Raw genomic sequence first — 43,179 nt, forward strand, 5'->3', positions numbered from 1 at the left:
CCAGCTGGGCTGCGATCGCTCTGAGCGAGCGGCCGACGATAAGACCTCTCGATATCTCCTCGCGCTCGCTCAGGCTGAGGGACTCGGCCCGACCGCCTGCGCTCCGCCGGACGAATGCCGCCAGACGGCGACAGCACCGAGAAAATCGACGACGACTGCCGATCAAACCGCCGGCCGATCGAACTCATCGACTCCCCGCGCTGCCACCGGTCCCAAATCTCGGATCGCTGTGCCGCCGAGTAATAAATCCGCTGACGCTGCTTCATCCCCACACTCCTTCTCCTCAAAGAATGAAGTGTTGCGACCACCCGTTGAACCCACCCCCAATACCGGACGTTCAGAGTGCTATACGGGCAACCCATAACGGCCATTCGTTAAGCGCCATCTCTCCCCGTTTCTTGTCGCCGACAGGCATTCGCGAATGCGCAATTGAGACAGACATTGAAAGTACGGCTGCGTCTACGGACGACTTTCGCTAGGCGGCCAGCCGCATCCTGTTGCGACCCTCGTTCTTCGCGACATACAGCGCGTCATCGGCGCGTCTCAGCAGCGCATCGCAACTCTCCCCAGGCGCCATTTCTGCCACGCCAATGCTCACCGTGACGCCCGGCGTACAGTTGTCCGTGCCGATCGCATGACGCACCCGTTCGGCGACCTTGCTTGCCGCATCCGCTGCGGCGTCCGGTAACACGATCACGAATTCTTCACCGCCGAAGCGGCCAATGGTATCGCCGCTGCGCAGTTCCGCGGCAGCGCCTGCTGCCACCCTCTTCAGCACCTCGTCGCCTGTGTGATGTCCATAGGTGTCATTGATGCGCTTGAAGTGATCAATATCGAACATCGCGACGGACATTGGGTGCCCGGTTTCGCGGGCGAGCAGCAACGTCTGCTCAAGCAAGAAGCTGGTACGGCGCCGGTTTGCAATTCCGGTAAGCTGGTCCGTCTCGGCCAGAATTATCGCGTTGCGGGCGGCAGTCTCAGCACGAATGCGGGCCCGTTCCATCTCGGCTTCGTGCGCAACCTGGGTCGTGATGTCCTGGATAATGCCGAACAGGCCAACCGACTCATTGACGCCGTTTCGGTCAATCTCACCCTTCGAAAACACATGGCGTACCTCCCCGTCGGGGCGGACGATGCGAGCGGTGAATTCAAAACCTACGCAGTGTTCGAGGGAGCGCCCGATATGTGCCGAAACCGCATCCCTATCGTCAGGATGATAGGCGTCTATCGCGGTGTCGAGTGACGGCGGAACGCGGTTCTCCACACCATGAATGCGAAAGACTTCGTCCGACCATGTTATGAGTTGCGTCAACAAATCGAGATGCCAATGACCGACATGAGCCGCACCTTCGGCAAGCTCAAGCAACCGCAGCTTGTTCGCGTTGCTATCGATCAGCTGTTGTCTAGTCGCAAGCAAGGCGGCAATCGGCAGGGCGGCCGCGAACAGGGCCAGCAGATAGAATTGCAGAAAGATGCTACGTGCATACGCCTGACCATCGGCGATTGCCTGCGGATCAGAGCCGAAAATATGGGCGAGTGAGCTGGCCGTCGCAACGATCAACACACTTCCGGCGGCGCCAAACGGTCCCATTCGCAACGCCGCCAGAAGGACTGCCAGCATCGGCAGGAAAAGCAGCGAGTAGTTGACCTGCGAGAAGGCAATGATCGACACGCTAGCCACGAGCAGAAATATCGCGACGGCTTGCGGGGCTGCTGCCAGGCCATCGCGAAACCTTTTGCGATAGAAGGCTCGGCCTGCGATCAGGATGAGCGGGGCAACGATTAAAATTCCCAGCAGATCAGTCGTGAACCACGAAAGCCAGAAGCTGATCCCGACAGCCATTGCCGCACAGGCGGCGATCGTCGCGCTCAACGCTGCCGCGGCCGCTGCGGCGATGCAGAACCAGACCAAGCCCTTTGGATCGGTGAATGAATCACGACGCCGCGTTCGGTTTCGTAAAAGCCATGCCGCAAATCCGGACTCGGACACGTTAGCGAGCGTGAAACCGATCGAAAGCAGGACGCCATTCCCGCCGCCGAGGTTGGCAGCGAGACTGGCCATTGCTGCGGCGCCTAAATGCCACACGATGCGATTCCGAGGTTCGACCAGTAAGGCTGCGAACAGAATGCCGCTGGGCGGCCACAGCATCGCGATCCCGTCAGCACCGCGGGTGAGGTAGAGGGATGCGAAGGCCGCCAGATAGTAACCACGCCTGTGGCGATCGGTAGCGCTGCAAAACGTGTGAGCTCGGTTACACGGTGGGCTATTCGGTTCATGCGCAAAATGTAGGAGGCGACGGTTAACGGATCATAAGGACTGGTGTATTTTCAATCGGTTGTGAAGCCTGCTCCAAATTTGGCTTCATCGCCGATAGCGAGGTTTGGCCGGCGCCATGCGAAACAGAGCAGGCCGTCTGATCGGCATACCCGCCCTTGAGGATGCCAACGCGGCGTTATGTGAAGATTGCGGCGGAGAACCCTGCCGCCGCGGATCTTCAGCGCCGCAAGCTGATCCAGGGCAGCGTGGGTTTCGCAGAGCGTGGGGCCACGACGGCCTCCAAATTGTTTGCCCGAAATCTGGCATCACGCTTGGGGCGGCGGTGCTGGGCACCGTGCCCAATGCCAGCCTCGCCCACGGACACGCTGGGGCGCTGCAGCAGATTTAGCAGATGCTCGTGGGCCAGGGGGCGGCGGCAAGCGCAGTGACGAGCCGGGCAGGGCTAGCGCACGGCCGGCCCCTGACGTTCCGGGGCATCCCTATGATCGCAGGCGTCACGCTGGCGTTCTCGGTGTTCGTACCGCAAGCGACGGAGGAGCACGGCGCGCCAACCTAAAGCGATGTCTGAGCGCAAGCAGCTGAAGCAGCGGCATCAAAGTCTGCCTGTGGGTCAACATCGCAAAGGCGCGCGGGCACATTCCTCCCAAGCCTATCCCCCCAACGTTACCGCTCAAACAGACGCCTCAAGAATACGGTTTCCACCTCGCGCCGCAGATCGTTGTTCGGCTTTTTCAGAAAGCCGTGCCCTTCGTCGGCGAACACCACATACCAAGTGTCGTTGCCGTTTGCGCGCAGGCGCGCCACGATCTGGTCCGATTCCGATTGGGGCACACGCGGGTCGTTGGCACCCTGCATCACCAACATTGGCTTGGTGATCCGCGCGACATTCGTGAACGGCGACACCCGCGTTAGTACCGCGCGCATCGCCGGATCGCGCTCGTCGCCATATTCCGCGCGGCGATTGTCGCGACGATAGGCCTCGGTGTTCTGGAGGAACGTGTTCCAGTTGCTGATCCCGTAGCGCTCGACCCCGCCGACCAGCCGGTCCGAATAATGCGTCATGACGCAAGGCTCATATAGCCGCCATAGGACTGACCATAAACCGCGACACGGCCTGCATCGAGGCCCGGCTGCGTGTCGATCCAGTCGAGCAGGGCGCCGATATCCTTGACCGAGTCCTCGCGCTTCACGCCATTGTCAAGGTTGAGGTAGCGCTTGCCATAGCCGTCGCTGCCGCGGACGTTGGGAAGGATCACCGTCGCCTTCAACACATCGGCAAAATATTGCGCGCCATAGTTCCAGATCGGGCGCGTCTGCGCCTCCGGCCCCCCATGGACGTCGATGATCACCGGCGTCCGCGTGCCTGCCGGCAAGCCCTTGGGCCGATAGACGAACGCCGGGACAGACAGGCCGTCGAAGGACTTGAAGCGCACCAGCTCGGGCTCGGCAAGCGTGGCGGGATCGAGTTCGCCCAGCTCCGACTCGGTCCAGCGTGTCAGGCCGCCTCCGGTCACGCCCCAGCTCCACACGTCGCCGGCGGAAGCGGCCGAGGTCAGGCCAACCGCCAGATTCCTGCCGTCAGGCGAAAATCTGAGCGCGGTCAGGACGCCGCGCGGCAGCACGGGTTGCGGTAGCGCGCGGCGGGTGACCCGATCCTGCACTACCACGCGCGAGAAGCCGTCCTCGTTCACGGAATAGGCGAGCACGCGCCCGTCATCCGTCAGATCGAAGCTCTCGACGTCCCATTTCAGGTTCGGCGTCAGGACCGTCTGCGCGCCGCTGGCGATATCGATCTCGACCAGTCGGCGCGTGTCGCTGCCGGAATCGGAGATGGCGATCAGCTTCCGTCCGCCCGGCAGATAGCGTGGGTCGGCATAGACGCAGCGTCAGCCTTCGGCGCGATGCGGCCCGCCTTGCCGGTCTTGAGATCCAGCTCGAACAGCTGGTCCTCACGGTTGGAAAGGCTGCGCACAAATATCAGCCGCGCGGCGTCGGGCGCGATATCGGCGGGTGCCACCGCGCCGTCGGACTGGTAAAGCCTGCGCGGGTTGCCGCCCGTCTTTGGATCGACCCCAAGGATTGCATAAGCGGCGCTTCCCTTGGTCGCCCGCGCCCATGCCATCAGCGCGCCGTCCTTGCTGAAAACCGGTGATTGATTGCGCGTGCCGGCCTCGGTCACCGGCGTCGCTACACCAGTAAGGCTGCGCGTATAAAGTTGAAACCATTCGTCCCCGCCCGTGTCGCGCGTCATCACGAATCGATCGCTGCGGGGGATCGTCGTCGCAGCAGCAATCGGCTCCGCGCCGAACGTGACCTGTGTGCGTGCGCCACCGGGGGTTGCGACGTGATGCAATTGCTGCGTCGCGCCAAAGCGCGTCGCGATCAGCATCGAGCCGTCCGGCAGCCAATCCTCGAACTGTGCCGCCCGACTATTCTGATAGCGCTGCACCGCCTCGCGCACCTCAACGGGGATACTGGGCACGCCAGAGAGCGTGGCGCTGCCGACCTGCTGCGTCGGCACGGTCTGCGCTGCGGTTCCGGTAGCGAGCGCGAACAGCGCGACGGTTGCGACGAGAGGCTTGATCATTCGCCGGTTGTCGGTCGCCGGGCACCGTTAGGTCAAGGGCGGGTACAGCGGGTCGCTGAATTGCTAGCGGTCTCGCGTGATCGACATCGTGATTTATCGCCCCGATTCTATCCTCAGCCGATCGGCGAACATCTCGCGTCCATCGCAGGGAGTGCGATTTGCGTCTCAACAATAGAACGCTCGATGATCGCAAGCGTCGCCTACAGCTTGAGCCAAAAAAATGGTCTTTATCGCAGTTCCAGCCGCTTCTCGACGCAAGCCGACACAGTTACCTGCTAACTTCAGCATCGATGGAATGCGTAGCCATGGCGGCGCTTCTCGTTAATATATCTAGGCAGGTCGTGATCGGACCGACGATGCCACAAACAGCCGAGCGAGATTCAATGTCCGGTAAGCCCGGAGGTGGGCTTTGGCGTCGGTACCGGAAGGGCGACCGGCGCCAACTTCTATTTCAGCACATAGCGCGGTATCAAATCGCATGGCTCGTGCGCAAAAGCTGAAGGTTTACAGGACGGCCGCTGGCTTCAATGATGCCTATGTCGCCGCAACGAGCCAGAAGGCTGCCCTCGAGGCCTGGGGCAGCGAGCGCGACCTGTTCGCGCGAGGCATAGCAGAGCTCGTCACAGACCCCGCGCTGACCGCTGAGCCTTTGGCCTCGCCAGGCCTGGTCGTGAAGCATTCTCGCGGCACGACTGCGGAGCAGATCAAGGCCATGCCGGCCCTCGAACTGCGGACAGCGCGGGGAGATGTTTCGGCGCGCCCCCGAAACGTCCAAACAGCCGCAAAAACCGAAGTCTGCACCGAAACCGAAGCCGAGCGGCGCGAAGCTCGAGGCGGCGGAAGCTGCGCTGGAAACGGTGACGGCCGATTACGGCGGCAGGATGAAGGGGTTGGCGGACCGGGAGGCCAAGCTGGCCCGCGAGCGACGTGAGCTTGAAGAGCAACACCGCGCAGACGTCGGCGCGGCAGAGGCTGCAGTCGAAGCCGAGCGTCAACGATATGACGCCGCGATGCGACAATGGCGAAAGGGAAAAAGCGACACTTAAGTCGCAGCTGCCTACGGGCATGGTCTATCCCGCTCACAGCGTCCTGTGTCGCGACGCTGCTATTCATGGTTACCGCTTCGCTAACCCTCAATATCCGGAACGATCATCCTTCGACACGGCTTCTAGATCCGTGAGCAACCGAACTGTCGACAGGAATCATCATGAGCACGACCCTCGTATCAGCCGTTTTCGACAATCACGCCGATGCAGAGCGCGCCGTTTCAGAGCTGCGCGCTGCGGGCATTAGCGACAGCGCGATTTCGGTCGTGGCGCAGCACAATGGCAAGAACACGACCACAGACGGCAACGGCGACACGCAGGAGTTTGTCGGCAAGGTCGCAGCCGGCGCTGGTATCGGGACCCTGCTCGGTATCGCGGCGCTCGCAATACCCGGCGTCGGCCCTCTCGTTGCAGCGGGCGCGATCGCGTCGGCAGCGATCCCCGGTGCAGCCGTCGTCGGTGCGGCGCTCGGTGGCGCCGTCGGGGGGCTGGAAAAAGTCATGACGGACCATGGCGTCAGCCGGGTCGATGCCAGCTATTATGAGGGGCGCATCAACGAAGGTGGCGTGTTCGTGTCGGTCGATACCGCCGGGGCAGGGGTCGCTCCCGAGGACGCAGCCGATGTGCTGTATCGCTCCGGCGGTCACACATCGACGCGTGCCAAGGTCGCGTCGGCGTAATCCTCTCTGATTTGCTGGCTCGAAGAGACGGGGCGTTCCTAAGGGGGCGCCCCGTCTCGGCATTGGGTAGCATCGAAGGCAAGTATCGCGGCGCCTGAGCCGAACCTGTGTGCGCATCGCGCCATTTGCCAATGCGACCGGGCTCGCTACAGGCCGCCCCGCAATGGCGTATGTCAGGACCTCATGATGATCAGTACACCCCGCTCGATTGACGACCGCATCGCAGAGGTGGCCACGCACGGGGACGCGGCCTGGTTCGACAATAATCCCGATCGACGCATCCGGATACGCCAAGCCGTTGCAGGGGAGTTCGCCGAGAATATCGGACAGCCCCCCGTTGGCATGCAGTGGTTCGTACTCGTCCTCGAGGCGCAGCCCGGTGCTCGTCTTCGTCAGCCCATTGCCTTGTCGATCGGGTTTGACATCAGCGGTTTGGACGATGGCGCGCTGTTCAGCCTGTTCAAACAGGCGGCCCCCGTGGAAGCACGCGATCTGCTGAGCAAGCTCCGCGCGGCGAAGCTCCCGGGGATCACGAAGCCCGCGAGCTGAAGGTATCCCAAGGCTCGACGATCTTCTCGCAGACAGAGACCTTCCCAAAGGGCGCTTGGGGTAGAGCCAGTCCCCCGCGACGTTCACGAGGGCGTTGGTCGGGGAAGGGCATCGAGCGCTGCCGATACCTGCAGGCGCAGATCGTCGTCCCGGGAAATCTCGAGCATCGCGCTAAGGCTGTTGCGGGCGCCGGCAACATCTCCCGCGACTAGCTGAAGTCTGGCTCGCTCCCACCAACCATGGGCGTGCGTGGGCGCCACGATCGTCATGCGGTCGTACAGGACTAGCGCGCGCGCGGGATTGCCGGCCTGCTCGGCACGCGTCGCCTGGTTGAGCAGCAGTCGAACAAGCGCCGATCGGTTCGACAGGGGCAGCATCCCGTCGGAAAACCGTGTCTGGCCCGTCATCTGCTCCAACAAGGCTTCCACCTGTTCGGGGGCGACGATGCGACCGTCATTGAAGGGATCGATGATCAGCGCATCCGGTGCGTCGCCAAGGCGGACCAGGACGTGACCGGGGGTGTTGAGCGGCATCGCCGACCATCCAAGGCGTCGGGCCATTGCCACATAGAGGATCGACAGACTGATCGGCAGACCGAGCCGTCGATCGACGACAGCGATTAGGTCCGCGTTCTGGGGATCGTCGTAGTGCGTGCGGTCGCCGGAGAAGCCGAAATCCTCGACCATGACGCTGCTCAAGGTCTGGGCCTGCGCGCCGCTGCCTGCTGCGTCGTCGTCCGCAGCGCGCAGGGCCAATTCTATGCCAGTGAGCTCGTCGATATATTCATCGAGATCGATACCGGGATGATCGAGCGCTGCGAGTTCCAGGGCGGCCAGATCGAGCTCGATCTCGCCGTCTTCCATGAGCCCGAGATGAAGAATGCTATTGGTCATGCGACGCTAGATGGGGGGCTTTTCCGATCGTTCCTATGCCCGACTTGACCGCCGGCATGATCAGTCGAGCGACAACCGGACCGGCGTCGAGGATCACAACGCCGCCACCGATCGGACTGCGTGAAGGCTGCGCCGACCCGAACGAAACTTACCCCGGAGCCGGCGCGTTGCGGCGGTGCCGGAGCAGTCTGCTTCGCAGCCATTTGCTTAGCGAGGATCCTATCATGGGCCTGTTTTCCAAAGACATCGTGACGTTCGACGACCTGTTCCTGCACCAGTTGCAGGATGTGTATTACGCGGAAAACCAGATCACCAAGCGCTGCCGAAAATGGTCGCCAAGGCAACGGCGCCAGCCCTGAAGCAGGGTTTCGAAACCCATCTGCGTGAGACGGAAGGCCAGATCACGCGCCTCGAGCGGATTTTCGACCTGCTTGGCGAGAAGGCGAAGGCCGTGACCTGCCCGGCGATCGACGGCATCATCAAGGAAGCCAACGAAGTCGCCGGCGAGATCGAGGACAAAGCCGTTCTGGATGCCGCGCTGATCGCGTCGGCACAGGCCGTCGAGCATTACGAGATCACGCGCTATGGCACGCTGATCGCTTGGGCGAACCAGCTCGGCCGCGCCGATATCGCTGCGATCCTGAAAGAAACGCTCGATGAGGAATATGCGACCGACGACAAGTTGACCGCGATGGCAACGTCGAGCGTGAACGTCAAAGCGGAAGCGGTCACCGCATAAGCGTTTCGGTGTCGGGGGGCCAATGCCCCCCGACCATATCCAGTTCATGAAAGGCACGTTCGATGGCTGATGATATCGCGTTCACGCTTCCCGAAGCCTTGCGTGCGCAAAAACACATGCGTGATGCACTGGGCCTGGGTGAGGAACGGTTCCCGGTCCCCGCCTTCATCAACATGGTAAGCGACGAGATCGAGCAGCTGCGCAACGCCGGGAAGACCAATGGCGAAATCGCCGCGCTTGTTGAAGAGTCGAGCGGTCATGCCCTCACCGAAGCGGATATCGCGCGCTATTATACGCCTGCCGAAGACCGGCGTTCCAACGAGCACTGAAACTGCCCCGACCAGCTCGGGAATTGTGCCTCTTGTTGAGGGCAGGGGACACAGATTTGCTGTCCTGAACAAGACCGCCACTTCCAGCGTCGAGCGTCCTACCGGTCCTGATACTGTGATCTACGCGTGGGTGGGCGATCATGAGCAACGGCGATGCGAGCCATCTCAGGGCGATACGCCATAGGCTGCGAACTCGTCGGCGGGTGCGCTTCGCGGTGAACATGCCGCCCTTTAACGTGACACGGCGGCGATATTCGATGCCCGCGACTGTTCTGGCGATATCGTTCTTGCGGCAACAGGACCGTGTCCATCGTGCGCGTATGCTGTGGATAGGGGACGGCGTACGGTGCGTCACCGTCGAGCCCGGCGTCGCGGGTGAAATGAGCACGATAGCCGATCGCCATCCCGTCGGTTGGAAACCAGCCTGAGGTCCAATCCATGCGCGCGTTACCCGTCATCGAAAGGCGTCGCTCGCCCGTCCTCGGATCGAAGCTGCTGGCGGTCGAATCGACATCGACAAAGTCGGATTCGCTCTTCCAATAGTCTCGCAACGCCCGGTCGCGCGCATCGCCGACCAGCCAGTGCTGGTGATCATGGCGAAGATGATCAGGTCGCACCCCTTGCCGGAACTGGTATCCGATGGGAGGCAGGCTCAAGACCTATCCGGGCTATCCGCATGGCATGGCGACGACGCAGGCTGATGTCATCAACGCCGACATCCTCGCGTTCATCTGGAGATAACCGTCGGCGGTAGGCGGGATACGTATCGCGCCTGCCAACCCTCTATCGAAACAGGTCGATGCCGGCGATGGCCATATGCGTCCTGGGGGATGCAAGACCGATGAAGGTCATGCGGACGTAGACGGCGTCAACCTGCGTGTCGAACACGATGCGCTGCGGCGAGAGCGCGTTAGCGATGTTCGAGAACTCGTCGGCAGCCGCCTTGACCCATGTCCTCCCGTCGAGGCTTGTCTCGACAAAGAATCGCTTCGGTGGCGCGGTATCCGTCATCACCGCGCGCGAGGGCGTCAGGATGAAGCCAGCCAAGTGCTGAGGCGTGGTCAATTTGAATGTGACGGTCGGCCGATCCGCAGTCGACGCAACGGGAACCTGCCAGACTGTGTTCGAATCATTGTCGAGCACGGCGCCGGCAGTCTGTCCCGATGCCGAGACGATCGATATCTCGGAGGGCTGCAGCACATCGCGGCTACGCGCGGCGGGCAGCGCGACTGCGATCGGGGCGATCTGGCGGAACAGCGCGACTTCGATGATCGCCGGGCACGCCTGTGCCTCGACGATCCGCAGGCGCAGTCGTCGTGCGACGACGGGCGCGGGCAGGCGGACGACACGCTGTGCAGCGATGCACGTGCCCGATGCGATCTCCGACCATCCCTTGCCGCGATCGATGTCGATCGCAAACCGGTCGACGCGGACACCCAGCGGCAGGAACTCCCAGATCCGGACGAGATCAAAGCTGCGGCCGGGCGGAAGGTCGAGGACAAGGCTCGGCGTATGCACGGCGTCGGGGGTCGACCAATAGCTTTCAGGATTCTGATCGAGCACATTGGCGGCCGCAAAGCCCGGCCCGCGAATGTGATCGGCCGACGCGATCGCGCCAGTCGCACGATTGTCGGCGAACGTCACACGCTGCGCGGTACCGAATGACTGCAGAATGGCGACGTCGGGATCGGCGAGACGGCCGCGCCGGTCGGGTGGCAGATTCAGGATCAGATTGGTGCCGCGTGCGATCGATTCGTCGAACAATTGCAGCATCCGCTTGGGATCCTTGACCTTAGCGTCCTCGTCGGCGTGGTAGAACCAGCCCGGGCGGATCGAGGTGTTGGTTTCGGCGGGCCACCATAAGGGGCCGTTGCGAAGACCGGCGTTGCCGTCCGCTTGGCTCGGCTTACGGTTGGCCATAGTCGGCCAGCACGGATCGCCGGCGACACCATCCTCGTTGCCGACCCACCGCACGTCGGACCCCAGCGGTTCGAAGGTGCAGGCCATGGGCTGATGCTGATGCACCAAGGCGAAGATCGACGGCCAGTTATAATAGGTCTCGGAGTCGATCTTCCGTGTCTCGCGGGCGCCGCCATAATAGCCGTCGCCGCCGTTGGCGCCGTCGAACCAGAATTCAAACAGCTGGCCGTAGCGTGTACAAAGTTCGACAATCTGTTTGCGGTAATAGTCGAGATAGCCAGGGCGGCCATATTCGGCGTGATTGCGGTCCCAGGGTGACAGATAAAGGCCGAAGTCTAGGCCGGCGCGCCTGGCCGCTTGCTCGAATTCGCGGACCACATCGCCCTTGCCATCACGAAACGGGCTGTTCCTGACGCAATGCTCGGTCAGCATCGTCGGCCACAGACAGAATCCGTCATGATGCTTGGCGGTCAGGACGATCCCGCGCAGACCGCCGGCCTTGGCCGCTCCGACGATCTGATCCGCCGAGAAGTCGGTTGGTGCGAACAATTTGGGGTCTTCGTCGCCATAGCCCCATTCGCGATCGGTGAAGGTGTTGATCGAAAAATGGACAAAGGCATATTGCTCGCGCGCGTGCCAGGCGAGCTGGCGCGGGGAGGGGGTTGCTCCCCAGGACGCGGGTGAAGTTCCGGGCGATGGCTTGCGCGCCCAGCCGCTCGAGGACGCTGTCGATGCCAGGCCGGAGGCGAGCCCCGAGGCAAGCATAGCGCGGCGGGTGATGATCGACATGGGGACTCCTGGAACGTTTCGGGTCATGTGGCATCGCTCTCGCGTGGCGTGCTGCTGGCGGCGCCCGGAGCGGTTCTGCGTGACGCAACGTCGTAGCGTCGGCCCTTCACAGTCTCGAACGTGATAGACTGTGCATCCTGCTCGAACCGGACGATCGCCCCCCGCTGAACAACCTTGAGCGGTTCGAACCCTGACGGCAATCGGACCGAAAGGCGCGTGTCGCCGGCAATTACCGTCGCGTCGACATGGCCATCGCTCCACGCGATCGCAACCTCGTGACCGCCCCGCGCGCGGAGCCCGACGACGCGACCGCTGGTCCATTGCGGGGGGACCGCAGGCAGCAGCGCGATCTCGGTTTCGCGGCTCTGTAGCAGCATCTCCGCGATCGCCGCAGTGATGCCCAGATTGCCATCGATCTGGAATACGGGCCGTGGCTTTGCCGGATGCGTGTCGAGCAGGTTCGCTGCGACGCTGTTGGCGATGAACGCGGAAAGCGATCGCCCGGCCTGCGCGCCGTCACCCAGCCGGGCCCAGACCGCGGTCGCCCAGGCACGGCTCCAGCCCGTGCTGGCACCGCCATGCGCCTCGCGGCGCGCGATCGACGCGCGTGCAGCCCGGGCGAGCGCGGGCGTCCGGACGGGGTCGATCGCATCGCCGGGATAGAGCGGATAGAGATGCGAGATGTGTCGGTGGCCCGGGTCCTGCTCGGCGAAGTCGGTCGCCCATTCCTGAAGTTGGCCATATTGGCCGGTGCGATAGGGCTCGAGTTGCTTCAGCAACCCGGCGAGCCGCGCCGTGAGCCCGTCGACATCGCCAATGACCGCCATGGCCGCGATGCAATTCTTGAACAGTTCGCGGATCAGCGCGAGGTCCATCGTACAGCCTGCCGATATCGCGGCGGACTTGCCGGTCGCGATCAGAAACAGGTTCTCAGGCGAGATCGACGGGGCAGTCGTGAGATGGCCGCTTCGTGGATCGCGAACCAACCAGGCTGCACAGAATTTGGCGCAGCCTCGCATCAATGCAAAGCCGCGCGTCTTGAGGAAGTCGCGATCGCCGCTGAAGCGGTAATGATCCCAGACGTGCTGTACCAGCCATGGGCCCGCCATCGGCCAGTTTGCCCAATTGGGATCGCCGACGCCCGCGCCGACGGGGTTGCTCATTGCCCACACATCGCTGTTATGATGCACACACCAGCCCGGCATTCCGTAGAATTGCCGCGCGGTGCGGGCGCGGTGACCGCGAGTCGTTCGATATGATCGATCAGCGGAAGATGGCAGTCTGCGAGATTGCAGCTCTCGGCGAGCCAATAGTTCATCTGCAGATTGATGTTGGTGGTGTAGTTCGAGCTCCAGGGCGGGCGCACCGCGGCATTCCATACACCCTGGAGATTGGCGGGCATCGTATCGGCACGGGAACTGGCGATGAGGAGATAGCGGCCGAGCTGGAACAGGCGTTCGGCACGCGGTGTATCCCCGTCCCCGATCGTGCCGTTGAGTTCGAGTGAGGCGCGGCGGTAGAGCGCCTGATGATCGCTGACGTGACGCTTTACTAAGGCGTGTGGACATTTAGCGCATAGCGATTTTCAGGGCGGCGAGGTTGATCATGGCTCGGTAGCTCTCATCGGTTTTCTCGTATCGGGTGGCGATCCGGCGAAATGTTTTGAGGCTGCAGAAGAAGTTTTCCACGAGATGCCGCCAGCGATAAGCATGGAAGTCACAGTCGATGTTCTGCTTCCGGTTCGATTTTGGAGGGATCACCGCTACCGCACCTCTATCGTTGAGTTCCGCACGCAACCAGTCAGCGTCGAAGGCCTTGTCGCCGAGCAACATACCGAATTCGACGTCTTTAATCAGCGGGCTCACTCCGACGAGGTCGTGGCTTTGACCGGGCAGCAGAACGAAACGCGCCAGGTTTCCCAGCGCGTCCACCAGCGCCACGATCTTGGTGGTCAGACCGCCGCGTGACCGTCCGATCGCCTGACGTTGAGTCCCCCCCCTTGCGCCGGTGCCCTGCTGGTGGACCCGAACAATAGTACCGTCGATCATGGCATATTCGAAGTCACGATCGCCGGATAATCGCTCGAATAGAAGATCGAAGACCCCTTTTGTCGCCCAGCGACGAAAGCGACGAAAATTGGAGTTCCAGTTACCAAAGCTCTGCGGCAGATCTCGCCAAGGTGCTCCCGTTCCGGCGATCCACAGGACAGCGTCCAGGAACTTGCGATTGTCCGCAGCCGAACGGCCGCGATCACCGACCTTACCGGGCAGTGCCGGGCGGACCCGTTCCCACTGCTCGTCGCTCAATCCATGTCGATCCAAGATGACGCTCCCTTCGTCAGCCTTGATAGCGCAAAGCGCGGTGCGGATGCACCTCGTTATAGTGTGCGAACCAGCCAGGCAGTTGGTCGATGACACTCTGCGCATTCGGCCTGGGGTTCACACGGACATAATCGCGGTTCAGGGTGCGGACGAACGCCTCAGCCATGCCGTTCGATTGAGGGACTGATCGACTGGGCATCGTCGTACCGGTGAGAAGGATAAGCGACCCACCACATCGACCAAGCTGCCGCTGACGATAAAGGAAACACCGCAATCGGTGAGGTCGTCGATCGTCAGCGTATCGAGGATTTCAACCTCACCTCCATAACCGAGGTACTGGCGCAAACGCCAGGCGTGACGATCACCTCCACCGACGCGGCGCGTACCAACTATAACATCCGCGGTTTCGCGGTACGCAACTTCCAGTTCGACGGCGTGCCGACCATCTACCAGGTCAGCGGCTATGAGAATTCGGCAGTCGGCGACCTCGCATTGTATGACCGGGTAGAGGTGATCCGTGGCGCAGCCGGCCTCGTCGCCGGCGTCGGCGATCCTTCCGCCACCGTCAACCTCATCCGCAAGCGTGCGCCGTCCGAGTTCCGCGGCTACTACTACATGCAGGGCGGCAGTTTCTCGGGATACAGGTTCGAGGCCGACGTCGGAGGTCCCGTGACCAGGGACGGCTCGGTCCGAGCACGCGTGGTCGCCGCCTATACCGATCGCGGGTCCTACATCGACCTTCAGCACGACAAGATTCCCGTGATCTACGGTACACTGGAATGGGACGTGACCCCGCACACCCGCCTGCGTGTCGGCGCGGACTACCTGCGAACCGACCAGCAGGGTGCTGGCTGGGGCACCATCCCCCTTCTCTACAACGACGGCACGAGAACCGACTTCCCACGCTCGTTTACGGGGGCTGCCGCCTACAACCGCTGGCTTCGCGAGGTGACCACCGTCTTCGCGGCAGCGGAGCAGGACATCGGCAAAAACTGGCTTGTCCGCGTCAGCTACAATGGGCGCCGCAGCGACAACGACAGCCGTCTCTTCAACATCCCGGGCGGCTTTCCGCGCCGCGACGGCACCGGACTGGGTGCGCCGTTCAGCTTCTATGGCGAAGTCGATCAGAACGAAGACGCACTCGACGGGTATGTCGCCGGCAAGGTCAGGCTGTTCGGCCGCGAGCACGAGATTGTCGGCGGCGTCAACTATTTCGAGCGCGACTTTTCAGCGGGACGGACAGGTTTCAACCCTGACCCGAGAGCGCTCCCGCCAGGCTTTCCCACGGCCGGTAATTACGACATCGATCCCTGCTGCCGACCTTCGCATCCCCCTCGATCATCCGTACCGATGCCCTGCTGTTTTCCCAGGATCTTCGCCAGCTTGGTGCCTATGGCGTGGTTCGGTTGAACCCGACCGATTGGCTCAAGATCATCGCCGGGGCGCGTTACACCGATTACCGCGCCGACCGCGACGACTTCAACGATGCGGGCGTCCTGCAGCCGACGAGACCGACCGACGTTCAGCGTGAAAAGCGCTGGGCGCCTTACGGCGGCATCGTAGTCGATGTCGTTCCCGCCCTTTCGCTATACGCAAGCTATGCAAGTGTTTTCAGCCCGGTGTCAGCGCGGGACGTGAACAACGACATCCTGCCGCCTACCACCGGTGCCAACTACGAAGCGGGCGTGAAGGCAACCCCGTTCGGCGATGGCTTCACCGTGTCAGCAGCTGGCTTTCACATCAAGCAGGACAATCTCACGCTCACGGACCCGAACGGCATACCGATGTCGCTGCCGGGCAATCTCACGCCGTCCATCTCGGTATCCGGCGTGAAGACGTGGGGCGGCGAGGTGGAGCTTGCAGGCGAACCGCTTCCCGGCTGGAGCGTCAACGGCAGCTACACCTACGCACGAACAGAAGACCGGCTCGGCGCCCGGGTGAACCCATTCTTCCCACTGCATGTCGGTCGCGTCTACACAACCTATCGGTTGTTCGGCGACCGACTGACGATCGGTGGTGGCATCACCGCACAGTGACGCATCTTGGACCGCGGCAACGTACCTTCGGGTCGCTTCAACGCCAACGGCTCACCGGTGCTCGTACCCGGGACAGTGAGCCAGGGTAGCTATGCTACCGTCGATGCACTGGCGCGACTGAAGCTCACCGAACGAGCGATCCTCAGCGTCAACGCCACCAACCTGCTCGACCGGACCTATTACCGGAACGTCCGCTTCGCCTTCGGCGGCCCTGGGGGCTTCTATGGCGAGCCGCGTCGGGTGGTGGGCACGATCCGCGTAACCTTCTGAAGGCGGAGAACGACGTGATGACGGTGCAAACGAAGGCCGATAAGCGGCTGGCGGTAGCGTGGTGGCGGCGAGTAGATGCGACACTTCGTATCGTTGCCGCCATGCCGCTCGGCTATGCCGTTGCCAGCTTGTGGGCGATGGTGCTTGCAAGGTTGCTGCCCTTGCCCATCACGGCAGCCACGATCACGGCGACGTTGATCGCATTGGCCATGTGTGCCGGTGCGGTCATGTGGGCCTACGCCGCCATCTCGGGATGGCGCGCCGTCTGGACGCTTTCGCTCGCTGGCTTCATCGCGGCTGGCATTACTTGGATATCGATCTCAAATGGGGGTCGATTGTGAAAAGGGGCTTTCGCCAATCGCAATCGACGCTCCACACTTGGTCCGGCCTGCTGCTCGGGTGGGTGCTCTTCATCATTTTCGTTGCGGGTACGGCAGCCTATTGGCGTGAACCGTTGAACCGCTGGATGCGACCGGAAGCGCCACGCGTGGAGCGGCCTGTCCTGGCGATGAAAGCCGCCCAACGCTTCCTCGCACGTAAAGCGCCTGACGCGAAGACGTGGTTCATCACGGTGCCTACCGTTGAAGGACCGGGAACGTACGTGTTCTGGGTGCCTCAACCCAACCCCGATGCACCCAAGGGGCGGCACCGCGGACGCCGACGGGACACCTCCGCGCTGGTCGACGCCACGGGTGTGCCTGTCGCGCGCGAGACGCGGGGCGGCGACTTCTTCTACAGGTTTCATTTCGACCTGCACTACATGCCGGTGATCTGGGCACGCTGGCTGGTCGGGGTGGCGGCGATGATGATGCTGGTCGCGATCCTGACCGGGATCGTGACGCACAAGAAGATCTTCAAGGATTTCTTCACTCTGCGCCGGGACAAGGGTCAACGGTCGTGGCTCGACGGGCACAACGCCAGCGCCGTTCTCGGCCTGCCGTTCCACCTGATGATCACCTATACCGGCCTTGTCACGCTGGCGACGATGCTGATGCCCTGGGCGACCGTCGCCAATTATGCTGACAGCACGAAGCTGTTCACCACGCTGTTCCCCACCGCCGGTGAGGTCGTCCGCGTCGGTCATCCTGCGCCGCTGGTGGACCTGGAGGCGCTCGTCCGTAACGGCGAGCGACAGTTGGGCGGGCCGATCGGCTTCATTGAGGTCGCCGAACCCGGCGACGCCGCGGCGCGTATTACTATGACTGGTGCCAGTCGGGCGAGCCTGTCCACTTACGGCACGCGCGTCGCCTATGATGGCGTTACCGGCCGCCTGCTCTGGCGATCACCCCCACCGAACGGCGCGGTCACCACATACGGCGCGATGATCGGCCTGCACGCCGGACGTTTTGGTGACCTGACGCTGCGGTGGCTGTATTTCTTTTGCGGACTTGGCGGTACGGTGATGGTAGCCAGCGGCCTGGTGCTGTGGACGGTGAAGCGGCGCGAGAAGCTGCCTGATCCGCTCCATCCGCCATTGGGATTCCGCATCGTCGAGCGACTAAACATCGCGGTCGTCGCCGGCTTCCCGCTCGGGTGTGCGGCGTTCTTCCTCGCCAACCGGCTGCTGCCGCTCGCAACCCCAGACCGGGCGGAGCGGGAGATCACGATGCTGTTCGCTGCCTGGGGCAGCGCCGCGTTGGCAGCGCTGGTCCTGCGACCGAAACAGAGCTGGGCGGCGCTGCTCGGCGCGACCGCCATCGGGCTGATGACGGTGATCGCATGTGACCTGCTGGTTCTACGGCCAGGCTTGGGCCAGTGGATCGCAGTATCGGACTGGCCGATGGCCACAGTCGATGCGGTGTTGCTGGTGCTGGCGATTGGCTTGGCCTGGACCGCGCGCCGCGTCGCGCGTCACCGGCCCCGCGTCCTCAAGCCCCGCGCGATTCGCACGCCGACCAACAAGGCCCTCTTAGCCGAAGCGGTTGCGGCGGAATGACTGTCCTCGCCGCCCTGCCGGCACTCGCCGCCTTCCTATTGTTCGGCCTTGCCAGCGATCGTCACCACGAGCCCCGCTTCGGCCGACGTCTGCCCGCCCTCGACGCGCTTCGCTGGCGTCTCGTCGGCTGGGCGCTGCTGGCGACCGCATTGGTCGGCGCGATCGCTGCACGAGGATGGGTGTTCGGACCGGTGCTTTGGGCCGGACTGGCAATGGCTGGTGCCGCCGCGAGCTTCCTCTGGCTCAACCTGACCGCCGCGAGACGAGGGATGCAACGATGAACGATCTCGATAGCCATCTCACCGATGAGAACGATCTACGCGGCGTCTACGCGGAACCGGCTAACGCCGTTCGTGACGAGACTTTCCCACACCTCGACCTACACGGTCGGCGTTATATCGAGCTGTCGCCCTTCTTCTGCATCGGCTCCTCGCAGCCCAACGGCCTCGCCGACGTATCGCCCCCAGGAGGTGAGCCTGGTTTAGTCCATGCTCTCGACGACCGGCATCTCGCCTTCCCGGACCGTCCGGGCAACAATCGTCTCGATACGCGGATGAACATCGTCCATCAGCCCACAGTTGGGCTGCTGTTCTTCCTGCCGGAGGTGAGGACATGCTGAGGGTGAACGGCGTAGCCTCGATCACAGCTGACCCCGAAATCATGAAGTGCTTCCGCCATGACGGAAAGCTGCCGCGATCGGTAGTCGTGATCGAGACGCGCGAGGCCTATTTCCACTGCTCAAAAGGCGTTGCGCCGATCCGACCTGTGGAACCCCGACAAGCGCCTTCCCAAGGCTGCATTTCCGGCTTTGGGCCAGATCGCGCGACCAGTTCAAACTGCTGATGCCCGCCAAGCTGATCTGGGATTGCAACGCGACGCGGAGAAGAACCTCTTCCGAGGAGAACGGCCATGGTCTTAATGGAACGCATTACTGCATCTGTCACCGATGGCGAACGCGTCGTCGTCCGGCTGCTGCGACACTATTGCGGGATGCGCGATCACGACAGTGACGGCACCGGCCTGTCCCGCCTCGTTACACTGGGTCAAAGTCTGCGACTGCCGCCCGCCGGGATCATCGCGCTGGCGAGCGTCTTCCAGCTCACCGAAGCCGTGCTCGGCCGGCGCCTCGTCGCCGAATGCTGCTGCTCGCGTTGCCTGAGCGGGGATGAGCGCGCTGTCATCCGCCTTCTTGGCAGCCGCATGCCGACGCTACCCGGCACCGCTACGCCGGACATCCCCCATGGCCTGCCCGGTGCACTCGCCTGGGCCGTGTTGAGCGCTCGCCAGCTATGCGGCGACATCGTGCACCGCATCCCGAAGATGACATCTGACGACGCGGATGGTTGCCCGTTCACGCCTGCCTCGATGGTCTGAGGGGCGATGGCAACGCTCTACCATCATCTCGACCGTCGGGCGGCAGACATACCCGATGATGGACGTGTTCACACTCTCCGCAATCCGCACATGGGTCTTCGCCGCGCGTAATGGCAGGTGCCCTCTGGCGATGCTGCGCAGCGGCTTTTCTAGCCGGCATGTAACGGACACGTTGCTGGCTTTCCTGTGTGCCATGACGCTGCTCGACCGACATGGCTACGGCACGATGCGGTTCGCGTAGATTTGCTATACGAAGATCGGAGACGATGAAGCGTGCGTGCTACTCCATGTTTGTCGCGTCGCGGGTGAACGATCCCAGCTGACCGTATTGCGAGGAGCCGGGTGAGCGAAACTATGGACCTGCAGCTGGCCGGTGTTAGGTGAATCGCCGGGCATGTCGATATAGGCAGTTCGGGAAGTTGCAGACCTTCCTCGGTCGAATGCAGTGGACCTGTCGACCGAACCTCCGCGCCGTGGCGCATCCTTCGTTCAAGCCTAGTCTCAGGCGTGCCTTGCTTCCTTGAAAACGGCGAAGGACAGCTGAGGAGGTTGAGCGGTCATGATCGGGGCGACGCGAGTACCGAGGTGTATGTCCAGCAGGTCGAGCAGCTGCTCCGCCGCGGAAACGGCCGCGTGGGCGTTAGGCACCAGCCGATGGTGATAGGCATCGTTCCGTGCCCTTCGAACGCGCGAGAACAGGGCGACGAAGACGGCGGAGGTGGGGACACCGAGCGCCGCGGTATCGCTGAACGGCGTCGCCATGTCCGTCCAGTGCCGCTCGATCAGCCTCTCCACCTGTCCGACCGTGGCTTCCTCGATCAGATCGTACGTCGTGGCCAGTCGATCGCGCTGCGGAGACGCGCTCAAGATGCGGCTGACCACCATGACGACCTCCGGGATCGCGCTGCGGCCATTCAGATCGGTGATCGTCGAGACAGGGGCGCCACTGGCGACCGCGTCGCGGACGCCATGCCACCAGTCCTCGCTGCCGTAGATCAGCGAGAGGCGGGCTGCGGCATAGGACCGGAACGCGCTTTCGAACGCGAAGAAGACCGGGAACAGCTGTCCTATTGAAGCGACCAGCCGATCGTACTGGCCCAATACGGCCAGGCGCACGTCCTGGGGTGGCCGTTTCCGGTCCTGCGCGATCCGTTCGGTCTGCCTGAGCGCGGCCGCCATCACGTCCAGGTTCAACCTGGCCAGATCCGTTCTGAACTGGTCGAGCTGCAGCCTGGTGGGAATCCGTCCGAACCGCGTGCGGTAGAACTGCAGCTGGGCTTCAGCCTGCATGGAAGCGCCCACTCTCGAAAGACCGCATAATCAATTGACAAGAACTCCTCGCTAAACCATCTCGCTCGTACTCCATCGACGAAGCCCCGCTCTGGGACTGTGCTGCCCTAGTCGCAGACGTCGATGGGGTCACCCTGTCATCCCCGTCATTCCGCATCGCCCTCGACGCTCTTGCCGCCGCGACGTCCCTTGGCGCGGAACCGGGCTTCGAATAGCGCGAACTCCTTCTCCACGAACGCAGGGTCTGTCACCTTCAGGCTGCGCTCGTGACGCAGCTTGCGGTCCGGATCGCCCCGGAAAGAAAGCCAGTTGAAGCTCCCTTCGACGACGAATGCGTCGTCCTTGATCAGGACCTTCTCGTGCGTGTCGCCAAAGTCGTGCAGCTGGAAGCCCTCGTATTCCGACGCGAGCCGCTGAAGCGCCTCGGGCACCTTCTTCCGTTTTTTCCGGTCATTGTCGTCGAGACCGTAGCCGACGAAGAGGCGCACACCACGTTTCAGCATCTTCTCTATCGATGCGAGCGCAGGCTTGTCCACGACCTGATCCGTGATCCAGGGACAGATGATGAGGACCCGGTCGCTAGCGGTCGCGATCGCGTCCCAGAGAAGTAGCGGATGCTCGTGCACGGTGACCGCGGAAATTGTCCCTTCCGCGGCGGGAGCCTTAGCACGCAGCGTCCGCTTACGACCGGACGGTGCCGGCGCAGCTATGGCCCGGTCCAGCGTCTGGAGCTTACGCGAAAATGAATCCTGAGCCGACACCGCCGGCTTGGAGAACTCGGCGAGAAGCCGGGTCTTCCTTGGTCCTTCGGCAAGCGCGAACCGACGATTGTGCTCGTCGAGCATCGTCGTCTCGGTCGCGAAGAGAAGCTCCACGTCTCCGCCGCCCACTTCCTGAAATACCATTGCGATCGCGGGCGTATGCAGCCGCTGACGGCGCTCGATCTCCTTGATGGCCAGAAGGTCTCGCTTGCCCTCGCCGGTCCGCTCCCTCGACAGGATCCGTCCCGCGGCCGCCAGATCGATGTCGGAGACCTCGATCTTCGCATTGGGCAGCGCGGGAATCTCGGTCATGCCGAGATCGTGCGCCTCGCGACCGGACAGCAGTACCGCCGCCGACGCATCGATCGGCTCTCGCGTCAGCCCGTCGAAGAACAGCCGGATCGTCTGCTGCTCCGGGCGGACGCGTTCGAGCGAGCTCGTCGTCTTCTCGCCCTTACGGGTCAGCCTGAACCGCTCGGGTCCGTCGGTACCTCCGACGATCTCGATCTCCTCGGAGGTATGGAGCCCCTCCAGCGTGGACTTCACCATTTCCGGCGGAATGCCAAGGCACGCCGCTATCTCGTCGAGCGTATCGATGCCGATCCGAATGGTCTTGAGCACGAATTCGAACATGGGCGTCAGCGGGGTATGCTGCAGCAACATGACCCGCAGCGCGACCTTGTAGACGGGCAACGCCACCTCGGCGTAGTCCAGCAGCTCGTAACCTGGTCGATCGGCATGGTAGCGGGCGACTTCGTCCGGTCTCATTCCGCGTGCTCCACGTTGCAACCGTCAGCCTTGCCGATCCAGCGCAGCACGTCCTGAAAAGGGTTCTCCCCGGTCACCGAGCGGCAGAAGTCACGATCCCCGACGATCACCAGCGCGTCCTTGCCGCGCGAAAGGGCGACGTTGAGACGGGGCGGCTGATCGAGGAAGCCCAGGTAGTTGAATACGTTCGAGCGCGATACCGAGTAGACGACCATGTCGGCCTGGCGTCCCTGAAACGCGTCGACGGTATTCAGCATGATGTCGATGTGCGTCCAGTTCGGGGAACGCGGACGCAGAGTACGTTCCAGCATCTTTACCTGTTCCGAATACCCCGTGATCACCGCCGCGGTGATCCTCCCCTGGAGGCGCTCAGGATCTCGCTTCGCGAACTGCTTGTTGAGGCGTCGCAGCAGAGTGTTGACGAGCTCGCACTCGTACTTGTTGAAGCAGCCCGCACGGCTTTCAGGTATCGTCTCCCCTCTTCGAGGGGAGCGGGTAGTGTCGATCCAGGTGACAGCATGCTTCAGCGCAGGCGAGAACCTGTGCCTGGGCTTGTCCCGCCGGCAGACGAGCTCATGGTCTGGATAGAAGCATGCCTGGATGAGATCGTTGATCGGCTGGACCATCCTGCGCTGCGACGTCAACGAGATCACGTTGGCTGCCGGCAGCATCCGCTCCAGGTAGCCGAACAGCGATTCCTCGACGTCCTCGCGGCGAAGATCGTGATCCTTCAGAAAGGCCTCCTTGCGCATCGCACCGTCCTGAAAGGGCGGAAGCTGCTTCGAGTCGCCGACCAGGACCCACCGAGAGGCGCGCGCGAGCGGCACCAGCATCTCAGTCGCCGTGGCCTTCGAGGCCTCGTCGACGATGCACAGGTCGAAGCGCAGGTCGACCGAAGACTTCGAGCCGAGCACGCCCAGACACGTGCCCGCGACCACCTGGACGGTCGACAGAAAGGGGCCCTCGAAATGATCCTGCCTGCCGAAGCGGGCCATCCAGTCCGCGCCCAGATCGATCAGCGGGCGCAGCTGGTGCGCAGCGTCGGACTGATCCATGAACCGTTCGACCGCAGTGCGCAGCTCGCTTCCTCTCAGCGATGCCATATCAGGCCGGCCGAGAGCACCGAGCTGATCGCGAAGCCTGTTGCTCTCAGCCTCGGCCGCGCGCTTCCGCTCGCGCAGCTGCGCCAGCTCCAGCCGCCTCGCGGCGACGTTGCCAGCGACGTCCAGGTCGAGACCGGGGTTGCCCTCCTGTCGTCGCCTGGGCAGCCTTTCCAGCTCATCCTGCTGGATCCCGATGAGATCCGAGGTCCGCAGCGCATCATCATCGCAGATGACTAGCTGCTCCAGGGCCATGCCTACCAGTACGGTCGTCCGATCCACGTTCCGCTCGGCCGCCTTCGCCTCCGCATAGGCCGAGACCCGTGCCGATACCTGATCCGTCCACGCCTGCAGCCTGCGGTGGAGACGCTGCGGCTCGACGTCTTCCGAGATGCGCTCGTCGTTCGTGCCGATCCGCACGATCTCGAAGTCGAGGCCGGCCTGCATCCGAAGTTCCGCGACCCGCTCCACCGCGTTGTCGATCGCGACGTGCGTCTGGGAAGCAAGGAGGATGCGCGCCGCGGGATTGCGGGCGAGCTCCTGCATGATGAGTTCTGCGATGAAGGTCGTCTTGCCGGTTCCAGGCGGCCCGCGCGTGATCAGGACGTCCGGCGAGCCGAGTGCGGCCGCCACCGCCTCCTGCTTGTCCGCATCCAGTTCCTGCTGGAACCACCGTACGGGCTCCGCCGGCGTGCTCGGTACCGCAAGCCCCGGGTCCAGAAGACGTCGGCCATGTGAGCTCTCGCGACCTCGCGCTGCCGGAAGGCGTCCAGGGCGCGCTGCTGCTTGCGGAGCGCCTCGCTGGCCGCATAGACGTTTACCGATATCTCTCCTGCGCCGCGAAGCTGCCCGACGTCGCCGGTCGCGACCAGGAAGGTGGCCTCCTGACCATCGATGTCTTCGATGTGTCCCGTCAGGAACGTGCCATCGTGGAGCTTGACCTGCCGCTTCTCCAGCACCGCCCCGTCGGGGATGGTGCCGACGGTACGGAACACGACCCGGCGGCCTTCCACCGCATGCGAATGGTAGCGGATCGGCCGCTCTCGCCCGAGTTCGAGCTCCTGCCTGGCCTGCAGGATCCGCGACCAGGTATCGAGCAGTCGGTTCTCGGCGTTGGCTTCGTCCTCCGCGCGCTCATGTACGAAGTCGTCGATGATCTGCTGTATCTGCAGAAGCGACCTCTGGTCCGGCTCCCGGCCTCGCGGCAGGAATCGGAAGTCGACCCTTGGAGTGACCGAGTTCTCGCGCCGTGCCTCCAGCCATCCCGACGGCCGCTGGATCACCGACAATATGGTCAGGCGGTCCCGATGCGTGTCGTCGGGGCGCACATGATAGGTCCGGGTCAGGCCGTAGAGCACCAGATCGCCGAACGCGGTACCCTGCTCTCCGTCAGGACCCAGCTTCGGCTCGATGGCGCAGACGCTGCCGAGATCGTCCAGTATTGCCGACTCCGTGGCCGCCCGGTCGCTTAGTTCGAAGTCTCGGCAGATACGGCTCATCTGCACGTGGCCGATCGCGAGCAGGCACGACAGTCCGCCCGCTCGCGCAGCGGTCGACGCCGTGCCTGCTTCCAGACGGTCTAGGAGCTCCTCTGCGAGCCGCGGGCGCTCGTCGGGGTCGCGGGACAGCGCCTGAAGCAGCACTGCCCGCACGGCGGGCGGGAACGCGTCGGAACCGTCGGCGAAGGCTTCGACCGATCCGTACGTCTCGAGGCTGGATGGCGAGGCACACCAGCAGAAGATCGCTGCCAGCGAGTAGACGTCACGACCGAGCGTGGCCGCTCCGTCATCCGCCTCAGGCGGGCTGAAAGGCGGGCTGACGAACTGGCGAAGCGTCATGTCGGTACGCATGAAGCGTCTGATCTTCGCGATACCGAAGTCGGCTACGACCAGGCGTCCATCGGGCGAGAACAGTATGTTTCGCGGGGCGAGGTCGCGATGACCGATGTTCCTCGAATGGGCATGCGCCACGGCGGATACGAGCGGACGTCCGATGGTCTGCCAGAACTCGCCCCACTCGAAACCGCGCTGAGCCGTCTTCCACCGGACAAGATCGGACTCCATCCAGTCCAGTACGAGGTATCGATCCCCCGTCGATGTGACGCCCGATCCACGCATTGCTACGATGCTGGGGTGACGAAGCTCGGTCAGCGACTGGGTCTCTCGCCTGAACGCTTCCTCGAGAAACTCGCTCTGCTCGACAGATGCGGTCAGGACCTTGATCGCCACCATGGCGCCGTCAGTCAGGGATACGGCTTTGTAGACCCGCGCCGTGCGTCCGGTCGCGGGCGAGCCGTCAAGTATCGCGTAACCATCGACGACCGGCTTGGCCGTGACAGGAACGTCTTCTCCTACGCTGCCGCAGTCCACCAGTATTCTCCCCCGTGGCGATCGCGTCTACGGCGCGCGCTTGGATCCGGCAACGCTTCTTACGTGGTGAAGCCGGTGAAGTCGGCGACGATACGGGCTAGTCGGCAGGATCCGTCGTCGGCTCGGTCGATAGCGATCATCGCAAGTCGCGCAGGCATCGCGGCATGCGTCAGCTCGGCATCCGCTGCTGTCGCCTGCTGGTACCCGATCCGCTGGACGTTGAGCGCCCCCCGTTCACGTCGACTGGCGGCGCCACGATCTCGTCGGCCACCTCGCGCGCCCCGTGGCAGATTCGCTGCCCGCCAGCACCGACATGATCCCGAGCCGCTGCTGCGCGTGGCGGGTCGCCGATGTTCGTACGGCATCGGATCGCGCTCATCGCGCCGATGCCTCCCGACCGTGGGGACGGGCCACGTGACGCGAGCCCCCACCGTCACCGCTGCTCCGCCAATGTCGGTCGCTGCTCCGCGGTATCGCTGGCAGCATCCAGCGCCCGCTCCGAGATGGGCGATGCAACGATAAGGAGGTCACAAGGCATGGCGCGAGGAAATACGAAGAGCCGGGACGTCGTCCAGGCGGTCGTCGAAAGCACCTACTGCATCGGCGAGGTGATCGCCGATGCGGCGTTCCGGGTGGAGGACCGGCACCCGGAAGGCGAGGGCCCCTGGAAGATGGAGGCCGACAAGGTCGCCTGGAAGGATCCGGCAACCGGCATGGACTGCATCATCCGCCGTTCCAAGCGGGGAGGATATCTGTGCGGCTATGTCGGTGTCCCGCCGCAGCATCCCCTGTTCGGCTTCGAAGGCAGCGCCCTCGAAGCGCTCGGTATCCATCCGCATGGAGGCGTCGATCACGGCGCACCCTGCGAGGAGTGGGAGCCAGAACCGATCTCGGTCTGCCACGTACGCGACCAAAATGCGACGAAGAAGCGGAACAGCGCGCGAGCAGCTGCGGCAGCCGACATCGATCGGCAGCATGACCACGCATGGTGGTTCGGCTTCAGCTGCAACAAACCCGGCGACCTGCAGCCCAGTCGGCTTGACGCGTCGCCGTCGGTCCGAGGGTCGCGTGTCGGACTGAAGAGCGTCTACCGGAACGAGACCTACGTGCTTGGGCACGTCGTCGATCTTGCAGCTCAGCTGCATGCGATCGGAGATGGTCTCGATGTTCCGGTCGCCAAGGCCCCGGCGGCGCCCGCCCGCGGTCTGGATCCCGACACCTGTGGGATTTCGTAATGGCGGATCGTGCCTACGATGCCGTCCTGCCGTGGGGGCACTGGCTGCGCGTGAAGCCGGGCGTTTTCGACACGATCCTGATCGACGAAGACGGCCGGGAGTGGTACTCGGCTAGAGATGCACTCTTCCACGGCAGGCTGCGCTTCAAGGCCGTTTCCGCACCGGCCCGGGACGTGGAGCTAGAGCGCATGCTGGCGTTCCTTCTAGCGGCAAGTGGTCTAACCGGCGGCGGCAGAACGCAAAGCGTCTGGATCGACATGTTTCCAGACTCGGGCTTCCGGTTCTTCTACATGCACTGGCTCGCTGCCGAGGGGCTGATGAGCGGAGACGCTCGCGCGCCGATCGGCGAGGCAAAGATAACGGCGGAGGGTTGCTCGATCGCGAAGATGCTGCTGGCAACGCGTCCCCCGGAACTTGCCATGTTTCACCCGGGCGCGAGTCGATCCTTTATGCCGAGGGCAAGGTCGAGGAGATCGACCGTCCCGCCTTCCAGAGGGGCGATCAGGACCTCGCGCACATGAAGTACGCTTTCGTACGCGAGCGGATCGGCCGGGCATTCGCAATATCGCTAGTGCATCGGGACCTCTCGGCACGCATGCCGATCGTGCGCACCATCTGGGTACAGACCTTTCCCGACGAACGCACCCGTGACGGCTGTTTCGAATGGATGAGCGGACGTTTTGACAGGTGGAATGCATGGGGCGACATCGCCTACAGGGCAAGCGCGGTCGCTCTGACCCAGCATCTATTCTCCCTGCTTCTCTTCGACATGGTCGAGGAGCGGAACAAGGCCGGTGGCGAACGGCCGGCAACGACGGGGAAGGCAGACGAGGCCAGCGCGTCGGTACTTTCGATCGAATACCGCGAGCAGTGAACTAACGTCAGGCGAAACTTAGGAAGGGGGCTGGTCACTGGATCAGCCCCCTTCTTCATGCCCGGTCTACGGCCGGGTCGCGAAGGCACGCCGTAGCCGGCCAGCATCCTTACCAGCATTCCGACACCGACAAATCGGCGATCGTCCCGTCCACGACGGACGGGAAAAGCCGGTCATCTGGGATCACCAGCCATGGATTGGCTGTCCTGACGCGCCGATGATTTCATCCAGCCGGGCCGGCCGCGACACCGCGCTTCCGCCTGCTCCGCCCATGCGAGCGGCCGTGTCATTCCACTTCGGCAAGCATTCAGATCAGGAGAGTAGTATGACGTCACTCGACATGTCGGGCGTCGACCCGATGCGCTGGGCCGAGGTACGTGAGCGCGTCGCCGTAATCGTCGGCTACCTGACGATCGACAAACCCACGGAGGAGGACCGGATGGCGCACGCTGCGCGACTCGGCCTCGGCCGTACCCAGTTCCTCAAACTGGTGCGAACCTGGAGAACGCATCAGACTGCGGTCGCGATCGCAGGCGCGAAGCCCAAGCGCGAGAAGGCGCGGAAGGGCTGGAGGGCGCTTCCGGCCGCTTCGGAGCGCGTGATGAGCGAGACGCTCGAACGGCTTGGTCCCGACGTGAAGCCGTCGGTCGCGACCTCCGCCGTGACGGCGGCGCTGAGGGAGAAGGGATTACAGAGCCCGGACCGGTCGACGGTATGGCGTCGGCTGATGGCGATCAGGCGTGAACGGGGGTTCGTCGCGGACGCCGGTGACGTCGTGGTTGCGGAGTGCCGGGTGAGACTGCCGGTACTCGCGAACGGCACGATCTCGATGCCGAGCCTTCTTATAGCGGCATGTGCAATCGACGGCCGCATCATAGCCGCGCTGCCCCTGGCCAGTGAACGACCGGACATCAATGGCTTCGCGAAAGCGGCGCTGGCGGCATCGCGATCCGGCTGCCTGACCGCCGACCGTGACTTCGCCGACGCCTTCGCCGGCGTGGACGGGCTGCGGCAGGTCGGACCGGGCACCGCGCGGACCAACCTGTCGCGCATCGTCGGTCGCCGGTTGGGTCGCCTGGAGCTTCAGTTCAACCGAACCAGCCGTCCGGCCGATCGACTGCTGCTGACAGAGGACGACCGCCCGCTGGATCCGGCGGACGCGACCCTCGCGCTGGAGAGCGCCATCGCTCAGCACAGCGAGGCCCGTGGCGGTTCAGGCGGGTTCCGCCTGCTCTGAACGTTGCACATCCAGATCGCGTGCGAAGAACTCCAGCGTGGCGATCAGTCCTGCCGGCGGGCGCGGCGCGGAGTCGCGTTCGAGATCCGGCAGTATCGCCGCGTTGTGGATCTCGACCTCCACCTGCAGGCGGGCGGCGTCGTCTCCGGCATCCTCCACCTCCTGCTCATCGCCGTCAGCCGACCTTGCCAGCCGATCGGCCGAGAGAAAGAGCATCCGCCCCATGCGGTCGCCCGCCGCCCTCCGCAGATAGCGCCCTGGCTTTCCGGCAGGCTGCACCACCGGCAGATTCGCCCACGCCGCCTCGACCCCGATCTTCTGAAGACCGTCGTCCAGACCGGTGACCAGTTCGGTCTGCTCCAGCCGCTCGGCCCACGCGACGTCCTTCAGCGATCCCGTCCTGATGCGGCGCAGCGCGTCGGCCGCAGCAAGACCGTAGCCATGTCCGGCTTTACGGGCGTTTCCAAGTGCGGCACCGAGCACGAGCTGCGTTCGGCGGTCGATGATAGCGAACGCGACGCGCTCGGGCCGATCCAGATTGGTCATCGCGAAGGCGCAGCAGTCGAAGTTGAGATGGCCGCCCGGTCGGGTGCGCCTGTCGCGTCTGCGCTGCTCCTCAAGGACCCTGCGTCGCAGGGTCGCGAAGCTCGGAGCCCCCGAAAGATCGGCGGCGGCGAGGGCGGCCAGCCGTTCCACGACCTGGTTGACGACGACCTGGCCATCGGCCGGCACCTCGTCGAACGCCGTCGTCACGTGCGCGTCGAGCGCATGATGGTAATCGCTGACGCGGGCCCGTGGCGCTGCGGCGAGTACCTCCACCGATGCCAGGGACGGCGCCGCACGCCAACCTTGGCCATTTCGTAGAAGTGGTTCTTCTTCAGTCCGGCAGCCAGTGCCGCCCCCGCCGCATCGCCGGATCCGTCTTCCGGCTTCCACTCCGCGAGCGCTTCCATGCGCTTCATGGCGACCTCGCGCTGATGCTTCGACATCGCTAGCCAGAGCGCCAGCTCCCGCATCGGCAGCGGATCGCCGAGCAGGCGGTGCAGCCGTCGGTCGAAACCGATGTGAGAGAGGTCGATCCACTCTTTCCGTTCACTAGTCACAGCATGGCCCGTCATGTCCGGCCCTTAGCATATCCTCACGTTCTGGATCGATAAAAGTTCATCAGCCAGTGACTTCACCCTTGTGGCCAAACTCAGTCACACCTAAATGAAAGTCACAAACTGATGAACTTTAATGGGTCGGCGTCGTCGGCGGGAGGTCAGGGTATGACACATCGACGAGAGGCGTTCGAAGCCCGCATCAAGACCCTCTGTCGAGGAGGCACCGGACCGCCGACCGGCAGGGGTCACGGCGCTATGTGGACCGGCCCGCGATAGTCGACGACCGGGGCCTGGACCGGCCGCCTTACGACACACGGCCTGACAGTGATGAATATGACGGTCCACCTGGAACAGGCGGACCTGACACCTGTCGGCGCGGGGGCTGTCGGCAGTCGAAGATCTGCGCCCTCGGGAGAAGCAAGCATGCACGACATCAATTGCCCTGACGACCGCCCTGATTACACCGTGGATACGCGCCGCGCCGGCGCCCTCATCGTCCTTCGGAAGGGCCGCTCGGCTCCGCAGGCGGGGATCGCCGCCGCCGACGTCGGCGACGTCGATCGCCTCGAGCGGTTCGTCGCCTCCTGCCCGGACGTCCGCTCCTTTCGCTTCGATGCGCTCGACATCCACGTCGATGACGGGTCGCAGGTCCGCAAGGTCGGTGTCCACGCGGTCGTGGAGTGCCTTTCTCGGACGTGGCTGGTCAACGTGCATGAAGACGGATCGGACGCCTTTCGAGCGACGTGCTACCTGAAGGCTGCGGCGAGGCAGCTCGGCTTTCTCCACCGGGTCGTGACCCCCATGGCGGTCGCATGCTCGTCGGCGAGGTTCGCGACACTGATCGGTGTCGCCCTGTCACAGCATGACGAACTCGATCCGGCAGACGTCACGGCGATCGCGGACGTCATCGCACGCGTGCGGCAACCGTGTCTCGCGGACATCCGCCAGGCGCTGGGCGCGGGATCTCGTGGGCGCACGAGGGCGTTGGCGGCCGTCGCGCACGGCCACCTGCATCTTGAACCGCATGCCGTGCTCTCGTCGTCGGTGCGCGTCAGACCCGGTCCGATGCTGGACCATGCGGCCAGGCCGTCCGGTGCCGTAGCGAACGATCGCGCAGGCGATCGCGACGGAGAGGCCGCATGAGCCCGCCGGCAGATAGCATCCGGCTCGTCGTGACGATCCGACTGGGTCAGGATGGTCACGACGCCACGGTGGAGAAGGTCGCGAACGCCGACGATCCGGGCATCCTGCCGGACATACCGGCGTTCGGTCGGGCGATGGAATCCGAGCCGGACCGACCGGGCCTCAGCGAATTCGAGCAGTTCAGGTCGCGCAAGCGCCTGGCGCAGTGCTTGCTGATGGACCAGTACGACACGCCGAACGGAGACAAGGCCATCGCCGTCGCTCTGCACCGGCACTGGACACCCCTTCTGAAGGCCGTGTTCGGCCGACCCGACGACCCGTCGTCGATCAGGAGGTGGCGAAGGACGCGGGGAAGACCCGGCAGCCGCCGCCTCATCGACATGCTGTCGTCGAGCCGGATGCCGATCGACGATGCCGGATCACGCCGTCGTCGCCACCGTCCGGAACGGCAGCGCCGCGGCTGACGGCAGGCGCCGCCGACGTCAGGTTCGCGAGTGCGTCCGTCCTGGACGGGCAACTCATCCGCCCAAGCAGACGTAAGCGTGGAAGGCGCGACCCGGCGGAGCCGTCCCGCGCCACGCGCCGCGGGCGCCGGATACCTGGGTGAGCCGGCAGGATCGGTCGATCGGCCCATGCGGGCAACCGAGCTGCATCTCGAGTGCGGGTCGACCCGGCGACGAGGTTTCCGCAAGCACGCCGTGGCCGGTCACGGCGCGATTCCCCGGATGGGGCAAGACCAAGCCGGTTGGCAAGGAGCGTGTCGAGCCTTCCCGCTTCAGTGTCCGGCCGTGAGCTTCAGCCCGGCGACGCAAGCGACGAGGCCGAACACCAGGAGGATGCGGATGGGAGTGGACGGCTCGCCGAACCACACCATGCCGATAACGACCGTGCCGAGCGCGCCGATGCCGGTCCACACCGCATAGGCCGTGCCGAGCGGGATGGTGTGTGTCGCGGATTCGAGGAAGACGAAGCTCAGCAGTGCGCAGATCGCGAAGGCGCCCGTCCACGGCAGGTTCTTGAAGCTATCGATATAACGCATGCAGGTCGTGAAGCCGACCTCGAACGCACCGCCTAGCAGCAGGTAGATCCATGCCATCAGCTTCGTCCTTCGGAGGTAGGGCTTGTAGCGGCCGCCGACTGTCGGACAGGATGCTGTACCGCGCCTGTCAGCAGTCTTACCCCCGTGCCCGCGTGTGAACCACGACCAGGCCCAGTTGACATAGACGGTGAGTCGGCTGCGGAAGTCGACCAGCAGCATCAGGTGTACCAGCGACCACGAAAGCCACGCGACGAAGCCGCGCAAGCGGACCGTGCCGAAATCGGCGACCGCGTGGGACCGGCCGATCACCGCCATCGAACCCCAGTTCCGATACCGGAACGGCGCGGATGCCGTCCGTCCCTGCAACCGGCTCCAGATCAGCTCGCCGACATAGCGACCTTGCTGCTTGGCTACGGGCGCAAGTCCAGGTAGCGGCTTCCCGTCGCCACCGGTGAAGCTGGCGACGTCGCCAATGGCGAACACATGAGACCTGCCCTCGATCGAGCAATCCGGCCGTACTCGCACTGCGCCGTTTCCGGCCGCATCGACGTCGAGCCACGCCGCCGCAGCGGTGGCGCGAGTGCCGGCGGCCCAGATCACCGTCGCGGCATCGATGCGCATGTCGCCGACCTGCAGACCTTCGGCATCGATGGCGCGGACCGCGTTGCCAAGCATGAGCTCGACACCGAGACGGTCGAGGGCGCGAGCCGCATAGTCGGGCAGCTCGTCCGGGAACGCCGAAAGAATGGCGGGACCGGCTTCCACCAGTACGATCCGCAACGGCCTGTCCGCTATGTTGCGGAAGTCGCGGGCGACGGCCGTCTTCGCTAGCTCGGCGATCGCCCCCGCCATCTCCACGCCGGTCGGGCCGCCGCCGACCACGACGAAGGTCAGCAGCGACGCGACCTCGGCGGCGTCGCTGCTCCGTTCGGCGCGCTCGAACGCGTCGAGCAGTCGCTCGCGGATGGAGAGGGCATCGGCGAGGGTCTTGAGAACCGGGGCATGCTCGGCCCATTCGTCGTTCCCGAAGAAGCTGTAGCTGCATCCCGTAGCCAGAACGAGGTAGTCGTAAGGTATGCGCTCCCCGGACGCCGTCAGCACCTCGCGATCATCGTCATCCACCCCGACCACGTCGTCCAGCAGCGTCGTCACGTTGCCATGACCCGCCACGAGCGTGCGGGTGGCAGTCGCGATGTCAGAAGGCGCCAACGCCGCGGTCGCACCTGATATAGCAGGGGCTGGAAAACATGGTGGTTGGTGCGGTCAATCAGCGTCACCGCCACGTTCCGTCCGCTGAGCGCCCTGGCCGCAGCAAGGCCGCCGAAGCCTGCTCCCACGATGACTACCTTCTTGGGTTGCACGGCGAACTACTCCTTTCGCGCTTGCATCTTTACGATCCGGAGACGCCAGTATAGATACGATCGTATCTATATGCAACAGGACGTCGAACATGGCTCGCCCAAGATCTCTCGACCGCGGGCGAGTGCTCGATGCGGCGGAAACCATCGTAATAGAAACCGGTGCAGCCGGTCTGACGTTCGGCAGTCTGGCCAGTGCCGCTCAAGTGCCAAAGGCGAGCATCCAGTCCGCGTTCGGGTCTCGTGAAGCGTTGATGGACGCGGTGCTGGATCGCTGGCTCGCTCGCGAGCAGACGCGGTTCGATACGGAACTGGCAAATCGAACGTCAGATCGTGACAGGATGCTCGCTCACATTCGGATCACGGCCGAGCTGACGCGCGAGGAAAGCATCAGCGGGGCAGCCCTCATGGCAGCACTCGCCGGCTCGGGATTGGCGGAAACGAGCTTCAAGGGCTGGTATCGTGCCCGCGCCGGTACGCTGGAGGCGACGACCAGTGAAGCGCGCGTTCTGCGGATCGCCTTCCTCGCTGCCGAAGGGGCATATTACCTCCGAAACCTCTTCAGCTTTCCCATGAGTGACAGGCTGTGGCACGAAATCTTCGATGATCTGCACATGTATGCCGAGCACGGGCAGGCGACAGTGCACGGCGCTGGAGAGGGTGCGGAGCCGGAGCAGTAACTGCCGCCTGCGGGACTTGGCTTCGTCGAGCCGGGTGCCCCTCGACGATCTTGGAGAATGCCCTGCAAGCGCGCGCTCGACAGGGCGGCGCGAACGACGCCCGGCCGGGTAGGCCCGGGTCCAGGCTCGAAAGGCCTTCCCATTCCTACGGCAGGGCCATTCGCTCAGGAAATGTGACCCTTGGCAGGCGCGGCGCGGCGGAGCCGTTCTCGTCCGGCGGCGCTCAGACGCCGAATACCCAGCGCCCGTGCCGCCTCGGTCGTCGGATCCTCCCCGCCGCAGCCGCGCAGGACTGCCGTCAGCTCGGGCATCGCGATGTCGCCGAGATCGCGGATGTCCTCGCTCGTCGCCGGCAGACGTCCCCTGTCCCAGGTCGAGGCAGCCGTCGCGTCGGACCAGACGAACGCGGCTCCCCCGTGCTCCTGCGCGACATGCGCCGATGCCCGCGCCAGCGTCATCACGCGGTCCCTGATCACCCGGCCCGACCGCCTGAAGCCATGGGCGCGGGCGATGCGCTCGACCAGAAGATCGTCCCGTATCGGAGCCTCGGTCGCGATCGCGCGCATGATCATCTGGCGTAGGATCGTCGTATATGCGGTGTCGGCGAAGCGGGCAGGATCGATCTGCGCCTGCAGGTCGGTGAAGTCGGTCCTCGCATAGTCGCCGCCGAGCTGCTCCACCGGCTCTGCGGCCGCTTCGCCCTGATCCTCCTCGTCCGGCGTCGGCGTCGAGCTCGTGCTCTCGACCCCGGCCGACAGCGGCGTGGCCGCCTCGCGCTCCGCCCGTGCGGTCCGCGCTTCGTCGAGCAGCGTTCGCAGCGCGGCGTCCAGGCGGTCGAGCGCCGAGGGGGCGTCATGCCACCAGTCAGTCGACCAGACGCGCACCAGGCGCCAGCCGAGCCCCGACAGCACGCCCTCGCGCACCTTGTCGCGGTCCCGGGCCGTCGCCGCGCTGTGGTAGGACGCGCCGTCGCACTCGACCCCGGCGAGATAGTCGCCGGGACGATCGGGATCCACGATGCCCAGGTCGATGCGGAACCGGGAGACGCCGATCTGCGGCACCGCCGTCCAGCCACGCTCGCGAAGGCCGCTCGCCACCGCCTGCTCGAACGGAGATTCGAAGCCCCCGACCGAGCCCGACACCGCCTCGCCGAGAGCCCGCGGGCCACGCTCGGCGAACTCGAGGAAGTGGCGGAGGTCGCGCACGGCCTCGGCACTCGTCCGGTTAAGATCGATGCGATCGGCCGAGAACGAGGTGAAGACCACCATCTCGCGGCGCGCGCGCGTGATGGCGACGTTGAGGCGTCGCCAGCCGCCCTGGCGGTTGAGCGGTCCGAAGTTCATCGACATGGTCGGCGCGTCCGGTGTCTCGGGACCATAGCCGATGCCGAGCAGCACCAGGTCGCGCTCGTCGCCCTGCACCGTCTCCAGGTTCTTGACGACGACGGGCTCGGCGGCGTCGTCGGCGAAGAAGGCCTCCAGCTCCGGCCGGCCCCGCCGTGCGCGATCGAGAAGGTCCTCGATCAGCTTCTGCTGCTCGGCGTTGAGGGTGATCACCGCGATGCTCAGCGGTCGGCCGTCCTCGTCGACGAAGGCAGGATCGACAAGCCGCGCCAGAACCTCCGCCACGATGGCCTCCGCCTCCACCTGATTGGTGCGCGCCTTGCCTCTCGCCCACGCCCCCGCGACCCTTCGCCACGAAACGGCGACGTCCCTGGTCACGGGCGCTGGGAAGGTGACGAGGTCGCCGTCATAGTAGCGATGGTTCGAGAACGCGATCAGGCTCTCGTTGCGGCTCCGGTAGTGCCAGGTGAGGCGCCGCTGGGGCAGGCGCGCACCCAGGCATTCCTCGAGGATGCTTTCCTGGTCGCTCTCGACATCGGTATCGTCGTCCTCGGCACCGGCGCCCCGGTCGAAGAAGCTCGTCGGGGGCATCTGCTTGGGATCGCCGGCCACCACGACCTGCCGGCCTCGCGCGATCGCGCCGACCGCGTCCCAGGGCGTGATCTGCGATGCCTCGTCGAAGATCACCAGGTCGAAGGGCTCGGCATCGGGGGGCAGGTACTGCGCGACGGACAGCGGGCTCATCAGCAGGCAGGGCGCGAGCGTCGTGAGCGCCGGCCCCATCTCGGCGACGAGCTGCCGCACCGGCTTGTGCCGCTTCTGGAGCTTCAGCTGGTGAGCGAGCGCACCGAAGCCCGGCGGCTGCGTCTGCGCATCCTTCGGGGGGATCCCGCCCGACAGCCGGGCCCGGATGTACGCCTGGGTCAGCTCCGCGAACTGACGGTCCAGGTCGCGAAAGCGGGCGATCGCGTCCGTCTGCTCGGCGAGCGTGAAGTCGCGCACCGCAGGCTCGGCATCCATGACGCCGTCCGCCCACCACCGCGCATGGGCGAGCTCGAACGCCGCGCCCGCCGTTCCAGGCGGGACTGAACCACGCTCGACAGCCTCGACCAGAGGGCCGAGATCCAGATCCAGCGCCGCTTGCCGCGCACGCCGCCATGCCGTCCAGCCGTTGAGCTGCGACGCGTGCGAGGCGATCCCGGCGGCGGCGACGCGCGCCGCGGCGGCAGGTCCTCGCCATCGAGACCCGACGCGAGGAGGCGATGGCCTGGAAGCTCTCGAGTGCCGCCTCCAGCCGTTCGTGGGCAACGAGGTAGGACGCACCGGCCCGCCCGATCGCGCCGTCCGCGCGAGGAGGTCGCTTCCCTCGGTCACCAGGCGGCGCAGCGAACCGCGCAGCGACATCAGCCGGTCCGGCGTGTCCGCCGCACGGACGACGGCGCTGCGCAGTCCCTCGGCTGCGTCGAGCAGCGCGGCGACGCGCGTCACGTCGGTATCGACGCCGGACCAGCCTGGAACGGCGCTGGCCGCGCCGAGAGGTTCGACCCGGGCCATGATCGAGCGCATGGACCGAAGGCGGGGAAGCTCGATGTCCGGATCGGCCTCGCCGCTGGGATCGAGCCGGCGGACCACCGCCTTGCGCCGGAGGAGGGATAGGGGCCAGATCGCAGTGCAGGCGGCCTGCCATTCCGCCTCGATCTCGTCGAGCGGCAGCGCCCGGACCGCGGAGGTTTCCAGACGGACGCCCAACGACGCCGCCTCGCGCCGGTACTCCTCGACGATCGGAAGGGCCTCGCGCGCATGCTCGATCGAGCGGGCGGCATCGGATGCGAAGGCGAAGCCGAGATCGTGACCCGCAGCCGAGCCGAGGGCGTGCGCCACGGCCGCGGTCGCGGCAAGACCCTGCCTGTCCCGCCCGAGCTCGATCCCCAGAAGCGAGGTGAAGGCCTGGCGCCGCGTCTCGATCTCGCCTGCCGCGGTCTCGAGGCCGCCTGCTGCGGCCAGCAGCTCGGCGACCCATGCGTTCGACCACTCGGTGCGGCCGACCAGGACGAGCGACGGCTCGGCGGGATCGGCCGGACGCAGCAGATCGAGACGGCGTGCCGCCTCGCGCAGCTGCTCGAGTCCCGCCTCGTCGTGGCGCGTCGTGGTCGGCCAGGCCAGACGGAGCGTGCCGCCTGCCGCACCGTCCCTTACCACCCGGCCGATGGCAGCGTGCAGGGTCAGGCCGTTCCCGTGTCGGCGATGCAGAGCAGCCACAAGCCGATTGAGCCCGTCGCGGCTCGTCCTGAGCTCCGCCGCCCGGCGGTCCCACTCGGCCTGCGGAGAACCCTCGCTGATGCTCCAGGCGGCGTCGAGCTGGCGCAGGACGTCGAGCTTGGAGGCCTTGTTGCTGTGCAGCTCGAGACAGAACGGTCCCAGCCCGTGTGCCACCAGGCGGCGATGCACGACCTCGAGCGCCGCGCGCTTCTCGGCCACGAACAGCACCTTGCGCCCGAGCGCCAGGTTGTGGGCGATCATGTTGGCGATGGTCTGCGACTTACCGGTGCCCGGCGGCCCGTCGAGCACGAAGTCGCACCCGCGCGCGGATCCCACCACGCAGCGAGCTGCGAGGAGTCGGCCGGAAGCGGCGTGAACAGGTCACCCGGCGCCACCTCTGCATCCAGCGCCTCGGGACGCGGCGGCTGCCGATCGCAGGGGTAGGGATCCCGCGGCGTCTCGAGCAGATGGCGCACGACGGGATTCGCCTTCAGGACGTCGGTGCGATCGACCAGGTCCTTCCACATGAGGTACTTGGCGAACGAGAACGAGCCAAGCATCACGTCCGGGACGACCTCGAACCCCGTCGCGTCCCGAACCGCCCGCCGGACGACGTTGAACACGCGGGGCACGTCGATTCCCGAAGCGTCCGCCGGCAGCGGGCCGGCCAGCTCGGGTATCTCCAGATCGAAGTCCCGGCGCAGCATCTCGAGCAGCGTCAGGTTGAAGCGGGGCTCGTCCTCGTGGATCGAAAGCCTGACGCCCGATCTAACCGACCGGCGGTCCAGACGGACCGGAAGCAGGATCAGCGGCGCGCGGTACTGGCTGGAGTCGGTCGCCGACTTCTTCCAAAGCAGAAAGCCCACCGCCAGGAACAGCGTGTTGGCGCCGCCCTCCGCCATGTCGAGCCTCGCCTTGCGGTACAGTTCGACGAGCTGCGCCTCCAGCTTCGCGGGGTCACCCGGAGAGAGAAGCTCGCCTCGGTCGAGAGCCGCCTTCGCATAGGCCTCGTCCAGGACCACGCCCGTGCGTTCCGCATGGAGCGAGGCGTCGCGTCCCGCCGCTCCAGCAAGATCCGGCTCTCCGACGATGCGGAAGCTGCGGCCGTCGGCGAGCTCGTCCTCGAGCCTCGCCGCGTCCGGACAGACGAGCCGGATCGCCGTGGCGCCAGGCTTGACGTGCAGCAGCCGGTTGCGCGTGGTCAGGTCCAGGAGCTTGCGCTGCCAGCGGTCGAGTCTCCCCTCCGGCGTAGCGGCGACCTCGTCGGATTCCGCCAGGTCGAAGTCGGGCAGCGGCGGTGCCGCCTCGAGCGCGTCGCCGGCCGTATCAACCGAAATGTCGCCGCCCGAGACCGGCGTGGTCGGAGATCCGGCGTCGGTCATCGCAAGCGGCCGGATGCGCTGCATGCGCGCACGGCGGACGTCGACCGCCACCACGAAACGGCCTTCGCGCTCCTCGTCGATCAGTCTGGAAGCCGCGGCGATCGCGCGGGCGAACCCTGCCGGACTCGACCCCGTCGCCAGCGTCGTCTCGAAAAGTACGAGCTCCTCCAGCGACACGCGCTTGCGTAGCGCTGCGGCGTCGGGAACGAGCAGCGTCGCGAACTCCTGCGGCTGCAGCCATGCGCCGGCGAAGGCATGACCCTCCACGATCACCAGCACCGGGAAGAGGCCGGCCTGCTCGACGGCCGCGGCGAAGAGAAGCGCGCTGTCCAGGCAGGTCGCGAGACCGCCCTCGACGATCTGGCTCGGCGTGCGAACCTTCTGTCCCTCCACCTCGAAGCTCGCCGGCGGTTCGGCATAGGTGAGGCGCAGGCCCGATACCGCCGACCAGATCGCCGACACGAGCTCGTAGACCCTGGTGCGGGACTTCGACTGGTAGCCGTCGATCCCGTCGGGACGGCCCGCCCGACGCAGGACCTCGCTCGCGGCCTCAGGATTCGACCGACCGCGACGTCGTTCGGGAGCGCGAACGCGGCCAGGAGCTCGGGCATCGCACCCGATCCGCCCCACTCGTTCCGGGCGAGAAGCTCGACCGGTACGCGCCGCTCGGCCAGGACGCCGCCGGTGCCGGCATCGGTGGCCGTCAGGGTGACGTTCGCTCGGACCGCCTCCGTCAGCTGGAGCAGGAGTCCGGCGTCCAGCGCCATGTCGCGCTGGGATACCCGCACCTCGCCCCCTGCCGCGATCCGGTCGAAGCGCCAGTCGCGCGGAGCGAATACCGGCGGATCGGCCCGCACCGACAGGATGACGTTCTCGATCGTCGCATCGCCCAGGTTCACGATCTTCAGCTCGCGCATGACCGGCACGTCGTTCTGATGCGTCGCGAAGCTCAGCTTCGGCGCGATCACCGCATCGATGAGCAGCTGGTCTTCGCCAGGTTTGGCCGCGACGTCGGCGATGATGTTCAAGTCGGCGGCTCCTGTGCTTCTTTTCCTTGCCAAGTTGCTCGTAACCAGAACAAATTGAAAGAAGGATGACCAACTTTCGCTTTTTGCACGTAGCCGACATTCACCTCGACAGTCCGCTGACGGGTCTGGCGCGCTACGAGGGGCTTCCGGTCGACGACGTCCGTGCGGCGACCCGGAGCGCGTTCGACAACATGATAGACTTCGCGCGCAGGGCTGCGGTCGACTTCGTCATCATCGCCGGCGACCTGTTCGACGGCGACTGGAGGGACATGGGGACCGGCCTCTACCTGGCACGCCAGATGGGTCGGCTCGAGCAGGCGGGGATCGCGGTCTATGTTCTGCAAGGGAACCACGACGCCGCATCCGTCGTCACCAAGAGCCTGCCCTGGCCCGGCAACGTCCACCGGTTCGGCAGTCGTTCGCCGCAGACCTTCCGAATCGAGGCGCTCGGCGTCGCCCTCCACGGCTGGAGCTTCGCTCACCAGGCCGCGCCCGACAACCTCGCCGTCCGCTACCCCGCGGCCGCTGCCGGCATGTTCAACATCGGCGTGCTCCACACCTCGCTTTCCGGCAGGCCAGGGCACGCCTCCTACGCGCCCTGCGAGCTCGCCGATCTCAGGTCCCGGGGCTACGACTACTGGGCGCTGGGCCACGTCCATACCTTCGAATGCGTCTGCGAGGATCCTCCGGTGATCTTCCCCGGCAACGTCCAGGGTCGCAATATCCGCGAGACCGGAGCCAAGGGCGGCGTCCTGGTCGACGTCGAGGACGGCGTCATATCGTCGATAGAGCCGGTGCACTTCGACGTCCTGCGCTGGGCCCGCGTGGTCGTCGATTGCGACGGCTGCGACACGATGGAGGACCTCCAGGTCCGCCTGCGTGAAGCCCTCGCCGCCGCCCGGACGGCGGAGACGGCGGACCGGGGGCTGATCGCGCGCGTTACCCTCTCGGGCGCGACGTCGCTTGCCGGGACACTCGCGGACTCGCAGTCGCAGCTGCGGGACGATGCCCGCGCGCACGCCGGTGCGATCTCGCCCGATCTGTGGATCGAGAAGGTGCAGGTCAGGACGTCGACGCCCGTCGCCGCGGTGCAGGCTGAGCTGTCGGAAGACGTGGCGGCGCTGCTTGCATCGGCCGCCCGCGACGGGGAGCTGCTGGAGGCGCTCGCGCAGGAGCTGGCGCCCTTCCTCGTCGCCACCGCCGCGGCGCAGCCGCCGGAAGAGGAAGATATGCGGCATGCCGCCTCCGTCGGCGATTGGTCGGGCGTCGCGCAGGCCGCCGCGTCAGGCCTGCTCGTCCGGCTTGGAAGGGCGGGCTGATGCGCATCCGTCGCCTGTCGCTCGAACGGTTCGGTCGCTTCGAGGGATGCGAGCTCGCCTTCCGCTCCGGAACACCGGACCTGCATGTGATCTACGGCCCCAACGAGGCGGGCAAGACCACGAGCATGGCCGCCGTCTCCGACCTGCTCTTCGGCTTCGAGGCACGGTCCCGCTACAACTTCCGCTTCGACTATCCGCTTCTCCGGATCGGAGCCGAGGTCGAGGAGGATGGGCGGAGCCTCGCCGTCCGCCGGCGCAAGGCGAACGCGGGGTCGCTCGTCGACGCGGACGACAGGCAGATGGACGAAGGTCCGCTGCTCGCCATGCTCCATGGCCAGACCCGGGAACGGTTCCGGCTCGCGTTCAGCCTGGACCATCTCCGTCTGCGCGAAGGCGGCCGTGCGATAGTCCAGGCCCGCGACGACGTCGGCCAGGCGCTTTTCGCAGCGGGCTCGGGCATGACCGACGTCGTGGATGCGCTGGCGGCGCTGGAGGCGGAGGCGGACGCGATATGGGCTCCACGCGCCGCCAGGCACAGGACCTACACGCAGGCGGAAAGGAGCTTCGACGCCAGCCGCACGGCGGCGCGCGACCGTCAGGTTCGACCCAAGGCGTGGACCGATGCGCGTGACGCCCATCTGGCCGCCGAGGACGCCCGATGTGCGGCGGAGGCCGAGCGCGACGCCCTGCTGTCCGAACAGGGGCGTATCGAGCGGCTTCGTCGGATCGCTCCGGCCATGAGGCGCCGCGCCGAACTGCTCGAGCTGCTTGCAGGCTCGGCCGACGCGAAGACGATGCCCGCCGCCCGCGAGGAGCGCGTGGTCGCGGCGCTGGACGTCATCGCCGCGGCGGATCGGAACAGAGCTGCGGCGGCCACCCTTCACGCCGAGGCGCAGGACAGGCTGGACAACGTGCCGGACGACGCCATGGCCCTGTTCGCAGCCGACGAGATCGACGATCTCGCCGAACGACGCGGTGCGGTCACGAAGGGCAGTACCGATCTCGAACGGCTGACCATCGAGCGGCAAGCCAGGCAGGCGAGGGTCGCGCAGCTGCGTTCGGACCTCGGTCTGTCCGACGCCGCGCCTCCCGCCAGGCCGGCGGTCGCCCGTCTGCGGGAGCGGGCAAACACGGGAAGGCCGGG

At 65.2% G+C, this 43,179-nt stretch carries 45 protein-coding genes and 3 pseudogenes; 27 read left to right on the forward strand and 21 right to left on the reverse strand.

The annotated features are described in order from the left end of the window. From NI18_RS28145 to NI18_RS27370, 4 genes and pseudogenes are all read right to left on the reverse strand, one after another. On the reverse strand, positions 1 to 166 hold a 166-nt coding region (locus NI18_RS28145), incomplete at its 3' end, for a helix-turn-helix domain-containing protein (RefSeq protein ID WP_347574887.1). A gap of 309 nt (positions 167 to 475) precedes the next feature. After that, on the reverse strand, positions 476 to 2,200 hold the full coding sequence (locus NI18_RS18335; protein ID WP_037532066.1) for a sensor domain-containing diguanylate cyclase: 1,725 nt from the start codon (positions 2,198 to 2,200) through the stop codon (positions 476 to 478). Positions 2,201 to 2,941: 741 nt separating this feature from the next. Next, positions 2,942 to 3,984, reverse strand: a pseudogene (locus NI18_RS28150) (prolyl oligopeptidase family serine peptidase). Positions 3,985 to 4,115: 131 nt separating this feature from the next. Continuing rightward, positions 4,116 to 4,865, reverse strand: coding sequence for a hypothetical protein (locus tag NI18_RS27370; protein ID WP_306286508.1), 750 nt, complete (start codon positions 4,863 to 4,865; stop codon positions 4,116 to 4,118). A gap of 746 nt (positions 4,866 to 5,611) precedes the next feature. On the opposite strand from NI18_RS27370, the gene NI18_RS27375 reads away from it, so the two are divergent. The 3 genes from NI18_RS27375 (at position 5,612) to NI18_RS22620 (ending at position 7,140) form a co-directional block, all read left to right on the forward strand. After that, positions 5,612 to 5,911 (forward strand): hypothetical protein, encoded by a 300-nt coding sequence (locus NI18_RS27375; RefSeq protein ID WP_306286509.1) that lies wholly within the window; start codon positions 5,612 to 5,614, stop codon positions 5,909 to 5,911. A gap of 161 nt (positions 5,912 to 6,072) precedes the next feature. After that, entirely contained in the window at positions 6,073 to 6,591 is a 519-nt protein-coding gene (locus tag NI18_RS18350) for a general stress protein (RefSeq protein ID WP_052149332.1), read from the forward strand. Positions 6,592 to 6,777: 186 nt separating this feature from the next. Then, positions 6,778 to 7,140, forward strand: coding sequence for a hypothetical protein (locus tag NI18_RS22620; RefSeq protein ID WP_128082318.1), 363 nt, complete (start codon positions 6,778 to 6,780; stop codon positions 7,138 to 7,140). A gap of 83 nt (positions 7,141 to 7,223) precedes the next feature. Here NI18_RS22620 and NI18_RS18360 read toward each other — a convergent pair whose 3' ends face one another. Continuing rightward, on the reverse strand, positions 7,224 to 8,033 hold the full coding sequence (locus NI18_RS18360; RefSeq protein WP_031393878.1) for a transglutaminase-like domain-containing protein: 810 nt from the start codon (positions 8,031 to 8,033) through the stop codon (positions 7,224 to 7,226). A gap of 35 nt (positions 8,034 to 8,068) precedes the next feature. On the opposite strand from NI18_RS18360, the gene NI18_RS27380 reads away from it, so the two are divergent. The 4 genes and pseudogenes from NI18_RS27380 to NI18_RS25910 all read left to right on the forward strand — a co-directional run. Beyond that, entirely contained in the window at positions 8,069 to 8,392 is a 324-nt protein-coding gene (locus NI18_RS27380; protein ID WP_306286510.1) for a hypothetical protein, read from the forward strand. Then, complete coding sequence (locus NI18_RS18365; protein WP_306286511.1) at positions 8,362 to 8,772, forward strand: ferritin-like domain-containing protein; 411 nt, start codon at positions 8,362 to 8,364, stop codon at positions 8,770 to 8,772. Before NI18_RS27380 ends, NI18_RS18365 begins: the two co-directional genes overlap by 31 nt. A gap of 62 nt (positions 8,773 to 8,834) precedes the next feature. Next, complete coding sequence (locus NI18_RS18370) at positions 8,835 to 9,101, forward strand: hypothetical protein (protein WP_031439200.1); 267 nt, start codon at positions 8,835 to 8,837, stop codon at positions 9,099 to 9,101. Positions 9,102 to 9,752: 651 nt separating this feature from the next. Then, a pseudogene (locus NI18_RS25910) lies at positions 9,753 to 9,842 on the forward strand (alpha/beta hydrolase); the annotation flags it as partial. A 42-nt stretch (positions 9,843 to 9,884) separates the two neighbouring features. Here NI18_RS25910 and NI18_RS18380 read toward each other — a convergent pair. The 5 genes and pseudogenes from NI18_RS18380 to NI18_RS23685 form a co-directional block, all read right to left on the reverse strand. Continuing rightward, positions 9,885 to 11,810 carry an alpha-L-fucosidase gene (locus tag NI18_RS18380; protein WP_052149333.1) on the reverse strand — a complete coding sequence of 642 codons (1,926 nt, stop codon included), beginning with the start codon at positions 11,808 to 11,810 and terminating at the stop codon, positions 9,885 to 9,887. A gap of 23 nt (positions 11,811 to 11,833) precedes the next feature. Then, on the reverse strand, positions 11,834 to 12,973 hold the full coding sequence (locus NI18_RS18385; RefSeq protein WP_052149334.1) for a glycoside hydrolase family 95-like protein: 1,140 nt from the start codon (positions 12,971 to 12,973) through the stop codon (positions 11,834 to 11,836). Beyond that, complete coding sequence (locus NI18_RS25915; RefSeq protein WP_052149335.1) at positions 12,970 to 13,212, reverse strand: hypothetical protein; 243 nt, start codon at positions 13,210 to 13,212, stop codon at positions 12,970 to 12,972. The genes NI18_RS18385 and NI18_RS25915 overlap by 4 nt, the downstream gene beginning before the upstream one ends. Before the next feature lie 166 nt (positions 13,213 to 13,378). Then, on the reverse strand, positions 13,379 to 14,131 hold the full coding sequence (locus tag NI18_RS18390) for an IS5 family transposase (protein WP_037532073.1): 753 nt from the start codon (positions 14,129 to 14,131) through the stop codon (positions 13,379 to 13,381). Between the two features lie 16 nt (positions 14,132 to 14,147). Beyond that, a pseudogene (locus tag NI18_RS23685) lies at positions 14,148 to 14,362 on the reverse strand (integrase core domain-containing protein); the annotation flags it as partial. 105 nt (positions 14,363 to 14,467) lie between these two features. Here NI18_RS23685 and NI18_RS18395 point away from each other — a divergent pair. The 9 genes from NI18_RS18395 to NI18_RS18430 all read left to right on the forward strand — a co-directional run bounded on the left by NI18_RS18395 (position 14,468) and on the right by NI18_RS18430 (position 19,988). Further along, complete coding sequence (locus NI18_RS18395; protein ID WP_306286515.1) at positions 14,468 to 15,541, forward strand: TonB-dependent receptor plug domain-containing protein; 1,074 nt, start codon at positions 14,468 to 14,470, stop codon at positions 15,539 to 15,541. Then, positions 15,538 to 16,167: a TonB-dependent receptor gene (locus tag NI18_RS18400; RefSeq protein ID WP_037532075.1), complete on the forward strand. Its 630-nt coding sequence runs from the start codon at positions 15,538 to 15,540 to the stop codon at positions 16,165 to 16,167. The genes NI18_RS18395 and NI18_RS18400 overlap by 4 nt, the downstream gene beginning before the upstream one ends. A gap of 6 nt (positions 16,168 to 16,173) precedes the next feature. Then, positions 16,174 to 16,437, forward strand: coding sequence for a TonB-dependent receptor (locus NI18_RS28155; protein WP_037532076.1), 264 nt, complete (start codon positions 16,174 to 16,176; stop codon positions 16,435 to 16,437). 17 nt (positions 16,438 to 16,454) lie between these two features. Beyond that, positions 16,455 to 16,778: a hypothetical protein gene (locus tag NI18_RS23690; RefSeq protein WP_084215282.1), complete on the forward strand. Its 324-nt coding sequence runs from the start codon at positions 16,455 to 16,457 to the stop codon at positions 16,776 to 16,778. Then, positions 16,775 to 18,373 carry a PepSY-associated TM helix domain-containing protein gene (locus NI18_RS18410; RefSeq protein WP_037532120.1) on the forward strand — a complete coding sequence of 533 codons (1,599 nt, stop codon included), beginning with the start codon at positions 16,775 to 16,777 and terminating at the stop codon, positions 18,371 to 18,373. The genes NI18_RS23690 and NI18_RS18410 overlap by 4 nt, the downstream gene beginning before the upstream one ends. Beyond that, positions 18,370 to 18,654 carry a DUF3325 family protein gene (locus NI18_RS18415; protein ID WP_037532078.1) on the forward strand — a complete coding sequence of 95 codons (285 nt, stop codon included), beginning with the start codon at positions 18,370 to 18,372 and terminating at the stop codon, positions 18,652 to 18,654. The genes NI18_RS18410 and NI18_RS18415 overlap by 4 nt, the downstream gene beginning before the upstream one ends. Beyond that, entirely contained in the window at positions 18,651 to 18,992 is a 342-nt protein-coding gene (locus tag NI18_RS25920; RefSeq protein ID WP_052149337.1) for a pyridoxamine 5'-phosphate oxidase family protein, read from the forward strand. Before NI18_RS18415 ends, NI18_RS25920 begins: the two co-directional genes overlap by 4 nt. 299 nt (positions 18,993 to 19,291) lie before the next feature. Further along, positions 19,292 to 19,747, forward strand: a complete 456-nt coding sequence (locus NI18_RS18425; protein WP_037532081.1) for a hypothetical protein — start codon at positions 19,292 to 19,294, stop codon at positions 19,745 to 19,747. A gap of 58 nt (positions 19,748 to 19,805) precedes the next feature. Then, positions 19,806 to 19,988 (forward strand): hypothetical protein, encoded by a 183-nt coding sequence (locus NI18_RS18430; protein ID WP_128082321.1) that lies wholly within the window; start codon positions 19,806 to 19,808, stop codon positions 19,986 to 19,988. 260 nt (positions 19,989 to 20,248) lie between these two features. Here NI18_RS18430 and NI18_RS18435 read toward each other — a convergent pair whose 3' ends face one another. The 5 genes from NI18_RS18435 to NI18_RS24665 all read right to left on the reverse strand — a co-directional run bounded on the left by NI18_RS18435 (position 20,249) and on the right by NI18_RS24665 (position 26,400). After that, the gene (locus NI18_RS18435) at positions 20,249 to 21,037 is read right to left on the reverse strand and encodes a hypothetical protein (RefSeq protein WP_037532084.1); all 789 of its coding nucleotides are present in this window, start codon (positions 21,035 to 21,037) and stop codon (positions 20,249 to 20,251) included. A 146-nt stretch (positions 21,038 to 21,183) separates the two neighbouring features. After that, positions 21,184 to 22,566: a phospholipase D-like domain-containing protein gene (locus NI18_RS18440; RefSeq protein ID WP_037532087.1), complete on the reverse strand. Its 1,383-nt coding sequence runs from the start codon at positions 22,564 to 22,566 to the stop codon at positions 21,184 to 21,186. Continuing rightward, positions 22,563 to 24,299 (reverse strand): AAA domain-containing protein, encoded by a 1,737-nt coding sequence (locus tag NI18_RS18445; RefSeq protein WP_037532089.1) that lies wholly within the window; start codon positions 24,297 to 24,299, stop codon positions 22,563 to 22,565. Before NI18_RS18445 ends, NI18_RS18440 begins: the two co-directional genes overlap by 4 nt. Continuing rightward, entirely contained in the window at positions 24,266 to 26,035 is a 1,770-nt protein-coding gene (locus NI18_RS18450; RefSeq protein ID WP_037532091.1) for a serine/threonine-protein kinase, read from the reverse strand. Before NI18_RS18450 ends, NI18_RS18445 begins: the two co-directional genes overlap by 34 nt. Positions 26,036 to 26,094: 59 nt before the next feature. Next, positions 26,095 to 26,400, reverse strand: a complete 306-nt coding sequence (locus NI18_RS24665; RefSeq protein ID WP_128082322.1) for a hypothetical protein — start codon at positions 26,398 to 26,400, stop codon at positions 26,095 to 26,097. A 138-nt stretch (positions 26,401 to 26,538) separates the two neighbouring features. On the opposite strand from NI18_RS24665, the gene NI18_RS18455 reads away from it, so the two are divergent. The 4 genes from NI18_RS18455 to NI18_RS18470 all read left to right on the forward strand — a co-directional run bounded on the left by NI18_RS18455 (position 26,539) and on the right by NI18_RS18470 (position 29,381). Continuing rightward, positions 26,539 to 27,270 carry a hypothetical protein gene (locus tag NI18_RS18455; RefSeq protein ID WP_128082323.1) on the forward strand — a complete coding sequence of 244 codons (732 nt, stop codon included), beginning with the start codon at positions 26,539 to 26,541 and terminating at the stop codon, positions 27,268 to 27,270. Further along, positions 27,270 to 27,791, forward strand: coding sequence for a hypothetical protein (locus NI18_RS18460; RefSeq protein WP_037532093.1), 522 nt, complete (start codon positions 27,270 to 27,272; stop codon positions 27,789 to 27,791). Before NI18_RS18455 ends, NI18_RS18460 begins: the two co-directional genes overlap by 1 nt. A 74-nt stretch (positions 27,792 to 27,865) precedes the next feature. Then, positions 27,866 to 28,144 (forward strand): hypothetical protein, encoded by a 279-nt coding sequence (locus NI18_RS18465; protein ID WP_037532096.1) that lies wholly within the window; start codon positions 27,866 to 27,868, stop codon positions 28,142 to 28,144. Positions 28,145 to 28,484: 340 nt separating this feature from the next. Further along, positions 28,485 to 29,381 (forward strand): hypothetical protein, encoded by an 897-nt coding sequence (locus tag NI18_RS18470; RefSeq protein ID WP_128082324.1) that lies wholly within the window; start codon positions 28,485 to 28,487, stop codon positions 29,379 to 29,381. On the opposite strand, the gene NI18_RS18475 is transcribed toward NI18_RS18470, so the two are convergent. Continuing rightward, positions 29,358 to 30,134: a hypothetical protein gene (locus NI18_RS18475; protein WP_037532101.1), complete on the reverse strand. Its 777-nt coding sequence runs from the start codon at positions 30,132 to 30,134 to the stop codon at positions 29,358 to 29,360. The genes NI18_RS18470 and NI18_RS18475 overlap by 24 nt on opposite strands. Then, positions 30,131 to 30,499: a hypothetical protein gene (locus NI18_RS18480; RefSeq protein ID WP_037532104.1), complete on the reverse strand. Its 369-nt coding sequence runs from the start codon at positions 30,497 to 30,499 to the stop codon at positions 30,131 to 30,133. The genes NI18_RS18475 and NI18_RS18480 overlap by 4 nt, the downstream gene beginning before the upstream one ends. Before the next feature lie 408 nt (positions 30,500 to 30,907). On the opposite strand from NI18_RS18480, the gene NI18_RS18485 reads away from it, so the two are divergent. Together NI18_RS18485 and NI18_RS18490 are read left to right on the forward strand one after the other, a co-directional pair. After that, positions 30,908 to 31,627, forward strand: a complete 720-nt coding sequence (locus NI18_RS18485; RefSeq protein WP_037532106.1) for a hypothetical protein — start codon at positions 30,908 to 30,910, stop codon at positions 31,625 to 31,627. Then, positions 31,624 to 32,091, forward strand: a complete 468-nt coding sequence (locus tag NI18_RS18490; RefSeq protein ID WP_037532108.1) for a hypothetical protein — start codon at positions 31,624 to 31,626, stop codon at positions 32,089 to 32,091. The genes NI18_RS18485 and NI18_RS18490 overlap by 4 nt, the downstream gene beginning before the upstream one ends. Positions 32,092 to 32,402: 311 nt before the next feature. Here NI18_RS18490 and NI18_RS27385 read toward each other — a convergent pair whose 3' ends face one another. Both NI18_RS27385 and NI18_RS27390 read right to left on the reverse strand, forming a co-directional pair. Beyond that, a complete protein-coding gene (locus tag NI18_RS27385; RefSeq protein ID WP_128082325.1) occupies positions 32,403 to 33,818 on the reverse strand; it encodes an SMR family transporter in 1,416 nt (471 codons plus the stop codon). Next, complete coding sequence (locus tag NI18_RS27390; protein ID WP_084215285.1) at positions 33,815 to 34,027, reverse strand: FAD-dependent oxidoreductase; 213 nt, start codon at positions 34,025 to 34,027, stop codon at positions 33,815 to 33,817. The genes NI18_RS27385 and NI18_RS27390 overlap by 4 nt, the downstream gene beginning before the upstream one ends. A gap of 122 nt (positions 34,028 to 34,149) precedes the next feature. Between NI18_RS27390 and NI18_RS18500 the strand changes: the two genes are divergently transcribed. Next, positions 34,150 to 34,704 carry a TetR/AcrR family transcriptional regulator gene (locus tag NI18_RS18500; RefSeq protein WP_052149339.1) on the forward strand — a complete coding sequence of 185 codons (555 nt, stop codon included), beginning with the start codon at positions 34,150 to 34,152 and terminating at the stop codon, positions 34,702 to 34,704. Positions 34,705 to 34,868: 164 nt separating this feature from the next. On the opposite strand, the gene NI18_RS18505 is transcribed toward NI18_RS18500, so the two are convergent. Both NI18_RS18505 and NI18_RS27395 read right to left on the reverse strand, forming a co-directional pair. Beyond that, positions 34,869 to 38,615 carry a DUF3320 domain-containing protein gene (locus tag NI18_RS18505; protein ID WP_306286512.1) on the reverse strand — a complete coding sequence of 1,249 codons (3,747 nt, stop codon included), beginning with the start codon at positions 38,613 to 38,615 and terminating at the stop codon, positions 34,869 to 34,871. Continuing rightward, entirely contained in the window at positions 38,564 to 40,150 is a 1,587-nt protein-coding gene (locus NI18_RS27395) for a DUF4011 domain-containing protein (RefSeq protein ID WP_306286513.1), read from the reverse strand. Before NI18_RS27395 ends, NI18_RS18505 begins: the two co-directional genes overlap by 52 nt. A 303-nt stretch (positions 40,151 to 40,453) precedes the next feature. On the opposite strand from NI18_RS27395, the gene NI18_RS27400 reads away from it, so the two are divergent. From NI18_RS27400 to NI18_RS18515, 4 genes are all read left to right on the forward strand, one after another. Further along, complete coding sequence (locus NI18_RS27400; RefSeq protein ID WP_306286514.1) at positions 40,454 to 40,624, forward strand: hypothetical protein; 171 nt, start codon at positions 40,454 to 40,456, stop codon at positions 40,622 to 40,624. Further along, positions 40,624 to 40,785: a hypothetical protein gene (locus tag NI18_RS25935; RefSeq protein ID WP_198527068.1), complete on the forward strand. Its 162-nt coding sequence runs from the start codon at positions 40,624 to 40,626 to the stop codon at positions 40,783 to 40,785. The genes NI18_RS27400 and NI18_RS25935 overlap by 1 nt, the downstream gene beginning before the upstream one ends. Beyond that, positions 40,782 to 42,035 (forward strand): DNA repair exonuclease, encoded by a 1,254-nt coding sequence (locus NI18_RS18510; protein ID WP_037532110.1) that lies wholly within the window; start codon positions 40,782 to 40,784, stop codon positions 42,033 to 42,035. Before NI18_RS25935 ends, NI18_RS18510 begins: the two co-directional genes overlap by 4 nt. Next, on the forward strand, positions 42,035 to 43,179 hold a 1,145-nt coding region (locus NI18_RS18515), incomplete at its 3' end, for an AAA family ATPase (protein ID WP_037532112.1). The genes NI18_RS18510 and NI18_RS18515, both read left to right, overlap by 1 nt.

It is taken from the genome of Sphingomonas sp. Ant20 (assembly GCF_000783375.1).
Taxonomy (GTDB): domain Bacteria; phylum Pseudomonadota; class Alphaproteobacteria; order Sphingomonadales; family Sphingomonadaceae; genus Sphingomonas; species Sphingomonas aerolata.

Excerpts from the sequence above, each read along its gene's own strand:
- NI18_RS27370 (WP_306286508.1), bottom strand. The coding sequence starts at position 4,865 with ATGATCAAGCCTCTCGTCGCAACCGTCGCGCTGTTCGCGCTCGCTACC.
- NI18_RS27375 (WP_306286509.1), top strand. The coding sequence starts at position 5,612 with ATGTTTCGGCGCGCCCCCGAAACGTCCAAACAGCCGCAAAAACCGAAG.
- NI18_RS18350 (WP_052149332.1), top strand. The coding sequence starts at position 6,073 with ATGAGCACGACCCTCGTATCAGCCGTTTTCGACAATCACGCCGATGCA.
- NI18_RS22620 (WP_128082318.1), top strand. The coding sequence starts at position 6,778 with ATGATCAGTACACCCCGCTCGATTGACGACCGCATCGCAGAGGTGGCC.
- NI18_RS18360 (WP_031393878.1), bottom strand. The coding sequence starts at position 8,033 with ATGACCAATAGCATTCTTCATCTCGGGCTCATGGAAGACGGCGAGATC.
- NI18_RS27380 (WP_306286510.1), top strand. The coding sequence starts at position 8,069 with ATGCCCGACTTGACCGCCGGCATGATCAGTCGAGCGACAACCGGACCG.
- NI18_RS18365 (WP_306286511.1), top strand. The coding sequence starts at position 8,362 with ATGGTCGCCAAGGCAACGGCGCCAGCCCTGAAGCAGGGTTTCGAAACC.
- NI18_RS18370 (WP_031439200.1), top strand. The coding sequence starts at position 8,835 with ATGGCTGATGATATCGCGTTCACGCTTCCCGAAGCCTTGCGTGCGCAA.
- NI18_RS18380 (WP_052149333.1), bottom strand. The coding sequence starts at position 11,810 with ATGTCGATCATCACCCGCCGCGCTATGCTTGCCTCGGGGCTCGCCTCC.
- NI18_RS18385 (WP_052149334.1), bottom strand. The coding sequence starts at position 12,973 with ATGAGCAACCCCGTCGGCGCGGGCGTCGGCGATCCCAATTGGGCAAAC.
- NI18_RS25915 (WP_052149335.1), bottom strand. The coding sequence starts at position 13,212 with ATGCCCGCCAATCTCCAGGGTGTATGGAATGCCGCGGTGCGCCCGCCC.
- NI18_RS23690 (WP_084215282.1), top strand. The coding sequence starts at position 16,455 with ATGACGGTGCAAACGAAGGCCGATAAGCGGCTGGCGGTAGCGTGGTGG.
- NI18_RS18415 (WP_037532078.1), top strand. The coding sequence starts at position 18,370 with ATGACTGTCCTCGCCGCCCTGCCGGCACTCGCCGCCTTCCTATTGTTC.
- NI18_RS25920 (WP_052149337.1), top strand. The coding sequence starts at position 18,651 with ATGAACGATCTCGATAGCCATCTCACCGATGAGAACGATCTACGCGGC.
- NI18_RS18425 (WP_037532081.1), top strand. The coding sequence starts at position 19,292 with ATGGAACGCATTACTGCATCTGTCACCGATGGCGAACGCGTCGTCGTC.
- NI18_RS18430 (WP_128082321.1), top strand. The coding sequence starts at position 19,806 with ATGGACGTGTTCACACTCTCCGCAATCCGCACATGGGTCTTCGCCGCG.
- NI18_RS18435 (WP_037532084.1), bottom strand. The coding sequence starts at position 21,037 with ATGCAGGCTGAAGCCCAGCTGCAGTTCTACCGCACGCGGTTCGGACGG.
- NI18_RS18440 (WP_037532087.1), bottom strand. The coding sequence starts at position 22,566 with ATGAGACCGGACGAAGTCGCCCGCTACCATGCCGATCGACCAGGTTAC.
- NI18_RS24665 (WP_128082322.1), bottom strand. The coding sequence starts at position 26,400 with ATGCCGTACGAACATCGGCGACCCGCCACGCGCAGCAGCGGCTCGGGA.
- NI18_RS18455 (WP_128082323.1), top strand. The coding sequence starts at position 26,539 with ATGGGCGATGCAACGATAAGGAGGTCACAAGGCATGGCGCGAGGAAAT.
- NI18_RS18460 (WP_037532093.1), top strand. The coding sequence starts at position 27,270 with ATGGCGGATCGTGCCTACGATGCCGTCCTGCCGTGGGGGCACTGGCTG.
- NI18_RS18465 (WP_037532096.1), top strand. The coding sequence starts at position 27,866 with ATGCCGATCGTGCGCACCATCTGGGTACAGACCTTTCCCGACGAACGC.
- NI18_RS18470 (WP_128082324.1), top strand. The coding sequence starts at position 28,485 with ATGTCGGGCGTCGACCCGATGCGCTGGGCCGAGGTACGTGAGCGCGTC.
- NI18_RS18480 (WP_037532104.1), bottom strand. The coding sequence starts at position 30,499 with ATGACGGGCCATGCTGTGACTAGTGAACGGAAAGAGTGGATCGACCTC.
- NI18_RS18485 (WP_037532106.1), top strand. The coding sequence starts at position 30,908 with ATGCACGACATCAATTGCCCTGACGACCGCCCTGATTACACCGTGGAT.
- NI18_RS18490 (WP_037532108.1), top strand. The coding sequence starts at position 31,624 with ATGAGCCCGCCGGCAGATAGCATCCGGCTCGTCGTGACGATCCGACTG.
- NI18_RS27400 (WP_306286514.1), top strand. The coding sequence starts at position 40,454 with ATGTCGCGCTGGGATACCCGCACCTCGCCCCCTGCCGCGATCCGGTCG.
- NI18_RS25935 (WP_198527068.1), top strand. The coding sequence starts at position 40,624 with ATGCGTCGCGAAGCTCAGCTTCGGCGCGATCACCGCATCGATGAGCAG.
- NI18_RS18510 (WP_037532110.1), top strand. The coding sequence starts at position 40,782 with ATGACCAACTTTCGCTTTTTGCACGTAGCCGACATTCACCTCGACAGT.